54 protein-coding genes (2 of these 54 only partly in view) are annotated in these 55,352 nt (G+C 63.3%); 27 read left to right on the top strand and 27 right to left on the bottom strand.

Annotation, left to right across the window (positions count from 1 at the left end):
• The 5 genes from dgcB to ACN0X6_RS15860 form a co-directional block, all read right to left on the bottom strand.
• A protein-coding gene (gene dgcB, locus ACN0X6_RS15840; RefSeq protein WP_417705323.1) for a dimethylglycine demethylation protein DgcB crosses the window boundary here: on the bottom strand, positions 1 to 205 show its 5' end (the start). Its footprint begins 1,757 nt before the window's first position; the window shows 205 of its 1,962 coding nt (coding positions 1-205); the start codon lies at positions 203 to 205; the stop codon falls past the left edge of the window.
• 158 nt (positions 206 to 363) lie between these two features.
• Positions 364 to 2,424: a dimethylglycine demethylation protein DgcA gene (gene dgcA / locus ACN0X6_RS15845; protein ID WP_417705325.1), complete on the bottom strand. Its 2,061-nt coding sequence runs from the start codon at positions 2,422 to 2,424 to the stop codon at positions 364 to 366.
• A gap of 103 nt (positions 2,425 to 2,527) precedes the next feature.
• On the bottom strand, positions 2,528 to 3,058 hold the full coding sequence (locus ACN0X6_RS15850) for a DUF5943 domain-containing protein (protein ID WP_417705327.1): 531 nt from the start codon (positions 3,056 to 3,058) through the stop codon (positions 2,528 to 2,530).
• Between the two features lie 140 nt (positions 3,059 to 3,198).
• Positions 3,199 to 4,176 carry a dipeptidase gene (locus tag ACN0X6_RS15855; protein ID WP_417705329.1) on the bottom strand — a complete coding sequence of 326 codons (978 nt, stop codon included), beginning with the start codon at positions 4,174 to 4,176 and terminating at the stop codon, positions 3,199 to 3,201.
• A 228-nt stretch (positions 4,177 to 4,404) separates the two neighbouring features.
• Positions 4,405 to 5,352: a GlxA family transcriptional regulator gene (locus ACN0X6_RS15860; protein ID WP_417705331.1), complete on the bottom strand. Its 948-nt coding sequence runs from the start codon at positions 5,350 to 5,352 to the stop codon at positions 4,405 to 4,407.
• Between the two features lie 290 nt (positions 5,353 to 5,642).
• On the opposite strand from ACN0X6_RS15860, the gene choX reads away from it, so the two are divergent.
• The 4 genes from choX to ACN0X6_RS15880 all read left to right on the top strand — a co-directional run bounded on the left by choX (position 5,643) and on the right by ACN0X6_RS15880 (position 9,217).
• The gene (gene choX / locus ACN0X6_RS15865) at positions 5,643 to 6,575 is read left to right on the top strand and encodes a choline ABC transporter substrate-binding protein (protein ID WP_417705333.1); all 933 of its coding nucleotides are present in this window, start codon (positions 5,643 to 5,645) and stop codon (positions 6,573 to 6,575) included.
• A gap of 100 nt (positions 6,576 to 6,675) precedes the next feature.
• A complete protein-coding gene (locus ACN0X6_RS15870; protein WP_017678502.1) occupies positions 6,676 to 7,563 on the top strand; it encodes a 3-keto-5-aminohexanoate cleavage protein in 888 nt (295 codons plus the stop codon).
• A gap of 148 nt (positions 7,564 to 7,711) precedes the next feature.
• Positions 7,712 to 8,677: an L-carnitine dehydrogenase gene (locus ACN0X6_RS15875; RefSeq protein ID WP_417705336.1), complete on the top strand. Its 966-nt coding sequence runs from the start codon at positions 7,712 to 7,714 to the stop codon at positions 8,675 to 8,677.
• A 57-nt stretch (positions 8,678 to 8,734) separates the two neighbouring features.
• Entirely contained in the window at positions 8,735 to 9,217 is a 483-nt protein-coding gene (locus tag ACN0X6_RS15880; RefSeq protein WP_417705338.1) for a thioesterase family protein, read from the top strand.
• A 36-nt stretch (positions 9,218 to 9,253) separates the two neighbouring features.
• On the opposite strand, the gene ACN0X6_RS15885 is transcribed toward ACN0X6_RS15880, so the two are convergent.
• Positions 9,254 to 9,649, bottom strand: coding sequence for a YkgJ family cysteine cluster protein (locus tag ACN0X6_RS15885; RefSeq protein WP_037004502.1), 396 nt, complete (start codon positions 9,647 to 9,649; stop codon positions 9,254 to 9,256).
• Positions 9,650 to 9,900: 251 nt separating this feature from the next.
• Between ACN0X6_RS15885 and ACN0X6_RS15890 the strand changes: the two genes are divergently transcribed.
• From ACN0X6_RS15890 to ACN0X6_RS15920, 7 genes are all read left to right on the top strand, one after another.
• Entirely contained in the window at positions 9,901 to 13,494 is a 3,594-nt protein-coding gene (locus tag ACN0X6_RS15890; RefSeq protein ID WP_417705340.1) for a DUF2339 domain-containing protein, read from the top strand.
• Positions 13,491 to 14,834, top strand: a complete 1,344-nt coding sequence (locus tag ACN0X6_RS15895) for a DUF3999 domain-containing protein (protein WP_417705342.1) — start codon at positions 13,491 to 13,493, stop codon at positions 14,832 to 14,834. Before ACN0X6_RS15890 ends, ACN0X6_RS15895 begins: the two co-directional genes overlap by 4 nt.
• 178 nt (positions 14,835 to 15,012) lie before the next feature.
• Complete coding sequence (locus ACN0X6_RS15900; RefSeq protein WP_417705344.1) at positions 15,013 to 16,713, top strand: histidine kinase N-terminal 7TM domain-containing protein; 1,701 nt, start codon at positions 15,013 to 15,015, stop codon at positions 16,711 to 16,713.
• A gap of 35 nt (positions 16,714 to 16,748) precedes the next feature.
• Positions 16,749 to 17,756, top strand: a complete 1,008-nt coding sequence (locus tag ACN0X6_RS15905; RefSeq protein ID WP_192980300.1) for a class 1 fructose-bisphosphatase — start codon at positions 16,749 to 16,751, stop codon at positions 17,754 to 17,756.
• Positions 17,756 to 18,355, top strand: coding sequence for a DUF924 family protein (locus ACN0X6_RS15910; protein ID WP_417705346.1), 600 nt, complete (start codon positions 17,756 to 17,758; stop codon positions 18,353 to 18,355). Before ACN0X6_RS15905 ends, ACN0X6_RS15910 begins: the two co-directional genes overlap by 1 nt.
• Positions 18,356 to 18,424: 69 nt before the next feature.
• A complete protein-coding gene (bamE, locus tag ACN0X6_RS15915; protein WP_417705348.1) occupies positions 18,425 to 18,676 on the top strand; it encodes an outer membrane protein assembly factor BamE domain-containing protein in 252 nt (83 codons plus the stop codon).
• 12 nt (positions 18,677 to 18,688) lie between these two features.
• Entirely contained in the window at positions 18,689 to 19,231 is a 543-nt protein-coding gene (locus tag ACN0X6_RS15920; protein WP_417705350.1) for a lipocalin family protein, read from the top strand.
• 78 nt (positions 19,232 to 19,309) lie between these two features.
• On the opposite strand, the gene ACN0X6_RS15925 is transcribed toward ACN0X6_RS15920, so the two are convergent.
• Positions 19,310 to 19,747: a hypothetical protein gene (locus ACN0X6_RS15925; protein ID WP_417705352.1), complete on the bottom strand. Its 438-nt coding sequence runs from the start codon at positions 19,745 to 19,747 to the stop codon at positions 19,310 to 19,312.
• Between the two features lie 78 nt (positions 19,748 to 19,825).
• Between ACN0X6_RS15925 and pip the strand changes: the two genes are divergently transcribed.
• Together pip and dtd are read left to right on the top strand one after the other, a co-directional pair.
• A complete protein-coding gene (gene pip / locus ACN0X6_RS15930) occupies positions 19,826 to 20,797 on the top strand; it encodes a prolyl aminopeptidase (protein WP_417705354.1) in 972 nt (323 codons plus the stop codon).
• A complete protein-coding gene (gene dtd / locus ACN0X6_RS15935; protein WP_417705356.1) occupies positions 20,794 to 21,231 on the top strand; it encodes a D-aminoacyl-tRNA deacylase in 438 nt (145 codons plus the stop codon). Before pip ends, dtd begins: the two co-directional genes overlap by 4 nt.
• A 162-nt stretch (positions 21,232 to 21,393) precedes the next feature.
• Here the strand turns inward: dtd and ACN0X6_RS15940 are convergent, their stop codons facing one another.
• The 9 genes from ACN0X6_RS15940 to ubiE all read right to left on the bottom strand — a co-directional run bounded on the left by ACN0X6_RS15940 (position 21,394) and on the right by ubiE (position 27,276).
• On the bottom strand, positions 21,394 to 22,104 hold the full coding sequence (locus ACN0X6_RS15940; protein WP_417705358.1) for a 16S rRNA (uracil(1498)-N(3))-methyltransferase: 711 nt from the start codon (positions 22,102 to 22,104) through the stop codon (positions 21,394 to 21,396).
• Positions 22,101 to 22,907 (bottom strand): twin-arginine translocase subunit TatC, encoded by an 807-nt coding sequence (gene tatC, locus ACN0X6_RS15945; RefSeq protein WP_417705360.1) that lies wholly within the window; start codon positions 22,905 to 22,907, stop codon positions 22,101 to 22,103. The genes ACN0X6_RS15940 and tatC overlap by 4 nt, the downstream gene beginning before the upstream one ends.
• Entirely contained in the window at positions 22,904 to 23,248 is a 345-nt protein-coding gene (tatB, locus tag ACN0X6_RS15950) for a Sec-independent protein translocase protein TatB (protein ID WP_417705362.1), read from the bottom strand. The genes tatC and tatB overlap by 4 nt, the downstream gene beginning before the upstream one ends.
• A 3-nt stretch (positions 23,249 to 23,251) precedes the next feature.
• Positions 23,252 to 23,485: a twin-arginine translocase TatA/TatE family subunit gene (gene tatA, locus ACN0X6_RS15955; RefSeq protein WP_011920744.1), complete on the bottom strand. Its 234-nt coding sequence runs from the start codon at positions 23,483 to 23,485 to the stop codon at positions 23,252 to 23,254.
• Between the two features lie 23 nt (positions 23,486 to 23,508).
• The gene (locus ACN0X6_RS15960; RefSeq protein ID WP_003458971.1) at positions 23,509 to 23,844 is read right to left on the bottom strand and encodes a phosphoribosyl-ATP diphosphatase; all 336 of its coding nucleotides are present in this window, start codon (positions 23,842 to 23,844) and stop codon (positions 23,509 to 23,511) included.
• On the bottom strand, positions 23,837 to 24,235 hold the full coding sequence (gene hisI, locus ACN0X6_RS15965; RefSeq protein WP_417705365.1) for a phosphoribosyl-AMP cyclohydrolase: 399 nt from the start codon (positions 24,233 to 24,235) through the stop codon (positions 23,837 to 23,839). Before hisI ends, ACN0X6_RS15960 begins: the two co-directional genes overlap by 8 nt.
• Positions 24,236 to 24,308: 73 nt before the next feature.
• Positions 24,309 to 25,892, bottom strand: a complete 1,584-nt coding sequence (gene ubiB, locus ACN0X6_RS15970) for a ubiquinone biosynthesis regulatory protein kinase UbiB (RefSeq protein ID WP_417705367.1) — start codon at positions 25,890 to 25,892, stop codon at positions 24,309 to 24,311.
• The gene (locus ACN0X6_RS15975) at positions 25,889 to 26,506 is read right to left on the bottom strand and encodes a ubiquinone biosynthesis accessory factor UbiJ (RefSeq protein WP_417705369.1); all 618 of its coding nucleotides are present in this window, start codon (positions 26,504 to 26,506) and stop codon (positions 25,889 to 25,891) included. The genes ubiB and ACN0X6_RS15975 overlap by 4 nt, the downstream gene beginning before the upstream one ends.
• Positions 26,506 to 27,276, bottom strand: coding sequence for a bifunctional demethylmenaquinone methyltransferase/2-methoxy-6-polyprenyl-1,4-benzoquinol methylase UbiE (ubiE, locus tag ACN0X6_RS15980; protein ID WP_192980290.1), 771 nt, complete (start codon positions 27,274 to 27,276; stop codon positions 26,506 to 26,508). Before ubiE ends, ACN0X6_RS15975 begins: the two co-directional genes overlap by 1 nt.
• Before the next feature lie 146 nt (positions 27,277 to 27,422).
• Between ubiE and ACN0X6_RS15985 the strand changes: the two genes are divergently transcribed.
• The 3 genes from ACN0X6_RS15985 (at position 27,423) to ACN0X6_RS15995 (ending at position 29,193) form a co-directional block, all read left to right on the top strand.
• Complete coding sequence (locus ACN0X6_RS15985; RefSeq protein WP_417705371.1) at positions 27,423 to 27,698, top strand: polyhydroxyalkanoic acid system family protein; 276 nt, start codon at positions 27,423 to 27,425, stop codon at positions 27,696 to 27,698.
• A gap of 171 nt (positions 27,699 to 27,869) precedes the next feature.
• Positions 27,870 to 28,316, top strand: a complete 447-nt coding sequence (locus tag ACN0X6_RS15990; RefSeq protein ID WP_417705373.1) for a phasin family protein — start codon at positions 27,870 to 27,872, stop codon at positions 28,314 to 28,316.
• A gap of 10 nt (positions 28,317 to 28,326) precedes the next feature.
• Positions 28,327 to 29,193: a phasin family protein gene (locus tag ACN0X6_RS15995; protein WP_417705375.1), complete on the top strand. Its 867-nt coding sequence runs from the start codon at positions 28,327 to 28,329 to the stop codon at positions 29,191 to 29,193.
• 188 nt (positions 29,194 to 29,381) lie between these two features.
• Here ACN0X6_RS15995 and ACN0X6_RS16000 read toward each other — a convergent pair whose 3' ends face one another.
• The 10 genes from ACN0X6_RS16000 to ACN0X6_RS16045 form a co-directional block, all read right to left on the bottom strand.
• Positions 29,382 to 29,996 carry a TetR/AcrR family transcriptional regulator gene (locus ACN0X6_RS16000; RefSeq protein WP_417705377.1) on the bottom strand — a complete coding sequence of 205 codons (615 nt, stop codon included), beginning with the start codon at positions 29,994 to 29,996 and terminating at the stop codon, positions 29,382 to 29,384.
• Between the two features lie 183 nt (positions 29,997 to 30,179).
• Positions 30,180 to 31,862: a class II poly(R)-hydroxyalkanoic acid synthase gene (phaC, locus tag ACN0X6_RS16005; protein WP_417705379.1), complete on the bottom strand. Its 1,683-nt coding sequence runs from the start codon at positions 31,860 to 31,862 to the stop codon at positions 30,180 to 30,182.
• A gap of 203 nt (positions 31,863 to 32,065) precedes the next feature.
• Positions 32,066 to 32,923, bottom strand: coding sequence for a poly(3-hydroxyalkanoate) depolymerase (gene phaZ / locus ACN0X6_RS16010; protein ID WP_160019091.1), 858 nt, complete (start codon positions 32,921 to 32,923; stop codon positions 32,066 to 32,068).
• A gap of 141 nt (positions 32,924 to 33,064) precedes the next feature.
• Positions 33,065 to 34,744, bottom strand: coding sequence for a class II poly(R)-hydroxyalkanoic acid synthase (gene phaC, locus ACN0X6_RS16015; protein WP_417705382.1), 1,680 nt, complete (start codon positions 34,742 to 34,744; stop codon positions 33,065 to 33,067).
• A gap of 296 nt (positions 34,745 to 35,040) precedes the next feature.
• Positions 35,041 to 35,412 (bottom strand): gamma-butyrobetaine hydroxylase-like domain-containing protein, encoded by a 372-nt coding sequence (locus tag ACN0X6_RS16020; RefSeq protein WP_417705384.1) that lies wholly within the window; start codon positions 35,410 to 35,412, stop codon positions 35,041 to 35,043.
• Positions 35,413 to 35,493: 81 nt separating this feature from the next.
• Positions 35,494 to 36,834 (bottom strand): HslU--HslV peptidase ATPase subunit, encoded by a 1,341-nt coding sequence (gene hslU, locus ACN0X6_RS16025; RefSeq protein WP_017678530.1) that lies wholly within the window; start codon positions 36,832 to 36,834, stop codon positions 35,494 to 35,496.
• Between the two features lie 40 nt (positions 36,835 to 36,874).
• Positions 36,875 to 37,405 (bottom strand): ATP-dependent protease subunit HslV, encoded by a 531-nt coding sequence (gene hslV / locus ACN0X6_RS16030; RefSeq protein WP_017678531.1) that lies wholly within the window; start codon positions 37,403 to 37,405, stop codon positions 36,875 to 36,877.
• A gap of 238 nt (positions 37,406 to 37,643) precedes the next feature.
• Entirely contained in the window at positions 37,644 to 38,318 is a 675-nt protein-coding gene (locus tag ACN0X6_RS16035; protein ID WP_417705387.1) for an SPOR domain-containing protein, read from the bottom strand.
• On the bottom strand, positions 38,319 to 40,058 hold the full coding sequence (gene argS / locus ACN0X6_RS16040) for an arginine--tRNA ligase (protein ID WP_417705389.1): 1,740 nt from the start codon (positions 40,056 to 40,058) through the stop codon (positions 38,319 to 38,321). It abuts the gene before it with no gap.
• Positions 40,059 to 40,326: 268 nt separating this feature from the next.
• On the bottom strand, positions 40,327 to 42,546 hold the full coding sequence (locus ACN0X6_RS16045; protein WP_417705391.1) for a primosomal protein N': 2,220 nt from the start codon (positions 42,544 to 42,546) through the stop codon (positions 40,327 to 40,329).
• 158 nt (positions 42,547 to 42,704) lie between these two features.
• On the opposite strand from ACN0X6_RS16045, the gene rpmE reads away from it, so the two are divergent.
• The 4 genes from rpmE to ACN0X6_RS16065 all read left to right on the top strand — a co-directional run bounded on the left by rpmE (position 42,705) and on the right by ACN0X6_RS16065 (position 46,550).
• Positions 42,705 to 42,917, top strand: coding sequence for a 50S ribosomal protein L31 (rpmE, locus tag ACN0X6_RS16050; protein ID WP_003459015.1), 213 nt, complete (start codon positions 42,705 to 42,707; stop codon positions 42,915 to 42,917).
• Positions 42,918 to 42,943: 26 nt separating this feature from the next.
• Positions 42,944 to 43,744 (top strand): thermonuclease family protein, encoded by an 801-nt coding sequence (locus tag ACN0X6_RS16055; RefSeq protein WP_417705393.1) that lies wholly within the window; start codon positions 42,944 to 42,946, stop codon positions 43,742 to 43,744.
• On the top strand, positions 43,741 to 45,177 hold the full coding sequence (locus tag ACN0X6_RS16060; protein WP_417705395.1) for a M48 family metalloprotease: 1,437 nt from the start codon (positions 43,741 to 43,743) through the stop codon (positions 45,175 to 45,177). Before ACN0X6_RS16055 ends, ACN0X6_RS16060 begins: the two co-directional genes overlap by 4 nt.
• A gap of 104 nt (positions 45,178 to 45,281) precedes the next feature.
• A complete protein-coding gene (locus tag ACN0X6_RS16065) occupies positions 45,282 to 46,550 on the top strand; it encodes a malic enzyme-like NAD(P)-binding protein (protein ID WP_417705397.1) in 1,269 nt (422 codons plus the stop codon).
• Between the two features lie 90 nt (positions 46,551 to 46,640).
• Here the strand turns inward: ACN0X6_RS16065 and ACN0X6_RS16070 are convergent, their stop codons facing one another.
• On the bottom strand, positions 46,641 to 49,049 hold the full coding sequence (locus tag ACN0X6_RS16070) for a penicillin-binding protein 1A (protein WP_417705451.1): 2,409 nt from the start codon (positions 49,047 to 49,049) through the stop codon (positions 46,641 to 46,643).
• Positions 49,050 to 49,233: 184 nt separating this feature from the next.
• Here ACN0X6_RS16070 and ACN0X6_RS16075 point away from each other — a divergent pair, with 184 nt between their 5' ends.
• The 7 genes in view from ACN0X6_RS16075 to aroB are tightly spaced (at most 55 nt apart) and all read left to right on the top strand, a layout consistent with a single transcriptional unit that may run on beyond the window.
• Positions 49,234 to 50,298 carry a pilus assembly protein PilM gene (locus ACN0X6_RS16075; RefSeq protein ID WP_017678539.1) on the top strand — a complete coding sequence of 355 codons (1,065 nt, stop codon included), beginning with the start codon at positions 49,234 to 49,236 and terminating at the stop codon, positions 50,296 to 50,298.
• Positions 50,298 to 50,870, top strand: a complete 573-nt coding sequence (pilN, locus tag ACN0X6_RS16080) for a type 4a pilus biogenesis protein PilN (RefSeq protein WP_417705400.1) — start codon at positions 50,298 to 50,300, stop codon at positions 50,868 to 50,870. The genes ACN0X6_RS16075 and pilN overlap by 1 nt, the downstream gene beginning before the upstream one ends.
• A complete protein-coding gene (pilO, locus tag ACN0X6_RS16085) occupies positions 50,867 to 51,490 on the top strand; it encodes a type 4a pilus biogenesis protein PilO (protein WP_417705402.1) in 624 nt (207 codons plus the stop codon). The genes pilN and pilO overlap by 4 nt, the downstream gene beginning before the upstream one ends.
• Positions 51,487 to 52,011, top strand: coding sequence for a type 4a pilus biogenesis lipoprotein PilP (gene pilP / locus ACN0X6_RS16090; RefSeq protein ID WP_417705404.1), 525 nt, complete (start codon positions 51,487 to 51,489; stop codon positions 52,009 to 52,011). Before pilO ends, pilP begins: the two co-directional genes overlap by 4 nt.
• A gap of 55 nt (positions 52,012 to 52,066) precedes the next feature.
• A complete protein-coding gene (gene pilQ / locus ACN0X6_RS16095; RefSeq protein WP_417705406.1) occupies positions 52,067 to 54,184 on the top strand; it encodes a type IV pilus secretin PilQ in 2,118 nt (705 codons plus the stop codon).
• 5 nt (positions 54,185 to 54,189) lie between these two features.
• The gene (gene aroK / locus ACN0X6_RS16100) at positions 54,190 to 54,708 is read left to right on the top strand and encodes a shikimate kinase AroK (protein WP_417705408.1); all 519 of its coding nucleotides are present in this window, start codon (positions 54,190 to 54,192) and stop codon (positions 54,706 to 54,708) included.
• 51 nt (positions 54,709 to 54,759) lie between these two features.
• Positions 54,760 to 55,352, top strand: partial view of a 3-dehydroquinate synthase gene (gene aroB, locus ACN0X6_RS16105; protein WP_417705410.1) — the 5' portion only. The gene runs 511 nt beyond the window's last position; only the first 593 of its 1,104 coding nucleotides appear in the window; the start codon lies at positions 54,760 to 54,762; its stop codon lies beyond the right edge, outside the window.

The following is a 55,352-nucleotide window of genomic DNA, read 5'->3' on the forward strand; positions in this document are numbered from 1 at the left end:
CCACGTGGGTCCTGGACATGTACCTGTCGCGCTCGACCACGTGGTGCAGATCCACCAGGTAGCGACTAGGCATCTTCAGCAGACCTTTGACCCAGTCGACCTTCGACGGGCGGCCACGGCGCCACATGAAGAAGCGCTTCAACGCGCCCAGCAGCGCGAGGCCGAGCGCAGCGAAGAGCAGAATGGGGAGCAGGGTATTCAACATTCGTTGGTCTCCTTAGGGGGACCTCAAGGCGATCCGGTCAGCCCCCTCTCCCTTTGGGAGAGGGCTGGGGTGAGGGGGATGTCCGGCGACTGGTAATCCAGTTGCGCCAACCATCCCCCACCCCCGGCCCCTCTCCCGGAGGGAGAGGGGAGACAAGCTTAAAAGTCCTTGCACAGGCGCAAGGCGTCGTAGATCGCCGCGTGGGTGTTGCGCTGGGCCACGCAGTCGCCGATGCGGAACAGCAGGTAGCCCTCGCCCGATTCGCTCAGGCACGGCTGCGGCTGGATCGCGAACAGCGCGTCGACGTCGATCTGGCCCTTGTTGCGCGAGCCTTCCTTCAGCGCGTAGTACAGCGACTCGTCCGGCCGTACGCCGTTCTCCACCACCACCTGGTCGATCACCCGCTCTTCCTTGGCGCCGGTGTATTCGTTCTCCAGCACGGCCACCAGCTTGTCGCCCTCGCGGTAGACCTTTTCCAGCATCATGTCGCCGGTCATGATCACTTCCTTGGGGTACAGGCTGCGGTAATAGGTCGGGAAGCTGGTGCCGCCGATGGCCACGCCCGGCTTGATGTCGTCGGTGACGATCTCGACCTGCGCACCCTTGTCGGCGAGGAAATCGGCCACCGACATGCCGGTAAATTCGCAGATGGTGTCGTACACCAGCACGTTCTTGCCCGGTGCGACCTTGCCTGCGAGCACGTCCCAGCTGCTCACCACCAGGCCTTCGGCCGCGCCCCAGTGTTCGTTCTGTTCGAGGAACGGATGGCCGCCGTTGGCCAGCACCACGATGTCCGGACGCAGGTCGAGGATGCTCGCTGCGTCGGCGCCGGTGCCCAGGCGCAGGTCGATGCCCAAGCGCGCCAGCTCCAGTTGATACCAGCGGGTGATGCCGGCGATCTGGTCACGCTGCGGTGCTTTCGACGCCAGGGTGATCTGTCCGCCCAATTGTTCCTGCTTTTCGAACAGGGTGACGTCGTGACCACGCTCAGCGGCTACGCGCGCTGCTTCCATGCCAGCCGGGCCGCCGCCGACGATCACCACCTTGCGCTTGGCGCCGGTGGTCTTCTCGATGATGTGCGGCACGCCCATGTATTCGCGGCTGGTCGCCGCGTTCTGAATGCACAGCACGTCCAGGCCCTGGTACTGGCGGTCGATGCAGTAGTTGGCGCCGACGCACTGCTTGATCTGGTCGATCTGGCCCATCTTGATCTTGGCGATCAGGTGCGGGTCGGCGATGTGCGCGCGGGTCATGCCGACCATGTCCACGTAACCGCCTTCGAGAATGCGCGTGGCCTGGTTCGGGTCCTTGATGTTCTGCGCGTGCAGCACTGGCACCTTGACCACTTCCTTGATGCCGGCCGCCAGGTGCAGGAAGGGCTCCGGCGGGTAGCTCATGTTGGGGATGACGTTGGCCAGGGTGTTGTGGGTGTCGCAGCCCGAGCCGACGACGCCGATGAAGTCGAGCATGCCGGTGGCGTCGTAGTAGGCGGCGATCTGCTTCATGTCCTCGTGGGACAGGCCGTCCGGGTGGAATTCGTCGCCGCAGATGCGCATGCCGACGCAGAAGTCATCACCGACCTCGGCGCGCACTGCCTTCAATACTTCCAGGCCGAACTTCATGCGGCCCTCGAAGGTGCCGCCCCATTCGTCGGTACGCTTGTTGACGCGCGGCGACCAGAACTGGTCGATCATGTGCTGGTGCACGGCGGACAGCTCGACGCCATCCAGGCCGCCTGCCTTGGCACGGCGTGCGGCCTGCGCGTAGTTGCCGATCACCCGCCAGATCTCCTCGACCTCGATGGTCTTGCAGGTGGCGCGGTGCACCGGCTCGCGTATACCGGAGGGCGACATCAGGGTCGGCCAGTGGAAACCATCCCAGCGAGAGCGGCGGCCCATGTGGGTAATCTGGATCATGATCTTGGCGCCGTGCTTGTGCATGGCGTCGGCGAGGTTCTGGAAGTGCGGGATGATGCGGTCGGTGGACAGGTTGACCGAACTCCACCACTGCTGCGGGCTGTCGATGGCCACTACCGAGGAGCCGCCACAGATGGCCAGGCCGATGCCGCCCTTGGCCTTCTCTTCGTAGTACTTGACGTAGCGCTCGGTGGTCATGCCGCCGTCGGTGGCGTAGACCTCGGCGTGCGCGGTGCTGAGCACACGGTTGCGGATGGTCAGCTTGCCGATCTGGATCGGCTGGAACATTGCTTCGAAGGCCATTACGGCATCCTCACGGTAAGCGCTCTAGCGTTGTGGGAGGCGCTTCAGTGGCGAGGGTGTCGCCGCTGCAGTCCGGCCTTTCCACGGAATTCTTATGGGTGACTCAGAGTGGCCGGGTGACGAACAGGCCGTCGTCATGGCCTTCTTCGGAACCGCTGTACTCCTGCACGGTGACGGTGCGGACCGGGCTGCCCTTGGCGGAGAGGATCTGGTCGATGGCGCCGGAGAACCAGCCGGTGAACATGTAGTCGACCTTGCGATTCACCTTGCCGTACACGTAAACGAAGGCCGAATGCTTGAGCTTGACCTCGGCATGGCCGGTTTCCAGGTCGAGCTTCTGCGTTTCGAACAGGCCCCAGCCGCGCTGCGACAGGCGCTTCATGTAGTGCTCGAACACCGCGGCGCCCGAGATGCCGTGGCAGTCGGCCTCCTTCTCGCACCAGTGCCAGGCGGACTTGTAGCCGGCCTTGTAGAGGATCTCGGCGTACTTGTCGGCGCCGAGCACTTCCTCGATGCCCATGTGGTTGTTGACGAAGAAATGGCGCGGCACGTAGAGCATCGGCAGGGCGTCGGTGGTCCAGACGCCGGTTTCGTCGTCGACGGCGATGGGCATTTCGGGGGCGTGGGTGGACATGTGTTTTCAGCTCCAGAATTCGTTGTCTGATCGTTCCCACGCTTTGCGTGGTAACGCCTCATTGGACGCTCTGCGTCCGCTTCTGTGACGCAGAGCGTTCCCACGCTGAGCGTGGGAATGATCATGGGATTGGCAAAGGCTTACTCACCCCAGACATCAGCCAGAACGCGCACCCAGTTCTCGCCCATGACCTTGCGCACCACGCGCTCGGACATGCCTCGCTTGAGTAGCGTCTCGGTGAGGTTGGGGAACTCGCCCACGGTACGGATGCCCAGCGGGTTGACGATCTTGCCGAAGCTGGTCAGGCGCCGGGCGTAGCCCTTGTCGTGGGTCAGGTACTCGAAGAAGTCCTGGCCGTGCCCCTGGGTGAAGTCGGTGCCGATGCCGATGGCGTCTTCGCCGACCAGGTTCATCACGTACTCGATGGCCTCGGCGTAGTCGTCGATGGTCGAGTCGATACCCTTGGCCAGGAAGGGCGCGAACATGGTCACGCCGACGAAGCCGCCGTGGTCGGCGATGAACTTCAGCTCATCGTCGGACTTGTTGCGCGGGTGTTCCTTCAGGCCCGAAGGCAGGCAGTGGGAGTAGCAGACCGGCTTTTTCGACTCGAGGATGACTTCCTCGCTGGTCTTGGAACCGACGTGGGACAGGTCGCACATGATGCCGACGCGGTTCATCTCGGCGACGATCTCGCGGCCGAAGCCGGACAGGCCGCCGTCGCGCTCGTAGCAGCCGGTGCCGACCAGGTTCTGGGTGTTGTAGCACAGCTGCACGATGCCCACGCCGAGCTGCTTGAACACCTCGACGTAACCGATCTGGTCCTCGAAGGCATGGGCGTTCTGGAAACCGTAGAGGATGCCGGTCTTGCCCTGCTCCTTGGCCTTGCGGATGTCGGCGGTGGTGCGCACCGGCATGACCAGGTCGCTGTTGTCGCGAATCAGATTGTTGCTGGCAACGATATTGTTCACCGTGGCCTGGAAACCTTCCCACACGGACACCGTGCAGTTGGCTGCGGTCAGGCCGCCCTTGCGCATGTCCTCGAACAGGTCGCGGTTCCACTTGGCGATGATCAGACCGTCGATGACGATGCTGTCGGCGTGTAACTCGGCTGGGCTCATCAGGCTTGTCCCCTAAACGTATGCGCCGAGTCGGTCGTCGGCGCTTTGGGGAGAGCTTATCCCTGGGGGGCAGGGCGACCCGGTGCAAAAACGACTGGGGGTTTGCCGAAAGCGTCAAGCCGAGGTCGCGAACGGATATGCCGTGGTTGCGCCCGTACCGCGTAGCCCGGATGCAGTCCGAGGAATCCACTGTGCCTGGCCCCGGATTGCATCCGGCCCAGGCTTGGCCTAGCTGCCTGGCCGCTCGTGGCGATCCTGGCTGGGGCTGGCGGCGAAGCGCTTGCGGTAACAGCGCGAGAAATACGAGGCCGAATCGAAGCCGCACGCGAGGCTCACCTCCAGCACGCTGAGGTCGCTCTGGCGCAGCAGCTGGCGCGCCTTGTCCAGGCGCAGGCCCAGATAGAAGGCCGAGGGTGTGCTCGCCAGATGATGACGGAACAGCCGCTCCAGCTGACGCACGGTGATGCCGACCCGCTCGGCCAGCGCTTGGCTGGGCAGAGGCTGCTCGCACTGGCGCTCCATCTCGCCGATCACCCGCACCAGCTTCTTGTTGTGCAGGTCGTAACGGCTGGCCACCTGCATGCGCTGGTGGTCCAGGCGGGTGCGGATGCGGCTGACCACGAACTGTTCGGACACCTGCATCGCCAACGGCTCGCCGTGTTCCTGGCCGATCAGGCCGAGCATCAGGTCGAGGCTGCTGGTGCCGCCGGCGCTGGTGATGCGCTTGCCGTCGATCTCGAACAGCTCCTGGGTGACCCGCAACGTCGGGTAGCGCTCGCGAAAGGCGTCGATGGCTTCCCAGTGCAGGGTCAGACGCTGATGCTGGAACAGCCCGGCCTCGGCCAGCACGAAGCTGCCGGTGTCGATACCGCCGAGCACGGCCAACTCGGGTTCGCGGCGTTGCAGCCAATGCGCCAGAGGGTGGTCGTAATGGGCCAGCGGTTCGAAGCCGGCGACCACGAACAGTGCTCGACTTTCCCCTGGCAGTTCCAGGCCGTCGTCGACGTTGAGCGACATGCCGTTGCTGGCCTGCACGGCATTGCCGTCCTGGCTGAGCAGGCGCCAGCGATACAGCTCGCCACGAAAGCGATTGGCCACGCGCAGCGGCTCGATGGCCGACATCAGGCCCATCATCGAGAAGCCGGGCAGCAGCAGGAAGCAGAAGGTCTGGGGCATACAGCTCATGGCGCCGGTATCGGAGGTGGCAGGTAGCCCGGATGCAATCCGGGGGCGGACTCCCGGAATGCATCCGGGCTCCGGGCAGGTCGAAAGATTAATGGGCCTGCATGGCTTTCACAAAAGCATAAGGTCGGTATAGGTCAATTAATAGTCGTTGAGGTGCGAATAATCCACCAGGGCGAAGCGTAAGGTGGTCTCATCGGGAAGCGAGAAACCCGAGCACGGTGGGGGCCAAGGCCTCTAGAAAAACGAAATAGAACCGCTGTGACACGATGAGGAGCACCCAGATGAAAGGTCTTACCGCGCTGGCCGCGTGCTGCACCCTGAGCCTGTTCAGTACCTCCCTGCTGGCCGACGATGCAAGTTGCAAGAACGTTCGAATCGGCGCCGTCGGCTGGACCGACGTGGTCGCCACCACCGCCGTCGCCAGCGAGCTGCTGCAAAGCCTCGGCTACGAAACCAAGCAGACCCAGGCGTCGCAACAGATCATTTTCGCCGGTATCCAGAAAGGGCAGATCGATGCCTTCCTCGGCTACTGGAAGCCGATCATGGACGACAACATCAAGCCGTTCCTCGACGCTGGTGCGGTCAAGGTTGCTGCCGAACCGTCGCTCGACGACGCCGTGGCGGTGCTCGCCGTGCCCAGCTACACCGCTGACAAGGGGCTCAAGACCCTGGCCGATATTGCCAAGTTCAAGGACGAGCTGGACGGCAAGATCTACGGCATCGAGGCCGGCTCCGGCGCCAATACGGCGATCCAGAAGATGATCGACTCCAACCAGTTCGGCCTGGGTGGCTTCAAGCTGGTCGAGTCCAGTGAGGCTGGCATGCTCGCCGCCGTCGGCCGCGCTGCGCGCAACGAGAAACCGGTGGTGTTCTTCGGCTGGAGACCGCACCCGATGAACCTGTCGATGCAGATCACCTATCTGACCGGCACCGAAGACGTGTTCGGCCCCAATGACGGTGCCGCCACGGTGTCCACCGTTACCGCGCCGGATTATGCCGAACGCTGCCCCAACGCCAACCGTCTGCTCACCAGCCTGCGCTTCACCAGCGCGCAGGAAGCCGAGCTGATGCAGCCGATCATGGATCGCAAGCAGCCTGCACAGGTAGCGCGTGACTGGATCAAGGCCAATCCGCAGGTGGTCGAGGCCTGGCTCGAGGGCGTCACCACGCTGGACGGCAAGCCCGCCAGCGCCGCGCTGGTCGCCGGCAACTGATACCGAGGCGCCGGGTGAGCCGGCGCTGATTCACCTTTTTGCAAAACGTCTGCGGCCCTGCCGTCGGCACTCGTTCGCCCCAGGAAAAGGACAGTCGAAAATGAACTACGAGGTTATCGTCACCTGCGCGGTGACCGGCGCTGGCGACACCGTCGGCAAGCACCCGGCGATCCCGGTCACCCCCAAGGAGATCGCTGCCGCCGCCATCGAGGCGGCCAAGGCCGGCGCCACCGTCGCCCATTGCCATGTGCGCGACCCACAGACCGGCAAGCCAAGCCGTGACGTGGCGCTGTACCGTGAGTTGGTCGAGCGCATCCGCGAAAGCGACACCGACGTGATCATCAACCTCACCGCTGGCATGGGCGGTGACCTGGAGATCGGCCGGGGCGAGCAGCCGCTGGAGTTCGGTGCCGGTACCGATCTGGTCGGGCCGATCACCCGCCTGGCGCATGTCGAGGAGTTGCTACCGGAAATCTGCACCCTGGACTGCGGCACCCTGAATTTCGGCGACGGCGACTTCATCTACGTCTCCACCCCGGCGCAACTGCGTGCCGGCGCCAAGCGCATCACAGAACTGGGCGTGAAGGCCGAGCTGGAAATCTTCGACACCGGCCACCTGTGGTTCGCCAAGCAGATGATCAAGGAAGGGCTGCTGGACGACCCGCTGATCCAGCTGTGCCTGGGCATTCCCTGGGGCGCACCGGCCGACACCACGACCATGAAGGCCATGGCCGACAACCTGCCGCCGGGCATCACCTGGGCCGGCTTTGGCATCGGCCGCATGCAGATGCCCATGGTCGCCCAGGCCATGCTGCTCGGCGGCCACGTGCGGGTAGGGCTGGAGGACAACATCTGGCTGGACCGTGGCGTGCATGCGAGCAACGGCCAACTGGTCGAGCGCGCCATCGAGATCATCGAACGCCTCGGCGGCCGCGCCCTGACCCCGGCCGAAGGGCGCGAGAAGATGAAGCTCAAGCGTCGCGGCTAAAGCGCAACGCCGCCCGGCCCGTCCCACAGGTTTGCGCTGCTCTTGTGGGAGGGGCTTTAGCCGCGACAGTCCCTTGGCCCGGATGCAATCCGGGAGCATTCCCTAACGCCAATTTCCCGGATCGCATCCGGGCTACCGGAGTTCAACCATGACCTTCGTCACCGACATCAAGACCTTCGCCTCTTTGGGCACCGGCGTCATCGGCGCCGGCTGGATCGCCCGCGCCCTGGCCCACGGCCTCGACGTGATCGCCTGGGACCCGGCGCCTGGCGCCGAGGCTGCGCTGCGCACGCGTCTGGCCAACGCCTGGCCGGCGTTGGAAAAGCAGGGCCTGGCACCTGGCGCTTCGCTGAATCGTCTGCGTTTCGTCGATAGCATCGAAGACTGCGTGCGCGATGCCGACTTCATCCAGGAAAGCGCGCCCGAACGCCTCGACCTAAAGTGCGAGCTGCACGCGCAGATCAGTGCCGCGGCGCGTCCGGACGCACTGATCGGTTCCAGCACGTCGGGTCTGCTGCCCAGTGAGTTCTATGCAGACGCCAAGCATCCCGAGCGCTGCGTGGTCGGCCATCCGTTCAATCCGGTGTATCTGCTGCCGCTGGTGGAGGTGGTGGGCGGAGCCAAGACAGCGCCCGACGCGGTGCAGGCAGCGATCAAGGTGTACCAGTCGCTGGGCATGCGTCCGCTGCACGTACGCAAGGAGGTGCCGGGCTTTATCGCCGACCGCCTGCTCGAGGCGCTGTGGCGTGAGGCGCTGCACCTGGTCAACGACGGCGTGGCCACTACCGGCGAAATCGACGACGCGATCCGCTTCGGTGCCGGTCTGCGCTGGTCGTTCATGGGCAGCTTTCTGACCTACACCCTGGCCGGTGGCCCGGCTGGCATGCGCCACTTCATGGCTCAGTTCGGCCCGGCGCTGAAGCTGCCCTGGACCTATCTGCAGGCGCCGGAGCTGACCGAGGGCTTGATCGATGCCGTGGTCGAAGGCACCGCCGAGCAGCAAGGCGAACGCAGCCTGGAGGCTCTGGAGCGCTATCGCGACGATTGCCTGCTGGCGGTGCTGGAGGCGATCCGCCAGACCAAGGCCAGGCATGGCTTCGAGTTCGCCGAGTAAACCGAGTCATTCCCGGTGCGCACGGCGCACCCTACGGGCACTTCAGGAGTCGCATGCATGCCAGTCAAGCCGATGACCAGCTACCAAACCACTATCTCCCGCGACTGGGTCGACTACAACGGGCACCTGCGTGATGCCTTCTATCTGCTGATCTTCAGCCACGCCACCGATGCGCTGATGGACGTGCTGGGCCTGGACGAAGCCGGCCGCGCTCGCACCGGCCACACGCTGTACACCCTGGAATGTCACCTCAACTTCCTGGCGGAGGTGAAGGAGGGCGAGCGGGTCGAGGTGCGCACCCAGTTGCTGGCGCATGACGCCAAGCGCCTGCATATCCACCATGGCCTCTATCGGCCGGGCGAAGCCGCCAGCCTGGCGGAAAGCGAGCAGATGCTGATGAATATCGACAGCGCCGCTGGCCGTGCGGCGCTGTTCGACGAACAGGTGGCCGAGCGGGTGGCGCACCTGGCTGCCGAACAGCAGAACCTGCAACCCCCAGCCTGCGTCGGGCGTGTTATCGGCCTGCGCCGTGCTTCGTAGGGTGCGCTGTGCGCACCAGTGCCCGCGTGACCAGCCTTACTTCGGCTTGTACGCGCAATAGCCTGGCCGTGGGCCGACCTTGGGATGATGACGGCAGGTGTCCGGGCGTTTTTCGTAGACGCTGCACAGGCGTGTCTTGCGGTCGAGAAACAGGCAGTCGTTATTGGACATGCGGATCAGGGTGAAGATGCCCGACTTCTGGTTGAAGCGCTCGACGATGCCGTCCTTCTGCAAGCGCTTTGCGATATTCTTCGGCGGCTCGCTGCGCTCGAACTCGTCGACCAGCTCCAGGCGGATCAGATCGTTCAGACGCACCTCAACCGGCATGGTGCAGCAGGTGGACATGCAGCTATGGCACATGTCGGCCGTGTATTTGGCCCAGGTTTCCAGGCGGTCGATCTCTGCAGCGGCTATCAGGCGGGGCTTTATCATGATGCTCGGGTAGGCCTGTCTTGTGCGGCGGACTGTTCGCTTCGCGCCCGAGTCCGCCCTACGGTCACGGGGCGGCGATGATAGCGGGCGCACAGCGTTTGTGAAGCACCGACTGGCGGCTGATCGCTTTGCGTTGTGCCTGTGAACGACTTGGCAGTCGTCTATCTGGGGTGCGACTCCTATACTGGTGCCCGTCTCGGGCCGCAGCAGGAACGCGAGGCGACCTCTTTCTCAGGGTTGGGACATAACGCATGCAATGGATCTTCATGCTGGTCGGTTTGGTGCTCGGTGTGGGCGCCAGCGAATCGGTCACGGGCGCGCTGCTTGGCGGGTTGATCGGCCTCAGTCTGGGTCAGGCGCTGCGCCTGCAGGGGCTGGAGACGCGTAACGCGCAATTGACTGCGCAGCTCAAGGACTTCGCCGAACGCTTCGATCACGGAACTCGCGCCATCCACGAACGCCTGGTCAAGGTCGAGCAGGGTGAGCGCAGCGAGCCGGAGCCGGCCTCCGTCGAACCCGTCGTCAGCCCAGTGCCCGAGCCGACCGCTGCCGAAGAGCCGCAGCCGCAGCCCGAACTGGAGTGGACGCTCGATCCGCTGCCGGAAGTCGAAACAGCGCAGCCTGTCGAGCAACCTGCGCCACTGGCCGCGCAGATCGCCCACCAGCGCCAACCGGCACTGCAACAAAGCCCCTGGCGCGAGCAACCGCCGCGCGAGCCGAATCTGATCGTGCGTGGTATCGCTGCCGCCAAGGCCTGGCTGTTTGGCGGTAATACCGTGCTGCGGGTTGGCGTGGTACTGCTGTTCCTCGGTCTGGCCTTCCTCCTGCGTTACGCCACCGAAGGCGTCGAGGTGCCGGTGGAGCTGCGCTACATGGGTGTTGCAACCAGTGCACTGGCGTTACTCGGTCTGGGCTGGTGGCTGCGCCGACGCAATCGCAATTACGCTCTGGTGCTGCAGGGCACCGGTATCGCCGTGCTGTATCTGACAGTATTCGCCGCCATGCGCCTGCATCCGTTGTTGGACCCTGGCCTGGCCCTCGGCCTGCTGGTGGCGGTGACGCTGTTCTCGGCCATCCTTGCCGTGCAGCAGAACGCGCTTGGCCTGGCGGCTGCTGCGGCGCTGGGCGGCTTCGCTGCGCCAATCCTCACTTCCACCGGTAGCGGCAATCATGTCGCGCTGTTTTCCTACTTCGCCCTGCTCAATGCCGGCATCTTCGCCATCGCCTGGTTCAAGGCCTGGCGCCTGCTCAACCTGATCGGCTTCGTCGGCACCTTCGGCATCGGTTTCGCCTGGGGGCTGCGTTCCTACACGCCGGAACTGCTGGGCAGCACTCAGCCATTCCTGATCCTGTTCTTCCTGATGTACCTGGCCATCGGCCTGCTTTTCGCCCGCCGCACCCTGCGCGATGCAGCGGATGCGCCTGAGGCGCGTGACGAATTGCTGCGCTGGTCGCTGCGCCGTGGCGACTACGTCGATGCCACCACCTTGTTCGGCCCGCCGCTGATCGGCTTCGGTCTGCAAGTCGCATTGGTGCGACATATCGAGTTCGCTGCGGCCTTCAGCGCCCTGGGTCTGGGCCTGTTCTATCTATTACTGGCACGGGTGCTCAAGGCGCGTGCTGGCGCCCGCACACTGTTGCTGGTGGAAACCTGCCTGGCGCTCGGCGTGGTGTTCGCCAGCCTGGCCATTCCGCTCGGCCTGGATGCGCGCTGGACGGCAGCGGCCTGGGCCGTGGAAGGCGCCGGCATCTTCTGGTTGGGCCTGCGTCAGGGGCGGCCGCTGGCGCGTGCGTTCGCGCTGTTGCTGCAGGTGGGCGCGGCGTTGGCGTTCGTCAGCGGCCTGGACCATGGCCACGAAAGCCTGCTCGACGGTTCGCCGCTGGGCGCGCTGATGCTTGGTATGGCGCTGCTGTTCAGCTACTGGCAATTGCGCTCGATGCCCGAAGCGGCGAACGCCTGGGAGAATCGCCTGCTGCCCTGGCTGGGCCTGGCCGGGTTGGCATTCATCTATCTGATTGCGCCGCTGCTGTTCGCTGCACCGGGTACGGCCATCGCCTGGGCGCTGGCCGGGCTGGCGACCCTGTTCGTCGGCCTGCGTATCGCCGCGCCAAGCTTCGTCTACAGCGCCTTCGCCATCCAGTTGCTCGGCGGCTTGCTGTTCCTCGGGCAGATGGCGCTGGATTCGCTGTTCGGGCGTGGTGGTTTCAGCACCGGTTGGTTCGGCCTGCTGGCAGCGTCGATGGTCGGTCTGGGGCTGATCGCCGGCATGCTGCTGGCGGCGCGTGATCCGCAGATTCGCGAGAACCGTCGCCTGCTCGGCGTATTGTCGATGGTCATGCTGGTTGGGCTGGTGTTCATCAATCTGGCGGTGCTGTTCGTGCTGCCCTGGGTCTCGGCTGCGGCAGTGTGGGGCGGGACGGGGTTGCTGATTCTGTGGCTGGCGCTGTATCTGCAGCAGCGTGGGGCTTTCCTGTTCAGCCTGGCGCTGCAGGTCTTCGCCGGCCTGGCCTTCCTCGCGGCCGGGCCGTTGCTGCTGTCGGGCATCAGTGGCGAAGGCCTGTCGCCGCTGGCGCACACCGGCTTCTGGACGCCCGCCGTACTTGGCCTGGCTGCACAGATTGGTGCCTGGCGCCTGCACAACCTGGCGCGCAGCGGACGCGACAGCGGCCTCGATGGCGTCAGCCTGCAGCGTCTGGGCCAGTTGCTGCTGGCCTGGGGCGCTGCCTGGTGGGCCTTGGCACTGGCCAGTGAAGTGATGCGCTTCGTGACTGTAGATATGCAGGCCAGCGTGTTGCTGGTAGTGGCAGCGCTGTCGGCTCTGATCTGGATGCTGCTGGCGTTGCGCACCCGCTGGAGCGAATTGGCCACGCTGTGCAGCCTGTTGGCGCCGGTGGCAGGGTTGATCCTGATCCATGCCTGGCATCCCTTCTACCATCCAGCCGCGAATTTCGGCTGGGTGGGCTGGGCTGTCGTGATCGCTGTGCATCTGCTTATCCTGCGATCCCTGGTCGATCTGCTGCCGCGTACGGCAGCCAGCGTCGCCCATGTGCTCGGTTGCTGGCTGCTGCTCGGCGTGCTGGCGCTGGAACTGCGCTATCTGCTGCTGAGCCTGTCCGATCACTACAACGCCTGGCGCTGGTTGGGTTGGGCGCTGCTGCCGACTGCCTATCTGTGGGCGATGGCGCAGGCGCGTCGCCTGCCCTGGCCGGTGGCCAGCTTCGAGCGCGAGTACCGGCTGTGGGCGGCGGCGCCTCTGGCCGCACTGATGCTCGCCTGGTTCTGGCTGGCCAACGCCAATAGCGCCGGCGACAGCGATCCGCTGCCGTATCTGCCGCTGTTCAATCCACTGGAGTTGGGTTTGCTGTTGTGCCTGGGCGCGCTGTTCGTCTGGGCGCGCGATGCCCTGCCGCGCTTCGGCCTGGCGCCGGTGCGGGCGCTGCCGCTGGTGCAGGGCGTGGCAGGTGTTTCGCTGTTCGCCCTGCTGACGGTGATGGTGATGCGTACCGCGCACCACTGGGGCGGCGTGCCTTGGCAGACGTCGGCACTGTTCGACTCGATGCTGGTGCAGGCCGGCTGGTCCATCGTCTGGACGCTGATCGCCCTGGCGCTGATGTTGTTCGGCCATTTGCGCGTGCGTCGTGAACTGTGGCTGGTCGGCGCCGCACTGATCGCTCTGGTAGTGGCCAAGTTGCTTTTCGTCGAGCTGGGCAACCGTGGCGGCCTGGAGCGCATCGTCTCGTTCATCGGCGTCGGTGTGTTGCTGTTGGTGGTGGGCTATTTCGCCCCGCTACCGCCGCGCAAGGCCGAAGAGTCGGCTGCTGACGAACAGGAGTCTGCCGTATGAAGCTCGTTCGTTGGTGTCTGCTCCTGGGGTTGTCGCTGAGTGCGCTCAGCCAGGCCAGTGAGAAACCTCATGACTATCGGCATGGCGCTGCCCTGCAACTTGCCGGCGAGGGGCCCTGGTATCGCCTGGAGCTGCCCTTCGCCGCTCACCTCGCCGCCGGGCATGGCGATTTGCGTGATCTGCGCGTATTCGACAGCAATGGCCAGATGCAGGCCTATGCGCTGATTCCGGGACGCAGCGAGAGCGTGCAGCAGGAACAGGAGCATGGCGTAAGCGGGTTCCCGTTGAGGGGCCGCGTCGATGCCCAGGAGATGCCCGCGCTACGCGTCGAACGCAGCACCACTGGCACGCTGATCGAGCTGCGCGGCGAGGCGCCGGCCGAAAGCGAGCAGCAACTGCGGGGCTGGTTGCTCGACGCCAGCGCCATCGACGCGCCGCTGGTACGTCTGAGCCTGGACTGGAGCGGAGCCGAAGACGGCTTTCAGCGTTTCAGCATCGAAGCCAGTGACGATCTGCAGCACTGGCGCAGTTGGGGAGAAGGGCAGGTGGCGCGCCTGAGCTTCGCCGACGAGCGCATCGATCAGCGCCAGGTCGAACTGCCCGGCCAGCGTGCCCGTTATCTGCGCCTGCTGTGGCGCAGCCCTGCCCAGGCCCCGCAACTGCAGGCCGTTTCCCTGCGCAGTCAGCGCCAGGCTCATCAGGCGGCGCCTCTGGTGTGGTCCGAGCCCATGGCGGCGCAGGCCAACGCTGACGGGCAATACCAGTGGCAGTTGCCCCTGGCCTTGCCTCTGGAGCGACTGCGTGTCGAGCTGGAACAGAGCAACACCCTGGCGCCACTGCGCTTCGAGGCGCGCAGCAGTGACCAGGGCGCCTGGCGTCAGCTGGTCAACGGCGTTCTCTATCGTCTGCCCGAGGCTGGGCGCGAAGTCATCAACGATGAGTTGATCCTGCCCGGTTGGCCGGTGCGACAGCTGCGCATGCAGGTGGATGCGCGTGGCGGCGGCCTGGGCGTGGATGTGCCGCGCATGCAGGTCGCACTGCGCGCCACGCAGCTGGTGTTTCTCGCGCGTGGCGAGCCGCCCTATCGGCTGGCGCTGGGTAACCCGAATGCACAGTCGGCAGCCCTGCCGCTGCATACCCTGATCCCTGGCTATCAGGCGGAAAGACTCGCCAATCTTGGTCGTGCCGAGTTGGCCGAGCCGCTTGCTGCCCTGGTCGAATCCCAAGCCGACTCCGGTCAGAACTGGCAGCGTTGGGGACTCTGGGCTGTACTGCTGGTGGGAGTCGGGTTGCTGGCCGCGATGGCCGCCAGTGTGCTGCGCCGCCCGCCAGATGCCTGAGCGGCATGGACCAACAAGCGGCAGGGCTTTTGCAGTATCTTAGGCACCCCGCGCCAATCCAGCATCGAAGGTCAGGAAGGCCCTTGCGTATTTCGATTCGCGTCATCGTCCAGTCGCCTCGCGTCGCTTGCGTATGCGACTCACGCACTGCTTCGTCGGGAATGCGGAGGAGTCGCTGATGCAGGCCTGCATGGCTTCCGGCTGGAGTTTCTCGGCGCCGGTGCTGGTGACGCTGCTGGTGTGCCTCGGGGTGATCCTGCTGGCGCACTGGGTGACTCGCCAGCGCGACTTTCCCGGACGTGACAGCTTCATCCTGCTGCATCTGGCCAGCCTCTGGTGGATGGTGACTGCAGCACTGGAAATGACCTTCCTCAGTGCCGACTGCAAGATGTTCTGGGCCAGCATGGCCTGGCCCGGCATCGTTTCCACGCCCACGTTCTGGGCCGTCTTCCTCTGGCAATACGTCAACAGCATGCGCGCGCCGCTGGCACGCAGCAGCATCCTCGGATTGAGCCTGGTGCCGCTGCTGGTCTGGGGGCTGGCGCTGAGCAACCCCTGGCATGGTCTGTTCTACGGGGCCGGTAGTGCGCCGGTCGACGCCAGCCTGGGTGCGCCCGTGCGCTACGAACATGGACCGCTGTTCTACGCCACGGCCGTCTACGTCTACCTGTTCATGGCCTTCTGCATGGGCGTGGTGACGCGTGCCGCAGCACTGAGCCAGGGGCTGCATCGCCGTCACTATCTGGCCTTCGTGCTGGTCACCGCAGTGCCCTGGGTGGCCAATATCGGCTATGTGGGGTTCGGCTGGACGCTGTTCGGCTTCGACCCGACGCCCTTCAGTTTCGCGTTCACCCTGATGGCGTTCTCCTGGTTGATCGTCGGGGTGCGTCTGTTCGACCTGTTGCCGGTGGCCCGTCATCTGCTGCTCGAAGCCTTGCTCGATCCGGTGCTGGTGATCGACCCGCGTGGACGGGTGATCGAGGCCAACCCGGCGGCGCTGAAACTGGCAGGCCTGCAAGCGGGATGGCAAGGCACCGAGTTGGGGCAGTGGCCGGTTTTCGGTGCCGATCTGCAGCAGTCGCTGCAAGAACACAGCGGCCCCGAGCAGGACCTGCCGCTGACGCTGACCAGTGCCGCGCGCTACTACGAGGTGCGCGTGCGCGCCATCCAGCGCGCCACCCGCCATGGTCCGACCCAGCTCGGCCATATGCTCTACATCCGCGACGTGACCCAGCGCCACCTCAGTGAACTCAAGCTGGCCGAGGCGCTGGCGCTGAGTGAGGAGCGTCTGCGCACCATCTCCAGCCTGCACGAGCAACTGCGCGAGCAGGCCCTGTGTGATCCACTGACCGGGCTGTACAACCGTCGTTATCTGGATGAGTTCTTCGAGCGCGAACTGGCCAGGGCGCAGCGCGAGAACCTGCCGCTGGCGCTGGCCCTGATCGATCTCGATCACTTCAAGCGCCTCAACGACGAATGCGGCCACCTGGTCGGCGACGACGTGCTCAAGGTCGTCGCGCAGCACCTGCTGGATAACCTGCGCAGCACCGATGCGGTGTTTCGTATTGGTGGCGAAGAGTTCCTGCTGATATTGCCGGGCGCCGATCCGCGCGAGGCCAGCGAACGCCTGCAGAGCATCTGCGCGCAACTGGCGACTCGCGATGTCGCCACCCGTGGCGGCGACCAGCGTGTGACCCTGTCTGCCGGCCTGGCCCATTGGCCCGAGCAGGGCCAGGCACTCGACGAGCTGCTGCAGGCAGCCGACGCCGCGCTGTACCAGGCCAAACGCGACGGGCGCAATCGCGTTTGCGGGCTGCTGGCAGGCGTCGATCTCAGCCATCCATCCCGGCAGGCAGCATTGCGCGGCGACTCGGGTTAAACTGCGCGCGATTTTTCCCCTTTCCGGAGCCGTCCATGTCCCGCGTCACCCTGAGCCGCTACCTGATCGAGCAGACTCGCAGCCACAACACCCCGGCCGACCTGCGTTTTCTAATCGAAGTCGTGGCGCGGGCCTGCAAGGCGATCAGCCATCAGGTTTCCAAGGGCGCCCTCGGCGGCGTGCTGGGTAGCCTGGACAGCGAGAACGTGCAGGGCGAAGTGCAGAAGAAGCTCGACGTGATCTCCAACGAGATCCTGCTCGAAGCCAACGAATGGGGCGGTCACCTGGCCGGCATGGCGTCCGAGGAAATGGACAACGCCTACCAGATCCCCGGCAAGTATCCGAAAGGCGCTTACCTGCTGGTGTTCGACCCGCTGGACGGCTCCAGCAACATCGACGTCAACGTCTCGGTCGGCACCATCTTCTCGGTGCTGCGCAGCCCCGAGCGCAACGGTGAAACCGGCGACCTGGGTGAGGAAGCCTTCCTCCAGCCGGGTACCCAGCAGGTCGCGGCCGGCTATGCCATCTATGGCCCGCAGACCATGCTGATGCTGACCCTCGGCGATGGCGTGAAGGGTTTCACCCTGGATCGTGAGCTGGGCAGTTTCGTGCTCACCCATGACAACATCAAGGTGCCGGAGTCCACCAAGGAATTCGCCATCAACATGTCCAACCAGCGCCACTGGGAAGCCCCGGTGCAGCGCTATGTCTCCGAGCTGCTGGCCGGTGAAACCGGACCGCTGGGGCGCAACTACAACATGCGCTGGATCGCCTCGATGGTGGCCGACGTGCACCGTATCCTCACCCGAGGTGGCGTGTTCATGTACCCGCGTGACGCCCGCGAGCCGGACAAGCCAGGCAAGCTGCGTCTGATGTACGAGGCCAACCCGATGTCGATGATCATCGAGCAGGCCGGTGGCGCAGCCACCGACGGCAGCCAGCGTATTCTCGATATCCAGCCCACTTCCCTGCACCAGCGCGTGCCGGTCTACCTTGGCTCCAAGGAAGAAGTGCTGCGTATCACCGCCTACCACCGCAGCTGATGCATGCCTGGCAGCCGCTGCTCGACTGGTGGTTCGGTGCCGGCGGCAGCGCCAGCGAAGTCGCGGCCGCGCGCCATGGATTATGGTTCGGCAAGCGCGACAGCCAGGATCGTGAGGCCGAGGTGCGCTTCGGCGCCCAGGTCGAGCAGGCACTGGCTGGCGAGCTGCAAGGCTGGGCGGACGACCCGCAAGGCTGGCTGGCGCAGCTGATCCTGCTCGATCAGCTGCCGCGCATGATCTTTCGCGATACGCCGCGGGCCTTTGCCGGCGACAGCCTGGCTCGGCCGCTGTTGCGCGATGGCCTGAATCGCGGCTGGGATCGCAGGCTGACGCCGATCCAGCGCGTCTTTGCCTATCTGGTCTTCGAGCACGCCGAAGATCTGCCGTTGCAGGACCGCGCGGTCGAGTTGTTTGCGGATCTGCTGAACGAAGCCGCTGCCGATGAGCGGCCGCTGTTCGCCAATTTCCTCGATTTCGCCGAGCGTCATCAGCGGGTGATTGCCCGTTTCGCTCGCTTTCCTCATCGCAACGCGATTCTGGGGCGTGCCTCCACTGACGAAGAGCAAGCCTTCCTGCGGGAACCCGGCTCGCGTTTCTGAACTCCAAGCGGGCAAGTCATCGCCGGCTATGCCAAGCTTGCTGGCACCTTCCCATCAGGAGCTTCATCCATGTCGATGCGTATCGTCGCGTTGCTCGCCTGCTGTCTGCTCGCCGCCTGCAGCAAGATCAATCAGGACAACTACTCCAAGCTCAAGGCGGGCATGAGCAAGCAGGAAGTGGAAAGCCTGCTCGGTGCGCCGGGCGAGTGTGCCGGCGCTCTGGGGGTGGCCAGCTGCACCTGGGGTGACGACAAGGCCTATATCAGTGTCCAGTACGCCGGGGACAAGGTCATGCTGTTCTCCGGCAAGGGACTCAAGTAAACGGGAGCTTCCATGCGTTCGATCCTAATCGCCAGCGCCATTCTCGCCCTCGCAGGCTGTGCCAACTCCGGTACCGGCAGCATCTCCAAACCGCCACCGCAGACCATGCAGGTCGACCTGCAGCGCTACCAGGGCACCTGGTACGAACTGGCACGTTTGCCGATGTTCTTCCAGCGCAACTGCGTGCAGTCGCAGGCGCACTATGGCCTGCGTGACGATGGCCGCATCGACGTGAGCAACCGCTGCCGCGACAAGGACGGTGAGTGGATCGAGGCCAAGGGAGTCGCCGAGCCTCAGGTCGAAGGGCAAACCGACAAGCTGTGGGTGCGCTTCGACAACTGGGCCAGCAAGCTGCTGCCGATCAAGGGCGACTACTGGGTGATCTACCATGACGAGGATTACCGCGTGGCGCTGGTCGGTCACCCGGAGCACAAGTACCTGTGGCTGCTGTCGCGCACCCCTGAGGTGGATCAGGAAACCCGCGACAAGCTGCTCAGCGTCGCGCGCGAGCAGGGCTACGTCACGTCAGATCTGATCTGGCGCCAGGCCGATTGATCCAGCGCTCGCCCGTAGCCCGGAGGCAATCCGGGGATGTCTACCCCGGATTTCCCGGATTGCATCCGGGCTACGTCGTCACTCCCAGTCCAGGCGCGCCAGTTTCCATTCGCTGCCGTCGAGCCACCATTCCAGCTTCACCGAGTAGTGCCGCGCGCTGTCGGGGATCAACCCCTCGGCGCCGCTCAGGCCGACCTGGGCTTCGGTATAGCCCTTGCTGCTGATGGCGGCGTCGATCCAGCTGTTCTTGCCCAGTGCGATGACCTTGATGTTCTTGTGGCGCAGGAACAGCAGGGTCATGGTGCGCTTGGCCCACTCACGGTCGACTTCCTGGCGGGCCAGGAAGTCGCCATGCAACTGCTCCAGCACCGCACCGGTGCTCTTGGCCTCGATGTTGTCCTGCAACTGCTGTACGGCCGCCTCCAGAGCAGCCTGCGGGTCGTCATGACCGCCGCAGCCGGCGAGCAGGAGGGTGAAGGACATAAACAGCGACCAGGCCAGATGACGCATCGACATGCTGAACTTCCTTTTCATGGTTATGATGCCGGGCAGAGTGGAACACGGCAGTTGTAGCCCAGCCAACAGGAGCCAACCATGCAGACTTTGTACCCGGAGATCAAACCCTACGCGCGCCATGAACTGGCGGTCGAGCAACCGCACGTGCTGTACATCGACGAGAGCGGCTCTGCGGACGGGTTGCCGGTACTGTTCATCCATGGCGGCCCTGGTGCAGGCTGCGATTCAGCCAGCCGCCGTTACTTCGATCCTGCCCTGTATCGCATCGTCACCTTCGACCAGCGTGGCTGTGGCCGTTCCACCCCGCACGCGAGCCTCGAGAACAACACCACCCAGGCGCTGATCGCCGATATCGAACGTATTCGTGAGCACCTGGGTATCGACAAGTTCGTGCTGTTCGGCGGCTCCTGGGGCTCGACCCTGGCGTTGGCCTATGCACAGGCGCATCCGCAGCGCGTGCATGGGCTGATCCTGCGTGGCATCTTCCTGTGCCGGCCGCAGGAGTTCAGCTGGTTCTATCAGGAAGGCGCCAGCCGTCTGTTCCCCGATTACTGGGAAGATTACGTGGCGCCCATCCCGGTCGAGGAGCGTGGCGACCTGATGCAGGCCTTCTACAAGCGCCTGACGGGCGCCGACCAGATTGCCCAGATGCATGCAGCCAAGGCCTGGTCGACCTGGGAAGGGCGCACCGCCACCCTGCGTCCCAATACCCAGGTAGTCGATCGTTTCAGCGAGGCGCACCGGGCGCTGTCCATCGCCCGTATCGAGTGCCACTACTTCGTCAACGACGCCTTCCTCGAACCCAATCAGCTGCTCCGTGACATACCGAAGATCGCTCACTTGCCGGGCATCATCGTGCATGGCCGCTACGATGCCATCTGCCCGCTGGATAACGCCTGGGCGCTGCATCAGGCCTGGCCCAACAGCGAGCTGCAGATCATCCGCGACGCCGGCCATTCGGCAGCGGAGCCCGGTATCACCGATGCGCTGATCCGCGCGGCCGAACAGATGGCCCGGCGCCTGCTCGACATGCCGCCGGAGGATGCATGAAGCTGCTGCTCCAGCGCGTCAGCGCAGCAAGGGTCGAGGTCGAAGGCGAGGTGCTGGGCAGCATCGATCAGGGCCTGCTGGCGCTGGTCGGCATCGAGCCGCAGGATGATCAGGCCAGCCTGTCCCGTGCCTTGCACAAGCTGCTGAACTATCGCGTGTTCGGCGACGAGGCAGGCAAGATGAACCGCTCGCTGACGGACGTGCAAGGCGGGCTATTGCTGGTCTCGCAGTTCACCCTGGCAGCCGACACTCAAAGCGGCATGCGCCCCAGCTTCTCCAGTGCCGCGCCACCTGCTCAGGGCGCGGCGCTGTTCGATGCTCTGGTCGAAATGGCCAAGGCCCGGCACCCGCAGGTCGGCACCGGACGCTTCGGCGCCAATATGCAGGTGCACCTGGTCAACGACGGGCCGGTGACTTTCCTGCTGGAGGTTTGAGTCATCTGTATGGCGTGCTTGGCGGGCTGTTCGCTGGCGCTCCTGAGTCCGCCCTACAGCGCTGAAGTCCCTCCCACGTTGTTGTGGGAGAGGCTTTAGCCGCAACTACCAGTCAGTGCGTAGGGTGGACAACGCGAAGCTTGTCCACCGCCCAAGGAGGCATCAGAACAGCCTGGCCAGCAACGCCGGCACTGCCGTCTCCACCCGCAGAATGCGCTCGCCAAGCTGCACCGGTTGCAGGCCTGCGGCTTCGCGCAGCAGCTCGACTTCGTAGGGAATCCAGCCGCCTTCCGGGCCGATGGCCAGGGTCACGGGCTGCCCGACGGCACGCGGGCAGGCCGGGTAATCACCGGGGTGGCCGGTCAGGCCAAGCGTTCCCGCTGCCAGGGCCGGTAGGCGATCCTCGACGAAGGGCTTGAAGCGTTTCTCGATGCTCACCTCGGGCAGCACCGTGTCGCGTGCCTGCTCCAGGCCAAGGATCAGCTGTTCGCGAATGGCCTCGGCCTCGAGAAACGGCGTCTGCCAGAAGCTCTTCTCCACGCGATAGCTGTTGACCAGTACCAGGCGCGCCACGCCCATGGCGCTGACCGTCTGCAGCACGCGCTTGAGCATCTTCGGGCGGGGCAGGGCGAGGATCAGGGTCAGCGCGAGCTTGGCCGGTGGCGGTTGCTCGAGACTGACTTGCAGTTCGGCATGTTCGGCATCCAGGGCGATCAGTCGGCCGTCGCCCATCAACCCGCCAAGGCGACCGACGCGCAGTCGGTCACCGGTTTCGGCGCGATGCACGTCATGCAGATGTTTCAGACGCCTGCCACTGAGGCGAGCCCGATCGCCGTCGACGAAGTCGGCGTCTTCCAGCAGCAGCAGGTTCACGGCAGGGGCGCGGGCGGTTGGTCTTCGGGCTTGGCTTCTTCTTCTTCTTCTTCTTCGGCCAGTTCCTCGTCGCGCTTGCGCTTGACCAGCGCGCCAGCCAGCACGCCGGTCTCGAACAGCAGCCACATCGGTACGGCCAACAGGGTCTGCGAGAACACGTCTGGCGGCGTCAGCACCATGCCGACCACGAAGCAGCCGACGATCACATAGGGACGGCTCTTGCGCAGGGTGGCGACGTCGACAATGCCAACCCAGATCAGCAGGAAGGTGGCGATAGGAATCTCGAAGGCCACGCCAAAGGCGAAGAACAGCGTCAGGACGAAGTCCAGGTACTGACCGATGTCGGTCATCATCGCCACGCCTTCCGGGGTCACGCTGGCGAAGAAGCCGAACATGATCGGGAACACCACGAAATAGGCGAAGGCCATGCCGGCGTAGAACAAAAAGATACTGGAAATCAGCAGCGGCACCGCGATGCGCCGCTCATGGGTGTACAGCCCCGGTGCGATGAAACCCCAGATCTGGTGCAGGATCACCGGCATGCCGAGAAACAGCGCGCACATCAGGGTCAGCTTGAAGGGCGTCAGAAACGGCGAGGCGACCCCTGTGGCGATCATGGTCGCGCCTTCTGGCAGATAGGCGCGCAGCGGCGCCGCGACCAGGGCGTAGATATCCTGAGCGAAGTAGAACAGGCCGGCGAAGATCAGCAGGATGATCACTACACAGCGCAACAGGCGAGTACGCAGCTCGGCCAGGTGCGAGACCAGGGGCATTTCCTGGTCGGCTTGTGGATTATTGCTCATGGCTGGGGATTCTTGTCCTGAACGCTCGGGGCCGTGTCGGCAGTCGGTTTGGCACTGCTCTGCGCTGGCGGGTCGTCGCTTTTGCCGGTGCCGAGAATGTCCTGCTTCATCGCCTGCATTTCCCGCTCGAGTTCGAGAATCCGCTCGTTATGCAACTGACGGCGAATTTCATCGGCGCCGATCTCGCGTTCCACCTCGGCCTTGATCGAGTTGAAACTGCGCTTGATCCGGCCGATCCACAGGCTGGCCGTGCGCACGGCGCCTGGCAGGCGCTCAGGGCCGAGCACCACCAGGGCCACCAGACCGACCAGCAGCAGTTCGGTAAAACCGATGTCGAACATGGCTTAGTCTTTCTTCGCTGGCTCTTCGACCTTGCGTGCCTGGGCGTCGATGGTCTGGCCCTTGGGCTCTTCGACTGCCGGTTTTTCGGCTTCGCCATTGTCCATCGATTTGCGGAAGCCCTTGATCGCGTCGCCCAGATCCGAGCCCAGGCTCTTCAGGCGTTTGGTGCCGAACAGCATGACCACGATGAGCAGGATGATCAGGAGTTGCCAGATGCTGATACCGCCAAAACCCATGATATGTACTCCGTAATGAAGGTTTATTCGGATTGCGGTCGCGCGGCTTTTTCCGCGTGGCCGGAGAGACCGAAACGGCGATCCAGTTCATCCAGTACAGCCTGGGGATGCTGGCCGAGGGCGGCGAGCATGACCAGGCTATGGAACCACAGGTCGGCGGTTTCGTAGATCAGGTCCTTGCAGTCACCGCTGGCGGCGGCGTCCTTGGCGGCGAGGATGGTTTCCACCGATTCCTCGCCGACCTTTTCCAGAATCTTGTTCAGACCCTTGTGATACAGGCTGGCGACGTAGGAGCTGTCGGCCGCTGCGCCCTTGCGCGACTCCAGCACCTCGGCCAGGCGGCTCAGGGTGTCACTCATGGCTGTGTCCTGCATAGATGGCGTGCGGATCTTTCAGCACCGCGTCGACGGTTTTCCAGCCGCCATTCTCGTATACCCGATAGAAGCAGCTTTCGCGACCGGTGTGGCAAGCGATGCCGCCCAGCTGTTCGACCATCAGCACGATGACATCGGCGTCGCAATCCAGCCGCAGCTCGTGCAGTTTCTGCACATGGCCGGATTCCTCGCCCTTGCGCCACAGCTTGCCACGCGAGCGCGACCAGTAGATGGCGCGTTGTTCGCGTACGGTGAGGGCGAGGGATTCGCGGTTCATCCAGGCCATCATCAGGATGCGCCCGCTCTGGTGGTCCTGGGCGATGGCCGGTACCAGGCCGTCTTCGTTCCAGTGGATGTCATCGAGCCAATCGTTCATCGGTATTCCGTGTCTGTTTCGCCGGGTCGCGGCCCGTGAATTCACTCAGTGTGCCAGTGCCGCAGCCAACTGGCTATCGGCGCAGCACCAGATAGAGCCCGCCGCCGACCATCAGCCAGGCTGGCCAGGTGGCCAGCAGGGGGGCCAGGCCTTGCATGGCGCCGGCGCCGATCAGCGCGGCGCCAAGCAGGCGCAGCGTCCAGTGGTCGCGCGGTGCGCTGGTCCGGACCTGTGCCGGCTGCTGCAGACGCTCCAGGGTGTCGCGGGCGATCTGTGACAGGTGCGGCACCTGCTCGGCCTGTTGCTGCAGGTTGCGCAGCAGATGCAGCGGGCTGATGCGCTCGCGCATCCAGCGTTCGAGGAAGGGCTGCGCGGTGCTCCACAGATCCAGATCGGGGTAGAGCTGGCGGCCCAGGCCTTCGATGTTGAGCAGGGTCTTCTGCAGCAGTACCAGTTGCGGTTGCACTTCCATATTGAAACGTCGGGCGGTCTGGAACAGGCGCAGCAGCAACTGGCCGAAGGAAATGTCCTTCAGCGGCTTCTCGAAGATCGGCTCGCACACGGTGCGGATCGCCGCCTCGAACTCGTTGACCTTGGTGTCGGCCGGCACCCAGCCGGAGTCGATGTGCAGCTGTGCGACCTTGCGGTAGTCGCGCTTGAAGAAGGCGATCAGGTTGCGCGCCAGGTAGTCCTGGTCCTCGTCGGTGAGGCTGCCGATGATGCCGCAGTCGATGGCAATGTACTGCGGGCTCCACGGCGTGCGGGTGCTGACGAAGATGTTGCCGGGGTGCATGTCGGCGTGGAAGAAGCTGTCGCGGAAGACCTGGGTGAAGAAGATCTCCACGCCGCGTTCGGCCAGTAGCTTCATGTCGGTGCGCTGGTCGGCCAGGGTCGCCAGGTCGGTCACCGGGATGCCGTAGATGCGCTCCATCACCAGCACCTGGTGGCGGCACAGGTCCCAGTGCACCTGCGGCACGTAGAGCAGTGGCGAGCCCTCGAAGTTGCGCCGCAACTGGCTGGCGTTGGCTGCTTCGCGCAGCAGGTCGAGTTCATCAAAGATGGTTTTTTCGTAGTCGCTGACCACTTCCACCGGGCGCAGGCGGCGCGCATCGGCCGAGGCCTTCTCGGCGATGCGGGCGATCAGGAACAGCCAGGCCAGATCCTGGCGGATGATCGGTTTGAGGCCGGGGCGCACCACCTTGACCACCACCTGCTCACCGCTTTTCAGCTGCGCAGCATGCACCTGAGCCACCGAGGCCGAGGCCAGCGGCTGGCTGTCGAAGCGGGCGAACAGCTCGCTCACCGGGGCGCCCAGCTGGCGCTCGATCAGGGCGATGGCCTGATCTTCCGGGAAGGGCGGCACCTGATCCTGCAGGCGCGCCAGCTCATCGGCGATATCCGGTGGCAGCAGGTCGCGGCGGGTGGACAGCAACTGGCCGAACTTGATGAAGATCGGCCCCAGGTCTTCGAGCGCCAGACGCAGGCGTGCGCCGCGTGACAGCGCCAGCGGCTTGCGTGGCAGCCAGCGCCAGGGCAGCAGGCAGGACAGCGCGCGCAGCCAGAACGGCAGCGGCAGCTCGAAGAGCATCTCGTCCAGTTGATAGCGGATGACTACGCGCTGGATGCGCAACAGGCGGCGAACGGCAAGCAGCTTCATGCGTCGGACTTATTGGCAGAAGTGAGGCGCTCGATGCGTGCTTCCAGGCGGTCGAGGGCGATTTTGAGTTGATCCAGCTCGGCGAAACGCGCATCGGCTTCGCGCTGCCCCACCAGGGTGCGTGATTCTTCGGCCAGGTAGTCGGCCAGATTCTGCTTGAGGCTGGCGGCGCCGTGACTGGCGAGATTGACCCGGCTGCGCAGGTGACCGGCGAGCAGGGTAGTGGCCACCGGGCCGAGCCAGCGGGAGATTTCGTATTCCCAGTCCAGCTCCAGATCCTGCAGGATGCCGGCCAGTTGCAGCAGCACCGCGCTGTCGCCATCGAGCGACACTTGCTGGTGGTGCAGGATGGCGGTTTTCTCGCGGCTCAGGGCCAGGCGTGCCAGGCTGGCAGCCGGGGCGGTCAGGGTGCAGTCGGCCGGTGCGTGCCATTGCGACGCCAGTTGCAGGCCGTCGCCGCTGGGCAGGATGAACAGCTCCAGCGCCGGGCTCTGGCACTGCACGGCGATGACCTTGCCGGTCAGTGCCTGCAGGCGTGGCAGGGCGGTGCCGTCGAGACGCAGGACGCGGTTGAGGCCTGTCTCGACGCCTGCCAGCAAGCCCGTGATGAGCATTAAGGCTTGATGCCGCGGTGCAGGGCGACGATGCCGCCAGTCATGTTGTGGTAGGTAACGCGCTCGAAGCCGGCGTCGACCATCATCGCCTTGAGCGTTTCCTGATCCGGGTGCATGCGGATCGACTCGGCCAGGTAACGGTAGCTTTCCGAATCGTTGGTGATCAGCTTGCCGGCCAGCGGCATGAAGCTGAACGAGTAGGTGTCGTAGACCTTGGCCAGCAGCGGGTTGCCAGGCTTGGAGAACTCCAGCACCAGCAGGCGGCCGCCGGGCTTGAGCACGCGCAGCATCGAGCGCAGGGCGTCTTCCTTGTGGGTGACGTTGCGCAGGCCGAAGGCGATGGTGACCACGTCGAAGTGGTTGTCGGGGAACGGCAGCTTCTCGGCGTCGGCCTGGACGAACTGCACGTTGCCGGCCACGCCCTTGTCCAGCAGACGATCACGGCCGACCTTGAGCATGGAGTCGTTGATGTCGGCCAGCACCACCTGACCGGTCGGGCCGACGATGCTGGCGAACTTGCGGGTCAGGTCACCGGTGCCGCCAGCGATGTCCAGCACGCGGTTGCCGGTGCGCACGCCGGACAGTTCGATGGTGAAGCGCTTCCACAGGCGATGCAGGCCACCGGACAGCACGTCGTTCATCAGGTCGTACTTGGCTGCCACCGAGTGGAAGACTTCGGCTACCTTCTCCGCCTTCTGGCTTTCCGGTACATCCTGGAAACCGAAGTGGGTGGTGGGTTCCTGCTCGTGGGCCTTGCGTGGATCGCTCATGTCGCTCTCACCAGGTAAAAAACCTGTCCATTCTAAAGCCGCCTGCTGCCTTTGTCTTGCCTGGGTGCCAGGTGGGTTGGCGGGCTGTTAGAGTGCTGTGACTTCATGCCGCAGTGCTGCGGCGCCTGCCTGATCGAGGAGCTGTCATGTCCCGCATTCGTGTCGAACGATCCCATTCCCTTGGCCGCGAGGCCGCGCGAGAAAAAGCCGAGCGCCTGGCCGAACGCCTGGCCAGCGAGTACGACGTGCGCTATCGCTGGAACGGCGACACCCTGGAGTTCAAGCGCAGCGGTGCTGACGGCAGCATCGCGGTGGGTGAAGACACCGTGCGTGTCGTGCTCAAGCTCGGGCTGCTGCTGTCGCCCATGGGCGGCATGATCCAGCGCGAAATCGAGCAGGTATTGGACAAGTCGCTGGCCTGAAAAGCAGTCGCAAGCCAGTAGGGTGCGCTGTGCGCACCGCCTCTGGGTCGCTTGAGCATGCATGCTGTCGCCTGTTCCTAGTATGTGATTTCTAATTTTTCTCCTTAGGGTGTACCCAAGCCTGCATTCCGTGGGCGTTTCCGCTAACTGTAAAAGCGCGTGAGGTGCACCATGTCGAAAGTTGCCGTGAAGAAAAAAGTGGAAGCCGTGGTCGAAGACAAAGCCGGACTGTTCGACGACGTGAAGGGCTATGCCCGCAAGATCTACCTCGCTGGCCTGGGCGCATACGCCAAGGCAGGTGGCGAGGGGGCCGAATACTTCAAGGAACTGGTCAAGACCGGTGAAGGCGTCGAAAGCAAAGGCAAGAAGCTGGTCGACGAGCAGGTTGAAGCCGCCAACAGCCAGATCGAATCGGTCAAGCAGTCGGTCAACAGCAATGTCACCAGTGTCAAAGGCAAGGTCGAAGTTCAACTCGACAAGATCGAGAAGGCTTTCGATACTCGCGTGGCTTCCGCTCTGAACCGTATCGGCATTCCGTCCAAGCAGGATGTTGAAGCACTCTCTGCTAAGCTGGATGAGCTGAGCGCGTTGCTCGAGCATGTCGCGCGTACCAAATAAGGAGATCAGGATGGCTGTTAAGAAGAAAACCGAGAAACAGACCAGCTCCTGGATCGGCGAGGTCGAGAAATACTCGCGTCAGATCTGGTTGGCAGGCTTGGGCGCTTATTCCAAGGTCAGCAAGGACGGCACCAAGCTGTTCGACACGCTGGTCAAGGACGGCGAGAAGGCTGAGAAACAGGCCAAGAGCGAAGTCGACAAGCAGGTCGATGCGGTGAAGACCGGTGTCGGCTCCAAGGTTGGCTCTGCCAGGTCCAAGGTCGATGAAGTCCGGGGCAAGGCGATCGGCAAGTGGGGTGAGCTGGAAGAGGCTTTTGACAAGCGTCTGAACAATGCCATCTCGCGTCTGGGTGTACCCAGCCGCAATGAGGTCAAGGCGTTGAATGACAAGGTCGACAGCCTGACCAAGCAGCTGGAGAAGATCGCTGGCGTATCGGCCAAGTCGGTCGCCAAGCCTGCTGCCAAAGCTGCGCCCAAACCTGCCGCGAAGGCTGCCGCCAAGCCGGCTGCGAAAGCCGCTGTCAAACCTGCTGCGAAGCCGGCCGCCAAGCCCGCTGCCAAAGCTGCAGCCAAGCCAGCCGCCAAACCGGCTGCCGCGAAACCTGCAGCCGCCAAGCCGGCAGCTAAACCTGCGGCGAAACCGGCAGCCAAGGCCGCAGCGAAACCCACTGTCAAGCCAGCGGCCGCCGCCAAGCCTGCAGCTAAGCCAGCAGCCAAGCCTGCTGCAGCGAAGAAGCCGGCTGCGAAGAAACCGGCAGCACCCAAGGCAGCTGCGCCGAAACCGGCTGCACCGGCACCGGCTCCTGCCGCCGCGGCGGCCCCTGCTGCTGCACCGGCTCCGGCTGCCACCCCGGCAACTCCAGCCACGCCGTCCTGAGTGTCTCAGGATCAAAAACGCCCGGCCTAGTGCCGGGCGTTTGCGTTTCTGCTTACAGGGCGGGCCATGCGCATCAACCGTGGATGCGTCTCGGCTTTGTAGGGCGGGTGTAACCCGCCATTTGCGCGCTGGCGGGTTGCACCCGCCCTACATTCCCTGCGTATCATTGGCGTGCGCACGGCTGCGCATCAGGCTTCCAGATAACGCTGCGCGAGGTGCTCGACGGTACCGCGTGAGGGCTGGTTCAGGTGCGGCGCCACCAGCATCATGATCTGGTACACCACCAGGCGCACTTCACCTTCCTGGTCGAGGATGCGCTGATAGTCGAGGGAGAACAGCAGCGTCAGGGTGATCTGCTCGACCAGTTGGCCGAGCGCCTGGGTGCCGCTGTTCAGTTGACCGTCGGCCATCAGGCGGGCAAGCAGGGAGGCCAGCGTGCGTTTCAGCGCGTTCAGCCAGTGGCGAATGCCGCGCGCCAGCTTTGGCAGGCGTCCTGCCAGGTTGGACAGATCCTGGAAGAGAAAGCGGTACTGCGACAGACGCTCGACGATCAGGTGCAGGAACAGCCAGTAGTCCTCGACATCCAGTCGGGCTTCTGCGGGCGGGTCGAGCAAAGGCGCCATCTCGCTCTGGAAGCGTTCGAACAGCTCCAGTATCAGCGGCTCCTTGCCATGGAAGTGGTAGTAGAGATTACCCGGGCTGATGTCCAGCTCGTTGGCAATCTCCAGGGTAGAAACGTTGGGCTCGCCCTGTTCGTTGAACAACTGCAGGGCGGCTTGCAAAATGCGCTCGCGGGTTTTCATCCTTGGCTTCTTGTTCGATTAGGCGCGAATGGCTGACGATAACCGGCCGGCGTGAAGCCGGCCATCCCTTTAGTAAAAGTTGCGTAGCGACACCTCCTATGCCCTTCTCCCTTGGGAGAAGGTGGCGCGAAGCACCGGATGAGGGGCGCGCATGCCCACGGGCTTTCTTCGTAGCATGCCGCTTCAGCGAATGTGCACGTAGGTGCCGGGCGCTGCTTCCATCGGCGGATGGTTCTGGTTGCCCAGCGCCATCAGGGTTTCCCGTTGCTCGCCGGAGCGCGCCTGCATCCACTCCAGCCACTGGGGCCACCAGCTGCCTTGCTGGTGCTGGGCGTCGTGATACCAGGCGCGCGGGTCGGAGGTGAGCTTGGTGTTCTCGTAGTAGTTGGCCTTGGGGTTGCCCGGCGGGTTGAGAATGCTCTGGATATGCCCGCTGTTGGACAGGATGAAACGGCGGTTGCCACCAAGCAGCAGGGTCGAGCGATAGACCGCATCCCAGGGCGTGATGTGATCGTTGATGCCGGCCACGCTGAAGCTGTCGACGTTGACCTTGGTCAGATCCACCGGCGTACCGCAGACCTCCAGCGCACCTGGACGGCTGAGCGGGTTGTGCTTGAAGAAATCGATCAGGTCGCCATGCAGCGCCGCAGGCAGACGGGTGTTGTCGTTGTTCCAGTAGAGGATGTCGAAGGCCGGCGGCTGCTTGCCGAGCAGGTAGTTGTTGACCCAGTAGTTCCAGATCAGGTCGTTGGGGCGCATCCAGGCGAATACCCTGGCCATGTCGCGACCGTCCAGTACGCCTTGCTGGTAGGAGCGGCGCTTGGCCGACTCGAGGGTTTCCTCGTCGGCAAAGAGCATCGCCGGGCTGTCGATCTGGCTATCGAGCAGGCTGACCATGTAAGTGGCGCTGAAAATCTTGCGTAGTTGGCGGCGTGCCTGCAGGTGGCCTTGCAGGGCTGCGATGGTCAGGCCGCCGGCGCAGGCGCCGAGCAGATTGACGTCCTTGCTGCCGGTGATGGCGCGGCAGGCATCGACGGCCTCCTCGACGGCTTGCACATAGCTAGACAGGCCCCATTCGCGGTGACGCGGGTCGGGGTTGCGCCAGCTGATCATGAAGGTCTGCAGGCCGTTCTTCAGCGCGTACTGGACGAAGCTCTTGTCGTTGGACAGGTCGAATATGTAGTACTTGTTGATCTGTGGCGGGACGATCAGCAGCGGGCGCAGGTACTGCTTTTCGCTCATCGGTTTGTACTGGATCAGCTCCAGCAGTTCGTTGCGAAACACCACGGCGCCTGGCGTGCAGGCCAGATTGCGGCCGACCTCGAAGGCATGTCTGCTGACCTGGCTAGGCAGGCCATCGTTGTTCAGCAGGTCGTCGAGCAGGTGGCGCAAGCCCTTGAATGCACTGCTGCCCCCGGTGTTGAACAGCTCCTTGAGCGCCTGCGGGTTGAGCGGGCTGTTCGACGGCGACAGGGCGTCGCTCATCAGCGATGCGAGAAAGCGCGCGCGGGCGCGGTCATCGGCCGACAGGTCGCTGTCGTCGATCCACGCAGCCAGTTGTTTCTGCCATGCCAGATAGGCCTGCAGGCTGCGCCGGTAGAAGGGGTTGAGGTGCCAGGTCGGATCAGCGAAACGCGCATCCTGCGGATTGACCTTGTGCAGGGTATCGCCGAGCAGCACCCGGCCAAGCTGGCCGCCGAAGGCCAGCAGATGACGTCCACTGCGCACCGGATTCTTCAGGCCCTGGGCGGCCAGCAGGCGCATGGTGGACAACAGATCGCGACCGCGCACGCCGACCACCGCGCTCTGGGCGTTCATGAAACTGGCAGGTGCCGGCAGTGAAGCCGGGTTCGACTTGTCTCGCATGGGGCAACACTCCGTCGTCAAACCGTCTAGAGACTTTCATGGCGCGGACTGCCTGACACGCACCTTGTACTTGTGCACGGTGTGCAGCAAGCCCTGTACCAGGCGCGCGGGAAGTGCATTCCAGAGCGCCGCGTCGAAAAGCAAGAGGCCTCAAGCGGCCCCTTTGTCGAGCACGCAGAACATTGCGCACCATGCTGGTGCGGTCAGTGCTGGCGCACGGGCGCGGGCTGCGGGTGCATCACCGCGCGGTGCCGTTCCTCCTCGAGAAACTTCATGATGATCGGCGCCACCGCTTCGGCGCGGGTCACCAGGAACAGGTGGCCGTCGTCGATCACGTGCAATTCGGCGTTGGGAATGCGCCAGGCCAGCAGACGCATGTTGATCAGCGGAATCAGCGGGTCGTCATCGCCGGCCATCACCAGGGTCGGTTGGCGGATCTTGTGCAGCCAGTGGATGCTGGTCCAGCCGAGGCCGGCGAACAACTGCCAGTAGTAGCCCATCTTGCCGCCCGAGCGCACCTTGCTGGCATGCGCCATGGCCAGCTTGGGGTCACGGCGGAAGGCACCGCCGTAGATGTCCGGGGCGATGCGCACGCCATAGGACGGCTGCACGTAGCGCCGCGGGCTGGCCATGCGCCAGAGCACCTTGGGCTTGCCCGGCACCATCACCGCGCCGGCCGAGGTGGCGGCGAGGATCAGCTTCTTGCAGCGCTCGGGATAGTCATGCGCGAACTGTTGCGCCAGGGCGCCGCCCCAGGACACGCCGATGGCATTGACCTGACCGTAGTCGAGGTAATCGAGCATGCGCGCCGCCAGCTTGGCCAGGCCAGGGAAGCGGTAGGGCGTGGCTGGCGTGGAGGAGCCGCCAACACCGGGTACGTCGAAGGCGATGATCTCCAGCTCTGGATCCAGGGCGGCGACGAAGGGCATCACCAACTCCAGGTTGGCGCCGATGCCGTTGAAGATCAGCAGCGGCACCAACTGGCTGTTGCCTGGCCGCACCGCGGTGCGGATGGTCTGCCCATCGAGGTCGATGGTACGGAATACGAATGGTTGCGGCATAGGCGCAGCCCCTGTGCAGTTGAGCGCTGGAGAGGGCCGTCCGGGCCGCCTCCAGGGTTACCAGGGGTTACCTGGTTCCACGCCGGTCAGACCGTCGTGGCGTGCGGCACTTCCCAGTGCCGCTGCGGTTGAAAATGAAAGTCAGCGTTCGTGTACATAGGTGCCCGGAGCGGCTTCGCCGGCCGGGAATTTCTTGTTGCCCAGTGCGCGGGGAGCGTTCTTGGTATTGCCCGAACGCTCGGCCAGCCAGCTTTGCCAGTGCAGCCACCAGGAGTCGGCGTGCTTGGTCGAGCTTTCCTGCCAGGCCTTCGGGTCCAGCGGCATCTCGCTGTTGGTCATGTAGCGCGCCTTGGGGTTGCCCGGCGGGTTGAGAATGCTCTGGATATGGCCGCTGTTGGACAGCACGAACTCGCACTTGCCGCCGAACAGGTGCGCCGACTTGTAGCAGGAATCCCACGGCGTGATGTGGTCGGTGGTGCCGGCGACGACGAAGAAATCACAGGTGACCTGCTTCAGGTCGATCGGTGTGCCGCAGACTTCCAGCGCACCCGGGCGGGTCAGCGGGTTGGTCTGGAACATGTCGATGAACTCGCCGTGCAGTGCGGCCGGCAGACGCGTGGTGTCGTTGTTCCAGTAGAGGATGTCGAACATCGGCGGCTCATTGCCGAGCAGGTAGTTGTTGACCCAGTAGTTCCAGATCAGGTCGTTGGGGCGCATCCAGGCGAACACCTTGGCCATGTCGCTGCCTTCCAGCACGCCGGCCTGGTAGGAGCGGCGCTTGGCGGCTTCCAGGGTCTTCTCGTCGGCGAACAGGGCAACCTGGGTGTCGAGCTGGGTGTCGAGCACGCTGACCAGCAGGGTCAGGGCGTTGACCTTCTGCTGGCCAAGCGCAGCGTAGTGGCCGAGCAGGGAGGCGGTGGTCAGGCCGCCGGAACAGGCGCCAAGCATGTTGACGTCCTTGCTGCCGGTGATGGCGCAGATCACGTCGATGGCTTCCTTGAGCGCCTCGATGTAGGTGGACAGGCCCCACTCGCGCTGTGCCTTGGTCGGGTTGCGCCAGCTGACCACGAAGGTCTGTACCTGGCTGCGCAACAGGAAGCGCGCCAGGCTCTTGTCCGGCGACAGGTCGAAGATGTAGAACTTGTTGATCTGCGGTGGCACCACCAGCAGCGGGCGCTCGTGCACGCTCTCGGTGATCGGCTTGTACTGGATCAGTTCCAGCACGTCGTTGCGGAACACCACGGCGCCGTCGGTGGTGGCCAGGTTCTTGCCGACCTCGAAAGCCTCCATGTTCACCTGGCTGGGCATGCCGCCGTTGTGCACCATGTCCTTGGCCAGATGCGAGAGGCCGTCGAGCAGGCTCTTGCCGCCGGTTTCGAAGAAGCGTTTGACGGCGGCCGGGTTGGCCATGCTGTTGGATGGGGCCATGGCTTCGGTCATCAGGTTGATGACGAAGTGGCCGCGGCTGGCGTCCTGCTCGGACAGCGAGCTGTGCTCGATCCAGTCGTGCAGTTCCTTGCGCCAGGCCAGGTAGGTTTGCAGGTAGCGGCGATACAGCGGATTTTGGCTCCAGGCCGGATCGGCGAAGCGGCGGTCGCCATCTTCGGGCATGAGCGCGGACTGGCCGAGCATGACGTTCTTCAGTTCGAGGCCGAAATGGGCGACGTGCTTGGCGCTGTGGAAGGGTTGCTTGAGTGCCTGGGAGAGCACCATGCGGGCAGAGGTCAGGAGATCCTTGCCGCGGATACCAATCACCGGGTTGAGTCCCAGGGTGTTTTCCGAGGCCTGGCGTTTCAGGTCTTCGTTATTCTTATCACTCATCTACGACGCTCCATTGTCCTGAGACGAATACCGGCCTGCGAGGGCGCACGGCGACACAGTGCCAGGTACTGCTCGGGTTACCGGGGGCGGATCGAGTCCGCGTATTTCGTTGCACCTGGCACAGCCAAATGCAGGGAACCTGCCAGTTCCTTGGTTACCCGAGTTTGTGAAGTTAAGCAAGCTGCTCGATGGCGCAGGAGTATGCCGCGATAGATTAGAAAACTCGCCCTAACTGTCGTTAACGTGGTCGGTGGGGGATGCGCCGAGCGCTCTGCGGCAAGGGTCTTCCTGTTACCTCAGAGCATCAGGCGCACGACCGATTCGCTGGGGTCGCGGGATTTCCCGGCGACACTGAGCTGCGTCAGATAGTCGGCCCAGAGCTGGTCATGACGAGTGGCCAGTTCGTGCAGATATTCCCAGGTGAACAGGCCGCTGTCATGGCCGTCGTCGAAGCACAGTTTCAGTGCATAGTTGCCGGCCGGTTCGATGCGCTCCAGGGCGACGTTGAGCTTGCCGGTCTGCAGAATCGGCTTGCCATGCCCCTGTACCTCGGCCGAGGGCGAATGCACACGCAGGAACTCGGCGCTGAGCTGATAGCTCTGCTCGCCGTAGCGCAGTTCCAGGGTTTTCGAGGCCTTGTGCAGTTTGATCGCGCTGGGGATGGGCATGCTGGATTTCCATCATAGGTAGCCCGGATGCAATCCGGGACGCTGCGGTGAACGTCCCCGGATTTCATCCGGGCTACGGGCTTACAGAATATAACGCGACAGGTCTTCGTCCTGTGCCAACTCGCCGAGGTGACCGTTGACGTAAGCCGCGTCGATACGGATCGGTTCGCCGTTCTGCTGGCCCGCCAGGTCGCCGGCACTGAAGGATACCTCCTCCAGCAGGCGCTCGAGCAGGGTGTGCAGGCGACGGGCGCCGATGTTTTCGGTCTTCTCGTTGACCTGCCAGGCGATCTCGGCCAGACGCTTGATGCCGTCTTCGGCGAACTCGATGTTCAAGCCCTCGGTCTGCAGCAGTGCACTGTACTGCTCGGTGAGCGAGGCATGCGGCTCGCTGAGAATGCGCTCGAAATCCTGCGGGCTCAGCGCCTTGAGCTCGACGCGGATCGGCAGGCGACCCTGCAGTTCGGGCACCAGGTCGCTGGGTTTGCTCAGGTGGAAGGCGCCGCTGGCGATGAACAGGATGTGGTCGGTCTTGACCATGCCCAGCTTGGTGTTGACCGTGCAGCCCTCGATCAGCGGCAGCAGGTCGCGCTGCACGCCTTCGCGGGAAACATCGGCGCCGCCGGTGTTGCCGCGCTTGGCCACCTTGTCGATCTCGTCGATGAAGACGATGCCATGCTGCTCGACCGCTTCCAACGCGCGGGCCTTGAGTTCTTCCTCGTTGACCAGGCGCGCGGCTTCCTCGTCGCGTACCAGCTTCAGCGCGTCGGCGACCTTGAGCTTGCGGCTCTTCTTCTTGCCCTTACCCATGCTGGAGAACAGGTTCTGCAACTGGTTGGTCATTTCCTCCATGCCCGGCGGGGTCATGATCTCCACGCCCATGGGCGAGTCGGCCACTTCGATGTCGATTTCCTTGTCGTTCAACTGACCTTCACGCAGGCGCTTGCGAAACAGCTGACGGGTATTGGAGTCCTCGCTGCGCACCGGCTCGTCACCGAAGCCCTGGCGCGCGGGTGGCAGCAGGGCGTCGAGGATGCGTTCCTCGGCCGCATCTTCGGCGCGATGGCGGACCTTGGTGATTTCCTGCTCACGGAGCATTTTCACCGCTGCATCGGCCAGGTCGCGGATGATCGATTCGACATCGCGGCCGACATAGCCGACCTCGGTGAACTTGGTGGCTTCCACTTTCAGGAACGGCGCATTGGCCAACTTGGCCAGGCGACGGGCGATCTCGGTCTTGCCGACGCCGGTCGGGCCGATCATCAGGATGTTCTTCGGCGTCACTTCCTGGCGCAGTTCGGCCGGCAGCTGCATGCGCCGCCAGCGGTTGCGCAGGGCGATGGCCACGGCGCGCTTGGCGTCGTCCTGGCCGATGATGTGGCGGTTGAGTTCGTGGACGATCTCGCGGGGCGTCATGGACATGGAATTTGGCTCGCTATCGAATCTGTATGAAGAACGGACGTCACTCGGGGGCGTCCAGTTCCTCTATTGTCTGGTGATGATTGGTGAAGACGCAGATGTCGCCGGCGATGCCGAGTGCGGTCTGCGCTATCTCGAGGGCGGACAGATCGGTCTTCATCAGCAGGGCGCGTGCGGCGGCCTGGGCGAAGTTGCCGCCGGAACCCATGGCGATCAGGCCTTCCTCGGGTTCGACGACGTCGCCGTTGCCGGTGATGATCAGCGAAGCGTCCTTGTTGGCCACTGCCAGCATGGCTTCCAGGCGGCTCAGGCTGCGGTCGGTACGCCAGTCCTTGGCCAGCTCGACGGCGGCGCGGACCAGATGGCCCTGATGTTTTTCCAGCTGACCTTCGAAGCGTTCGAACAGGGTGAAGGCATCGGCGGTGGCACCGGCGAAACCAGCCAGCACCTGGCCGTGGTAGAGGCGGCGCACCTTCTTGGCGTTGCCCTTCATGACGGTGTTGCCGAGGGAAACCTGGCCGTCGCCAGCCATCACGACCTTGCCGTGGCGGCGCACTGAAACGATGGTGGTCAAGGGTGAATCTCCACGCTGCGGGGCGAACTTGCCCGGATGGAAACTCAGATGGGGTGCTCGTCGCGGCTTTTCAACCGGCGACGGGCTTAACAGGCTGTTGAAAAACTACCTGCGTTGCCTGGCCGTCGTTAAAAACAGCCTCAAAATGCTCATTTACAACGCGTAAACTGCGCTTTTTCGGCTATTTTTGCCTCGGCCAGCCTGCCTCGCCTACGTTTTTCAACGGCCTGTCAGGCGATCAGCGGACCTGGCGCTGCTGTAACAGCAGGTTGCTGAAGCCCCCGGCTGCCAGGGTCTTCTGCGCGCTGGCCAGTTGCTCGCGGCTGGCGAAGGGGCCGACCAGGACGCGGTGCCAGGTTTCCTCGCGCACCTTGCCGGTTTCCACGCGTACATTCTGGCCGAGCAGGATGATCTGCGCGCGCAGGCCGTCGGCGTCGTCGCGCTTGCGGAAGGAGCCGGCCTGGAGGAAGAACTGCGTGGTGACCGGCGCGCTGGCCAGCACCGGCGGCGCGGGCGGGGGCACCTGGCCATTGAGCGCGGCTTCGGCGCGGGCGGCATCGATCTTCGCGGCTTCTTCCGGGGTGACCGGTTTCTGCTCGGGCATGGGAGGTGGCGTTTCTTCCAGGGCCTGCGGCAGGATCACTTCCGACTCCGGCAGCAGGGTGTAGAAGTCGTACTTGGGTCTGGCCGGTTCGGGCTTCGTCGGCTTCGGCTCGGGTTTGGTGCTGCGTACCTGTTCGCCCTTGTCGCGCTTGATCTCGTCACGGCCCGGTTCGAGGCTGAACAGGAACATGAAGAAACCGCCGACCACCAGGCCGCAGGCCAGCCAGATCCAGCCCGGTACGGGCTTCTTCGCCGGGGCCTGATAGCGACTGGCGCCGCGTTTCGGCGCCGGTTTCTTGCGCGCTGCCATTTACATCCGCTCCAGAGTTTCCAGGCCGAGCAGCTCCAGACCTTGCTTGAGCGTGCGGCCGGTCAGGGCAGCCAGGCGCAGGCGGCTGTCGCGCGTGGCCTCGTCCTCGGCACTCAGGATCGGGCAGTTTTCGTAGAAGCTGGAGAACAGGCCGGCGAGGTCGTACAGATAGCTGCAGAGCATGTGCGGCGTCCCCTTGTCGGCGACGTTGCCGAGCAGCTCGTTGAACTGCGCCAGCTTGGCAGCCAGGGCTTGTTCCTGCTCGGCGACCAGGGTGATCTGCCCGCCGATCTCGTCCACGCTCTTGCCCAGCTTGCGGAACACGCCAGTCACGCGGGTATAGGCGTACAGCAAGTAGGGCGCGGTGTTGCCCTCGAAGCTGAGCATCAGGTCGAAGTTGAAGCTGTAGTCGCTGGTGCGGTGCTTGGACAGGTCGGCGTACTTCACCGAGGCGATGCCGACCACACGGGCGATTCTGCGCAGCTCGTCTTCGGCCAGGTCCGGGTTCTTGTCCTTGACCAGGCTGTAGGCGCGCTGTTCGGCTTCGTCGAGCAGGTGCACCAGCTTCACGGTGCCGCCATCGCGGGTCTTGAACGGGCGGCCGTCCGGACCGTTCATGGTGCCGAAGCCCATGTGTTCCATTTCCATGCTGGCGGGGACGAAACCGGCCAGGCGCGCGCAGGCGAAGACCATCTGGAAGTGCAGGGCCTGACGCTGGTCGACGAAGTACAGCACGCGGTCGGCCTTGAGCGTGCCGGCGCGGTAGCGGGTCGCAGCCAGGTCGGTGGTGGCGTACAGGTAGCCGCCGCCAGCCTTCTGCACGATCAGCGGCAGCGGGTTGCCTTCGGCATTCTTGAACGCGTCCATGAATACGCACTGCGCGCCGTTGTCTTCGGTCAGTAGGCCCTTGGCGGCGAGGTCGGCGACTACCTGTGGCAGGTCGTCGTTGTAGGCACTCTCGCCCTTGACGTCGGCCATGCTCAGCTTGACGCCCAGGCGGTCATACAGCGCCTGGCAGTGCGACAGGGAAATGTCGTTGAAACGGTGCCACAGGCGCAGGCACTCGGCGTCGCCGGCCTGCAGTTGCACCACCAGCTCGCGGGCGCGGTCGGCGAACTCAGGGGATTCGTCGAAGCGCTTCTTGGCGGCGCGGTAGAAACCTTCCAGATCGGCCAGCTCGCTTTCGGCGGCGGCCGGGTTTTCCTGCATATAGGCCAGCAGCATGCCGAACTGGGTGCCCCAGTCGCCGACGTGGTTCTGGCGGATCACCGTGTCGCCGAGAAACTCCAGTACGCGCGCCACGCCGTCGCCGATGATGGTCGAGCGCAAGTGGCCGACGTGCATTTCCTTGGCCAGGTTGGGCGCCGACAGGTCGACCACCACGCGCTGCGCCGGGCCGTTCTTGCGCACACCGAGCCTGGTGTCGGCCAGTGCCGCTTCCAGGTGCTGGGCCAGGGCATCGCTGTTCTGGAAGAAGTTGAGAAAACCGGGGCCGGCGATTTCCACCTTGGTGATCTGCTCGTCGGCCGGCAGTGCTGCGATGAGTTTTTCGGCCAGGTCGCGCGGCTTCATGCCGGCGGGTTTGGCCAGCATCATGGCGATGTTGCTGGCGAAATCACCGTGGCTCTTGTCCTTGGTGTTCTCCACCTGGATGGCCGGCGTCAGGCCGGCAGGCAGCACGCCTTCGGCGGTCAGGCGGTCGAGGGCTTGCTGGATCAGGTGGCGAATGCTGTCTTTCATGTTCGGCTCGGGTTGCCTTGGGGCTTTGGTCGAAAACTGCGCATTATAAGAGCAGCTACAGGCTGCAAGCCACAAGCGGCAAGGAAAAGCGTGCCGCGTTTTCGTGGGGAGTGGGTAGGGTGGGCTTCAGCCCACCTAGGCTAACCGCTGTTGGTGGGCTGAAGCGGGACGCCGCCCGGCCCACCCTACGGACTGCTTTTCATGGGCGCACTGCAAGCGAAAGGGAAATACGCGTTTTAGCTTTCGCTTGAGGCTTGCAGCGTGCCGCTTAGAAAAGGTCGATCGGGTCGACGTCCAGCGACCAGCGTACCGCACGGCCGCTGGGCATTTGCTCCAACGCATGCAGCCAGTGGTTGAGCAGACGGTGCAAGGGTGCGCGGGCATTGCCCTGCAGCAGCAGTTGCGCACGGAAGCGCCCAGCGCGACGTTCCATCGGCGCGGGCACCGGGCCGAGCAGTTCGATGCCGGTCAAGCCCAGCTCCCCCAGTAAATGCTCGGCCTCGCTGCAGGCTTCATCGAGAAAACTTTCCGCCTGGCCAGGCTTGTGCGCTTCGGCGCGCAGCAGTGCCAGGTGGCAGAACGGCGGCAGGCCGGCACCGCGACGTTCGCTCAGTGCCTGTTCGGCGAAGGCGAAGTAGCCTTGCTCGGTCAGTTGTACCAGCAGCGGATGGTCGGCCAGGTGGCTCTGGATGATGACCTTGCCCGGTTCCTCCGCGCGGCCAGCGCGACCGGCTACTTGCACGATCAGTTGCGCCATGCGCTCGCTGGCGCGGAAATCGGCGGAAAACAGACCGCCGTCGGCATCGAGAATCGACACCAGCGTCACCCGTGGGAAGTGGTGGCCCTTGGCAAGCATCTGGGTGCCCACCAGGATGCACGGCTCGCCCTTGTTGATGGTGGCGAACAGGCGATCCATCGCGCCCTTGCGCGAGGTGCTGTCACGGTCGATGCGCAGCACCGGGTAGTCGGGGAACAGTACCGCCAGGCGCTCTTCGGCACGCTCGGTGCCGGCGCCGACCGGGCGCAGGTCGACGTGCTGGCATTTCGGGCAGTTGCTCGGTTGCTTCTCGACATGGCCGCAGTGATGACAGCGCAGTTCCTGGTAGCGCTGGTGCACGGTCATGCGTGCATCGCAACGCGGGCACTCGGACAGCCAGCCGCAGTCGTGGCAGAGCAGGGTTGGGGCGAAGCCGCGGCGGTTGAGAAACACCAGCACCTGCTGGCCGGCCGCCAGGGTCTGGGCGATGGCCTGCTGCATCGGCCCGGAGATGCCCGAGTCCAGCGGCCGGCTCTTCACGTCCAGGCGCAGGAAGCGCGGCTGGCTGGCGCCGCCGGCACGCTGAGTCAGCTTGAGCAGGGCGTAGCGGCCGCTGTGGGCGTTGTGCAGGCTTTCCAGCGAGGGCGTCGCCGAACCGAGCACGATGGGCACGTCTTCCTGTCGGGCACGGACCAGCGCCAGGTCGCGTGCGTGGTAGCGCAGGCCTTCCTGCTGTTTATAAGAGGCGTCGTGTTCTTCGTCGACGATGATCAGTCCTGGGTTCTTCATCGGCGTGAACAGCGCCGAGCGCGTACCGATGATGATGTCGGCCTCACCGTCGCGAGCGGCCAGCCAGGCGTCCAGGCGCTCGCGATCATTCACCGCCGAATGCAGCAAGGCGATGCGCGCGTTGAAGCGGCGGGAAAAACGGTCGAAGGTCTGCGGGCCGAGGTTGATCTCCGGGATCAGTACCAGCGCCTGCTTGCCGGCCTCCAGGCACTGGTGGATCAATTGCAGGTAGACCTCGGTCTTGCCGCTGCCGGTGACGCCGGCGAGCAGAAAGGCATTGAACTGGTCCCAGTTCGACGCCACGGCATTCACCGCTGCGCGCTGCTCGGCGTTCAGTGGCAGTTCCGGTTGTGCCAGCCAGTGCGCCGGCTTGGCATGAGGTTGGGTGCGGCGCACCTCGACCCGTACCAGGCCCTTCTCATGCAGCAACTGCAGGCTGTCGCGGTTGAGTTGCAATTGGCTGAGCAGGCTGTGGGCCACGCCATGCGGATGTTGCGCCAGCGCCTTGAGTGCGTCGCGCTGGCGGGGGGCGCGGGTCAGGCGTGGGTCGTCGACGCTGGCGTCTTTATTGACCAGCCAGTAGCGCTCCTGGCGGGTTTCAGCCGGCTCGCCCTGGCGCAGCAGTACCGGCAAGGCCCAGCTCAGGGTGTCGCCAAGGCTGTGCTGATAGTATTGCGCCGTCCACAGGCACAGCTTGAACAGCGACGCCGGCAGCGGTGGGCGGGCGTCGAGCAGTTCCAGGGCCGGCTTGAGCTTGTCGGTGGGGACGTCGCTCTGAGTGTCGACCTCCACCAGCACGCCGATCATCTCGCGCCGACCGAAAGGCACGCGCAGGCGTACGCCGGGCTGCAAGGCACTGCGCGACACGCCAGCGGGGGCGAGGTAGTCGAACAGGCGGCGCAGCGGCGAGGGCAGGGCGAGGCGCAGGATCAGGTTGGGCAAGCCAGAAGCTCCATTGACAGGCCGGCGATCTTAGCACGCGACGACCGGTGCCTTGCGTGGCTTGCATCGGCTTGCGCGTCTGGTAAGATGCGCGGCCTATTTCTGTGCGGTGCCTGACATTGGTCGGGTGGCGGCACGACTACCCTGAGGAAAGCACGATGAAAGCCGATATCCATCCGAACTACGTCGAAATCGACGCTACCTGCTCCTGCGGTAACGTGATCAAGACCCGCTCCACCCTGGGCAAGAACCTGAGCCTCGACGTTTGCTCCGAGTGCCACCCGTTCTACACCGGTAAGCAGAAAGTGCTGGACACCGGCGGCCGTATCGATCGCTTCAAGCAGCGCTTCGGCGTATTCGGCGCCAAGTAAGCGACCGAACGATAACGGAACGTGCCATGCACCTGTCCGTGAATCTGAAAAAGGCGTCCCTGGTGGGCGCCTTTTTCGTTTCTCTGCTTGGCGCCGATCTGGCCCAGGCCTTCTGCCCGCAGCGCGCCGATCTGGCGCAGGTCGCCGTGCGCCAGGTGGTCGATGGTGACACGGTGCGCCTGGTCGACGGGCGCAGCATCCGCCTGATCGGCATCAATGCGCCCGAGCTGGGACGCAAGGGGCGTAGCGACGAGCCTTATGCGGTGCAGGCCAAGCGCCGCTTGCAGGCGCTGGTCGATGCCAGCGATGGTCGGGTTGGTCTGCTCTACGGCGCGCAGCGCAAGGATCGCTACGGGCGTACCCTGGCCCACCTTTATGACCGCCAGGGGCGTAATCTCGAAGCGCAACTCCTGGGCGAAGGCCTCGGCTTCATGGTGGCGGTGGCGCCCAATGCGGCACTGGTGACTTGCCAGGCGAAAGCCGAGCGCATGGCGCGCAGCCAGCGGCTTGGCTTGTGGCGTGATGAGCAGGTGACGACGGCCGGCCAACTGAAGGCGAGCGGTTTCGCCCTGCTCGGTGGGCGGGTTACTGGCGTGCAGCGCAATCGCGGCGGCCTCTGGCTCGATCTCGATGGTGGTCGGGTATTGCGCGTGGCGCCAGAACTGCTTGGTGAGTTCGACATGCATGCCTTGCAGAAACTCGAAGGGCGGCGAGTGGAGGCGCGTGGCTGGGTCATCGATCGTCAGGGTCGCGGCGGCTTGAAATCCGGGCAGGCGCGCTGGATGCTGCCGCTTACCCATTCGGCGATGCTGGAGGTGTTGCCATGATGCGTGCATTGACGCTGTGCCTGTTCTGCAGCTGGTTGGCGGGTTGTGCGGTCAATCCCGCTACTGGCCGCACCGACTTCGTGATGATGAGCGAGCGCCAGGAGCTGGATCTTGGCGCGCGTTACAACCAGGAAATTCTCAAGCAATACCCGCGCTACGAAGATGCCAGGCTGCAGGCCTATATCCAGCGCGTCGGCGAGCGGGTGGCGCGCAGTAGCCATCGTAATCAGCTCAACTACGTCTTCACCCTGGTGGACAGTCCGGACGTCAACGCCTTCGCCCTGCCGGGGGGCTACATCTATATCCATCGCGGCCTGCTCGCCTACCTCAACTCCGAGGCGGAGCTGGCGGCCGTGCTGGGCCATGAGGTCGGTCACGTGACCGCGCGCCATAGCGTGCGCCAGCAAAGTCAGTCCACGGCCTGGGGTTTGCTCGGTCAGGCTGCGGCCATCGGTACCGGTGTCGGGGCGGTGGGGGATCTGACCAGCGCCATGGGCAACGCCTTCGTGCGCGGCTACGGGCGCGACATGGAGCTGGAGGCCGATGGCCTGGGCGCGCAATACCTGGCGCGTGGTGGCTACGATCCGCAAGCGATGATCGAAGTGGTCAAGGTGCTCAAGGGGCAGGAGGACTTCGCTCGTGAGCAGGCTGCCAAGCGGGGCGAAGCAACCACGATGGGTGGCTACCACGGCTTGTTCGACACGCACCCGGACAATGATCGACGTCTGCAGGAAGTCATTGGCCCGGCGCGTGCATTGGTGGGTGGCGATCAGGAAGTGGGGCGCGACAATTTCCTGCAGATGCTCGACGGCCTGGTGTTCGGTGATTCGGCTGCCAGCGGTATTCGCCGTGGGCGCAATTTCTATCACGGCGAGCTGGGCTTCGCCCTGACCTACCCGCAGGGCTGGCAACTGGTCAATCGCCCGGATGTGTTGATCGGCCACACCCCGGATGAGCAAGCCTTCATCGCCATGACCCTGGAGGCGGTGGAAAAAGGTCTTTCGCCTGCCGAGTTCCTGCGCAAGCGTGCCGGCAACCAGCGCCTGGTAGCGGGTGAGGAGCTGAAGCTGGGGGCGCTGCAGGGCTATACGGCGGTGTTGCAGGAGCAGGCGGCGCGGCGCGTTGCGGTGATCTATCGCGGCGACAATGCCTACCTGTTCGTGGCGGCGGTGAAGGGGCGTGCTTCGCTGGAAACCGAGGACCAGCGCTTCCTCGATGTCATCCGCAGTTACCGGCCGCTCAAGGCGGCCGAACGCAAGCTGGCCGAGCCGGTGCGCCTGCGGCTGGTGCGGGCCAGGACGGGGCAGGGCATCTCTGCCTTGGCCAAGGATTCGCCGCTGGCGGTTGATGGCGAGGCGCAGCTCAGGCTGCTCAACGGGCTCTATCCGAGCGGTGAACCGCGCCCCGGCGAGTGGCTGAAAACGCTGCGCTAGTGCGGCGCTTCAATCGCGACCGAACGGTCTTGTGCAGGTGTATACAACTTGCGTATCCTCGGCCGCCTGCCCGTTCAACAGCCAACAAAAGCGGAAATGCCACTATGTCAGATCTAAAAACTGCCGCTCTCGAATATCACGCCCAGCCCCGCCCCGGTAAGCTGAGCGTCGAGTTGACCAAAGCCACTGCTACTGCCCGCGACCTGTCGCTGGCCTACAGCCCGGGTGTCGCTGAGCCGGTTCGCGAAATCGCTCGTGACCCAGAGCTGGCTTACCGTTACACCGGTAAGGGCAACCTGGTAGCCGTTATTTCCGATGGCACCGCCATCCTCGGCCTGGGTAACCTCGGTCCGCTGGCCTCCAAGCCGGTCATGGAAGGCAAAGGCGTGCTGTTCAAGCGTTTTGCAGGTATCGATGTGTTCGATATCGAAGTCGATTCGGAAAGCCCGCAGGCCTTCATCGACACCGTAAAGCGCATCTCCATCACCTTCGGCGGCATCAACTTGGAAGATATCAAGGCCCCCGAATGTTTCGAGATCGAGCGCGCGCTGATCGAGCAGTGCGACATCCCGGTATTCCACGATGACCAGCACGGCACCGCGATCGTTACCGCTGCCGGCATGCTCAACGCCCTGGAAATCGCCGGCAAGACCCTCGAAGAGGCGAAGATCGTCTGCCTGGGCGCTGGTGCCGCCGCCATCTCCTGCATGAAGCTGCTGGTGAGCATGGGCGCCAAGGTCGAGAACATCTTCATGATCGACCGCAAGGGCGTGGTGCACGCTGGTCGCGATGATCTGAACCAGTACAAGGCGGTGTTCGCTCACGAGACCGATCGTCGCACCCTGTCCGATGCGCTCGACGGCGCGGATGTGTTCGTCGGCCTGTCTGGCGCCAACCTGCTGAGCCCGGAAGATCTCAAGCGCATGGCGGCCAACCCGATCGTCTTCGCCTGCTCCAACCCGGACCCGGAAATCAAGCCGGAACTGGCGCACGAGACGCGCAACGACGTGATCATGGCCACCGGTCGTTCCGACTACCCGAACCAGGTCAACAACGTGCTGGGTTTCCCCTTCATCTTCCGCGGTGCTCTGGACGTGCGCGCCACCCGCATCAACGAAGAGATGAAGATCGCCGCAGCGCTGGCACTGCGCGACCTGGCCAAGCTGCCGGTACCGCAGGACGTCTGCGACGCCTACGGCGGTATCGCGCTGTCGTTCGGTCGTGAGTACATCATTCCGAAGCCGATGGACCAGCGTCTGATCACCGTGGTGTGCGATGCCGTGGCCAAGGCTGCCATCGAATCCGGTGTGGCGACTCTGCCCTATCCGAAGCACTATCCGCTGAAATCGGTGGATGAAGTGTTCAACGGCTGATCGGTCGAGCAATAAAAAACCCGCTTCGGCGGGTTTTTTATTGCCTGTGATTCGGCTCGAGGCAACGCTTGCTGTCGCCTGAGCCTCGCCCTAGAACAAGTCGATCGGTGCCATCTCGTCGGCCGGCAGCGGGCTGCCAGGAACGCCCATGCCAGGTTCGAACTCGCTCATCGAGGGGGGCGAGTCTTCGCTTTTGAACAGTTCGAAGTAGGCGTCCGGCGTGCCAGGTGCTGCAGCGCGGCCGCTGATCGGGTCGACTCGCAGCGTCAGCAGGCCCTTGGGTTCCTTGGGCGGATGGTTGGGGCGATCCTTGAGTACCGCGCCCATGTAGTTCATCCAGATCGGCAGCGCGACAGTGCCGCCGTACTCGTGGCGGCCCAGGCTTTCGGGCTGGTCGAAGCCTGCCCAGACGGTGGTCACGTGGTCGGCGTTATAGCCGGAGAACCAGCTGTCCTTGGACTCGTTGGTCGTGCCGGTCTTGCCCGCCAGGTCGCTACGTCCGAGGGCCATAGCGCGGCGGCCGGTACCGCGCTTGATCACGTCCTGCAGCATGCTGGTCATGATGTAGGCGGTGCGTTCGTCGATGATCTGCTCGGCGACCTTGGGTTCTTCCAGCGGCAACTCATCGGTTGCGTTGACGGCAAGGCTGGCGTTCTCCTCGGTCGGTGCGCTGCCTGGCACGCGTGCCGGGTTGGCGCGGAACAGCGGTTTGCCATCGCGATCGTCGATGCGTTCGATCAGGTAGGGCTCGACCTTGTAACCGCCATTGGCGAAGGTGGCCCAGCCCTCGGCGATTTCCATGGGGGTCAGGCTGGCGGTGCCGAGTGCCAGCGACAGGTTGCGCGGCAGATCTTGTGGCTCGAAGCCGAAGCGCTCGATGTAACGAATGCTGTGATCGATCCCCATGTCCTGCAGCAGGCGGATGGAAACCAGGTTGCGCGACTTGTACAGCGCTTCACGCATCCGAATCGGGCCGAGGAAGGTGTTGTTGTCGTTCTTCGGGCGCCATTTCTGCGACAGGTAATCGTCGGAGAGAATGATCGGTGCATCGTTGACCAGCGTTGCAGCGGTGTAGCCGCTATCCAGTGCCGCGCTATAGATGAAGGGCTTGAAGCTCGAGCCCGGCTGGCGCTTGGCCTGCACGGCGCGGTTGTAGTTGCTCTGGTCGAATGAGAAGCCGCCGACCAGCGACTGAATGGCGCCGCTGTATGGGTCGAGGGAAACCAGCGCGCTCTGCGCCGCTGGAACCTGAGTGAAACGCAGGCTGCCATCGTCCTGGCGCTGCACGCGAACGATATCGCCGACCAGGGCGACATCGCCAGGCTGCTGTGGTCGCGGGCCCAGGCTGTTGGTGTTGAGGAACGGGCGTGCCCATTTCATGCTGTCCCACGGCACAGCCTGTTCTTCACCGTTGCGGGTCAGTACCAGGATGCCGCTTTTCTCGACCTGAGTAACCACCGCTGGTTCCAGGCCGCCGATGCTGCGGTACTTGCCCAGCTCGGCCTGCCAGGTTTCGCGGGTCATGCCCGGCAAGCGACTCTCGGGTCCACGGTAGCCGTGTCGTTGGTCGTAGGCGATCAGTCCGTCACGTAGCGCGGTATTGGCCGCTTCCTGCAGATGGCTGGGTACGGTGGTGGTGACATTGAAGCCTTCGGTATAAGCCTCGCTGCCATAGCGTCCGACCATTTCCGCACGCGCCATCTCGGCTATATAAGGAGCGCTCAGTTCCGGAGTCGGAACGTGATAGCGGGCGTCGACCTCTTCGGCCAATGCTTGCTCGTAGCTGGCCTGGTCGATGCGGCCGAGGCGGTAGAGGCGGCCGAGAATCCAGTCGCGGCGCTCCTTGGCCCGTGTCGGGTTGACCAGCGGGTTGTAGCGCGATGGTGCTTTCGGCAGGCCGGCAATCATCGCCATCTGCGCCAGGTTGAGTTCGCGGATCGATTTGCCGTAGTACACCTGTGCGGCCGCTTCGATGCCATAGGCACGATGGCCGAGGTAGATCTTGTTGACGTAGAGCTCGAGGATTTCGTCCTTGCTCAGCTCGCGCTCGATCTGCAACGCCAGGAGAATTTCGGTGGCCTTGCGTGAGAAGCTGCGCTCACTGGTGAGGAAGAAATTCTTCGCCACCTGCATGGTGATGGTGCTGCCACCGCTCTGAATCTGGCCGCTTTTCAATAATTGCGTGGCAGCGCGCATCAGGCTGGTCACATCGACGCCATAATGATTGGCGAAATTATCGTCTTCGGCAGCCAGCAGGGCGCTGATGAATGCCTTGGGGATCTCGTCGAAGCGAATGGGCGAACGGCGCATCTCGCCGAACTCGGCGATCAGCTTGGCGTCGCTGCTGTAGACACGCAGAGGTATCTGCAGCTGCACCTGGCGCAGCGATTCGACGGACGGAAGGGTCGGGCTAAGATAAAGAAACGCGCCGCTGAAACTGAGCAACAGCCCACAAAAAACGGCAACGCAAGACCACCAGATGAACTTCAGCAGGCGTATCAAAATGTTCGGAATTCCAAGTAAAAGAATGAGTTAAGCAGGAGTCGAGGCAAAAAGGGAAAAGCTGATCACATTATAAGCGTTTTTTTTCCCGGGGAGCCATTTGCGCTTCTGTCAAGACTGATATTTAATGTGGAAAAACATAAATAGTCCGTAAGTCGCGGATGCCAATAGGAAAACGGTCGTGCTAGGGCTCTTCACTAAGAAAGCGAATACGCTGCTGGGGATTGATATCAGCTCGACTTCGGTCAAGCTCCTCGAACTGAGTCGCTCGGGAAGCCGCTACAAGGTAGAGGCTTATTCAGTCGAGCCGCTTCCACCTAACGCAGTGGTAGAGAAGAACATCGCCGAGCTGGAGGGGGTCGGTCAGGCGCTCTCTCGCGTGTTGGCCAAGGCCAAGAGCGGCGTCAAGACGGCTGCCGTTGCTGTGGCGGGTTCGGCTGTCATCACCAAGACCATCGAAATGGAAGCCGGTCTTTCCGAGGACGACTTGGAAAACCAGCTGAAGATCGAGGCCGATCAATACATTCCCTACCCGCTGGAAGAAGTCGCCATCGATTTCGAAGTGCAGGGGCCGGCGCCACGCAACCCCGAGCGGGTCGAGGTGTTGCTGGCTGCATGCCGCAAGGAGAACGTGGAGGTTCGCGAGGCAGCTCTGGCGCTCGCCGGGCTTACCGCGAAAGTGGTCGACGTCGAGGCCTATGCCCTCGAGCGCGCCTACGGTCTGCTGGAGGCGCAGCTGGGTGGCGGTCACGACGAGCTGACCGTCGCGGTGGTGGATATTGGCGCGACGATGACCACGCTCAGTGTTCTGCACAATGGCCGCACCATCTACACCCGCGAGCAGCTTTTCGGCGGCAAGCAGCTGACCGAGGAAATCCAGCGTCGCTACGGTCTGTCGGTCGAGGAAGCTGGTCTTGCCAAGAAGCAAGGCGGTCTTCCGGATGACTATGACAGTGAGGTTTTGCAGCCGTTCAAGGAAGCTGTCGTTCAGCAGGTCTCGCGTTCGCTGCAGTTCTTCTTCGCCGCCGGGCAATTCAACGATGTCGACTACATCCTCCTGGCTGGCGGCACCGCGTCCATTCCTGATCTCGATCGGCTGATCCAGCAGAAGATCGGTACGCAGACGCTAGTGGCCAATCCCTTTGCCGATATGGCACTGAGCAGCAAGGTCAACGCCGGTGCGTTGGCCAGTGATGCGCCGGCACTGATGATTGCCTGTGGTCTGGCGATGAGGAGTTTCGACTGATGGCGCGGATTAACCTACTTCCCTGGCGTGAACAGCTGCGCGAGGAGCGCAAACAGCGGTTTCTGGTGAGCCTTGTCGGTGTCCTCATTGTGGCGGCTGGTTTGGTGTTCCTGGGGGATCAATTTCTCAGTGCGGCGATCAGTAACCAGAATGCGCGAAATGACTTCATAAAGAAGGAAATCGCAGTTCTCGATGCGCGTATCAAGGAAATCAGTGAGTTGAGAACGCGTCGCCAGCAATTGTTGGAGCGTATGAAGATCATTCAGGACCTGCAGGGTAATCGGCCCATCATCGGTCGGGTATTCGACCAGTTGGTGAGAACGCTGCCGGACGGCGTGTATTTCACCGATGTGAAAATGGCGGGCAAGAGCATTGCCATCATTGGTGCGGCCGAATCGAATAACCGCGTCTCGAATCTGATGCGTAACCTGGACGGTTCCGAGTGGTTGACCGCTCCCAATCTGACCGAAGTCAAAGCTGTTACAGCAGGGGCCCTGGATCAGGCGAATGTGTTTCAGCTGACGGTCCAGCAGACGCAGCCTGATCAGGAAAAAGCGGAGGCGGCGCAATGAGTATTAAGAATTCCTTGGACAGCCTGCGCAGCATTGATGTCAATGATCTCGACCTGAACAATGTCGGGTCGTGGCCTGGTGCGGTCAAATTCATTGCCGGTTTGCTACTGCTCATTGTCGTTCTGGGGTTGGGCTACAACTTTCACCTCAAGGATCTGCAAAGCATGCTGGAGCAGCGTCAGCGAGAAGAGGTGACGCTGAAGGAGCAATTCTCCAGCAAGGCTTTTCAGGCGGCGAACCTTGAGGCCTACAAGGAGCAGATGCAGGAGATGGAAGTATCCTTTGGCGCTCTTTTGCGTCAGTTGCCAAGCGATACCGAAGTTCCGGGTTTGCTGGAAGATATTACCCGTACCGGTTTGGGCAGTGGCTTGGAGTTTGAAGAGATCAAGCTGTTGCCGGAAGTGGCTCAGCAGTTCTATATCGAATTACCGATCCAGATCAAAGTTACCGGTGGTTATCACGACCTTGCGACCTTCGTCAGTGGTGTTGCCAGCCTGCCGCGTATCGTCACCTTGCATGACTTCCAGTTGGCGCCCGCCAGTGCTGAAAGCTCCAGTCGCCTGAACATGCAGATCATGGCCAAGACCTATCGCTACAATGATAAGGGGGCTCAACAATGAGTTTCTCTCGTTTGGTTCTGGTGGCGGGATTCTCTCTTCTGGCCGGGTGCGGTGTCGGTGGTGACTTTTCCGATTTGCGTGTCTATATGGATGAAGTGCGCGCAAAGCCCAAAGGCGCTATCGAGCCGCTGCCAACTTTTCAGCCTTATGAAAGTTTCACTTATCGTGCGGCGTCTTTGCGCAGCCCTTTTCAGCCCCCGGTCAAAATCGATGTCGTCACTCGTCAGAAAGGGGCGCCAGAGATCAAGCCTGATGAAAGCCGTGTCAAGCAATTCCTCGAAGGGTTCAACATTGAAACGTTCGAGATGGTTGGCACGCTGAGAAATGATCGCCAGTTATTCGCTCTGGTTAACGGCGCGGGTGGTGTCCATCGTGTAAAAGTAGGTGACTTTCTTGGGCGTAACCACGGCAAGATTCTCGTGATCGATGACTCCAAGATCGATGTTATGGAAATTGTTCCAGATGGCGAAGGTGGCTGGCTTGAGCGACCACGCAGCCTTTCCTTGAAGGAGCGCTCCTGACGGGGCGGGGTGAGAAATGAATATAAATAATCTGTCTGCCACACGGGATACGAAAATGAACAGCTCTCTTTCGCGTCTTAGCGTCGCTCTGCTGGCGGCGCTGCTGTCGCCCGCGGTACTGGCGGCCAATCTTCAGGACTTGAATGTCGCCAGTTTGCCTGGTGATCGAGTTGAGCTGAAGCTCTCCTTCGATGAGCCAGTAACGGCTCCTCGCGGCTATACCATCGAGCAGCCTGCGCGTATCGCTCTGGACCTGCCGGGAGTATCGAACAAGCTGGGTTCCAAGAATCGTGAGCTGGGCGTCGGCAATGCGCGTAGTGTCACCATCGTCGAGGCCAAGGACCGTACCCGTCTGATCGTCAATCTCACCAATCTGGCGCCATACAGCACCCGAGTCGAGGGCAATGACCTGTATGTCCTGGTTGGCGATTCCTCTGCCGCTGCGGCGCGCTCCTCTGCCTCGACGCCTGCATCCGTGGCGGCGGTTACGCCCAAGAAAACCTACGGGCCGCAACCGAAAGCGATCAGCAACATCGATTTTCAGCGTGGCGAGCAGGGTGAGGGCAATATCGTCATTACCCTTTCCGACGCTTCGATCAACCCTGATATCCAGGAGCAGGGTGGGAAGATTCGTCTGGACTTTGCCAAAACCGAGCTGCCTGAATCCCTGCGTGTACGCCTGGATGTGAAAGATTTCGCGACACCGGTGCAGTTCGTCAGCGCCACGGGTAGTGCAGACAAGACCAGTATCGTGATCGAGCCCGTCGGTTTGTACGATTACCTGGCTTATCAGACGGAGAACAAACTGACCCTGAGCGTAAAACCGCTCAGCCAGGATGATGTCGAGCGTCGCAATGCTGAGCGATTCGCCTATACCGGTGAGAAACTATCGCTCAACTTTCAGGACATCGACGTGCGTTCGGTCCTGCAGTTGATCGCCGATTTTACCGACCTGAACCTGGTGGCGAGTGACACTGTCGCTGGCAACATCACCCTGCGCCTGCAGAATGTGCCCTGGGATCAGGCGCTGGACCTGGTGCTGAAGACCAAAGGCCTGGATAAGCGCCAGATTGGCAACGTCTTGCTGGTGGCTCCGGCAGACGAGATCGCTGCCCGTGAGCGTCAGGAGCTGGAGTCGCAGAAACAGATTGCCGAGCTTGCTCCGCTGCGCCGCGAGCTGATCCAGGTGAACTACGCCAAGGCCACCGACATGGCCAAGCTCTTTCAGTCGGTCACCAGCGCCGATGGTACGCCTGATAGCCGTGGCTCCATCACCGTCGATGATCGTACCAACAGCATCATCGCGTACCAGACTCAGGAGCGACTGGACGAGTTGCGTCGCATCGTCGCTCAACTCGATATCCCGGTCAGGCAGGTCATGATCGAGGCGCGTATCGTCGAGGCCAACGTCGATTATGACAAGGCGCTTGGCGTGCGTTGGGGTGGGTCGGTGCGTAATGGCCGCTGGGACGTCAGTGGCAAAGATGGCGCGCAGATTTTCGATGAAGACACTGGGCAGCGTAAGTTCCTGGGTACCGACACCATTGGTAATACCACGGTGGACGATGGCCTCGCCAACTTGCCCTTCGTCGACATGGGGGTGCAGAACAGCACATCTGGCATTGCGATAGGTTATTTGGGCAGCAACATCGTTCTTGACCTTCAGCTGTCTGCCATGGAGAAAACCGGCAACGGCGAGATCGTATCGCAGCCGAAAGTGGTCACCTCTGACAAGGAAACGGCAAAGATCCTGAAGGGCCAGGAAGTTCCTTATCAGGAGGCCAGTTCGAGTGGCGCGACCACTACGTCTTTCAAAGAGGCAGCGCTGGCGCTGGAAGTCACCCCGCAGATCACCCCGGATAATCGCATCATCATGGAGGTCAAGGTCACGAAAGACGCTCCTGATTTCGCGAATCTGGTCAACGGTGTTCCTCCGCTCAACAAGAACGAGGTCAACGCCAAGGTACTGGTCAATGATGGTGAAACCATCGTCATCGGTGGCGTGTTCTCCAATACTCAGACGAGTGCGGTCGAGAAGGTGCCATTTTTGGGTGATCTGCCGTTCGTGGGGCGTGTGTTCCGTCGAGACATCGTTCGGGACAACAAAGCCGAGTTGCTGGTTTTCATCACTCCGCGCATCATGAACAACCAAGCCATTGCCGTGAACCGATGACCTAAGTGCGGAATGTAATCCTCGTGGGCCCGATGGGAGCTGGAAAGAGCACCATCGGGCGTTTGCTTGCCAAAGAACTGCGTTTGTCTTTCAAGGACTCCGACAAGGAGATCGAGCAGCGTACCGGTGCCGATATACCCTGGATCTTCGATGTCGAGGGTGAGCAGGGCTTTCGTGAGCGGGAGCGGGCGGTGATCGCCGAGCTTTCGATGCAGGACGGTCTTGTGCTGGCGACTGGCGGCGGGGCGGTCATGCGCCCGGAGAATCGCCAGGCTCTGCATGCTGGCGGGCGAGTCGTCTACCTGCATACTTCGGTGGAGCAGCAGATCGACCGCACCTCACGCGATCGCAATCGTCCGTTGTTGCGCACGGCCAATCCGGCTCAGGTGCTGAAGGATCTGATGGCCATGCGTGATCCTCTGTATCGAGAGGTCGCCGATATCATCATCGAGACGGACGAGCGTCCGCCGCGTATGGTGGTTCAGGAAATTCTGTCGCGCCTGGAAGCCTTGTCGCCCCGTTAAAGCGCGGTGCGAACTGCGCTATCCTAGTGGCCTTTTTATCCTGGGGGCCTCATGCAGACTCTTCGCGTCGATCTCGCTGAACGCAGCTATCCCATTTATATCGGTCAGGGGCTGTTGTCCCGTCCTGAACTGCTCGCGCAGCACATAGTCGGGCGGCAGGTGGCGATCGTCACCAATGACACCGTCGCCCCGCTGTATCTGCAAGCGCTGCTGCAAGTGCTCCAAGGCTACAGCGTCACCTCCGTGGTGTTGCCCGACGGCGAGGCGTTCAAGAACTGGGAAACCTTGCAACTGATCTTCGATGGTCTGCTGAGTGCTCGACATGATCGCCGCACCACTGTCGTGGCGCTCGGTGGCGGTGTGATTGGTGATATGGCGGGCTTTGCGGCGGCCTGTTACCAGCGTGGCGTCGATTTCATCCAGGTTCCGACGACCCTGCTTTCTCAGGTCGATTCGTCGGTGGGCGGCAAGACCGGCATCAATCATCCGTTAGGCAAGAACATGGTGGGGGCCTTCTACCAGCCCAAGGCCGTGCTGATCGATACCAGCAGCCTGAATACCTTGCCCGCTCGTGAATTGTCGGCTGGCCTTGCCGAGGTCATCAAGTATGGCCTGATCTGCGACGAGCCTTTCCTGGCATGGCT

The organism is Pseudomonas sp. (assembly GCF_048269965.1).
Lineage (GTDB): Bacteria > Pseudomonadota > Gammaproteobacteria > Pseudomonadales > Pseudomonadaceae > Aquipseudomonas.

Excerpts from the sequence above, each read along its gene's own strand:
- dgcA (WP_417705325.1), bottom strand. The coding sequence starts at position 2,424 with ATGGCCTTCGAAGCAATGTTCCAGCCGATCCAGATCGGCAAGCTGACC.
- ACN0X6_RS15850 (WP_417705327.1), bottom strand. The coding sequence starts at position 3,058 with ATGTCCACCCACGCCCCCGAAATGCCCATCGCCGTCGACGACGAAACC.
- ACN0X6_RS15855 (WP_417705329.1), bottom strand. The coding sequence starts at position 4,176 with ATGAGCCCAGCCGAGTTACACGCCGACAGCATCGTCATCGACGGTCTG.
- ACN0X6_RS15860 (WP_417705331.1), bottom strand. The coding sequence starts at position 5,352 with ATGCCCCAGACCTTCTGCTTCCTGCTGCTGCCCGGCTTCTCGATGATG.
- choX (WP_417705333.1), top strand. The coding sequence starts at position 5,643 with ATGAAAGGTCTTACCGCGCTGGCCGCGTGCTGCACCCTGAGCCTGTTC.
- ACN0X6_RS15870 (WP_017678502.1), top strand. The coding sequence starts at position 6,676 with ATGAACTACGAGGTTATCGTCACCTGCGCGGTGACCGGCGCTGGCGAC.
- ACN0X6_RS15875 (WP_417705336.1), top strand. The coding sequence starts at position 7,712 with ATGACCTTCGTCACCGACATCAAGACCTTCGCCTCTTTGGGCACCGGC.
- ACN0X6_RS15880 (WP_417705338.1), top strand. The coding sequence starts at position 8,735 with ATGCCAGTCAAGCCGATGACCAGCTACCAAACCACTATCTCCCGCGAC.
- ACN0X6_RS15885 (WP_037004502.1), bottom strand. The coding sequence starts at position 9,649 with ATGATAAAGCCCCGCCTGATAGCCGCTGCAGAGATCGACCGCCTGGAA.
- ACN0X6_RS15890 (WP_417705340.1), top strand. The coding sequence starts at position 9,901 with ATGCAATGGATCTTCATGCTGGTCGGTTTGGTGCTCGGTGTGGGCGCC.
- ACN0X6_RS15895 (WP_417705342.1), top strand. The coding sequence starts at position 13,491 with ATGAAGCTCGTTCGTTGGTGTCTGCTCCTGGGGTTGTCGCTGAGTGCG.
- ACN0X6_RS15900 (WP_417705344.1), top strand. The coding sequence starts at position 15,013 with ATGCAGGCCTGCATGGCTTCCGGCTGGAGTTTCTCGGCGCCGGTGCTG.
- ACN0X6_RS15905 (WP_192980300.1), top strand. The coding sequence starts at position 16,749 with ATGTCCCGCGTCACCCTGAGCCGCTACCTGATCGAGCAGACTCGCAGC.
- ACN0X6_RS15910 (WP_417705346.1), top strand. The coding sequence starts at position 17,756 with ATGCATGCCTGGCAGCCGCTGCTCGACTGGTGGTTCGGTGCCGGCGGC.
- bamE (WP_417705348.1), top strand. The coding sequence starts at position 18,425 with ATGTCGATGCGTATCGTCGCGTTGCTCGCCTGCTGTCTGCTCGCCGCC.
- ACN0X6_RS15920 (WP_417705350.1), top strand. The coding sequence starts at position 18,689 with ATGCGTTCGATCCTAATCGCCAGCGCCATTCTCGCCCTCGCAGGCTGT.
- ACN0X6_RS15925 (WP_417705352.1), bottom strand. The coding sequence starts at position 19,747 with ATGTCGATGCGTCATCTGGCCTGGTCGCTGTTTATGTCCTTCACCCTC.
- pip (WP_417705354.1), top strand. The coding sequence starts at position 19,826 with ATGCAGACTTTGTACCCGGAGATCAAACCCTACGCGCGCCATGAACTG.
- dtd (WP_417705356.1), top strand. The coding sequence starts at position 20,794 with ATGAAGCTGCTGCTCCAGCGCGTCAGCGCAGCAAGGGTCGAGGTCGAA.
- tatC (WP_417705360.1), bottom strand. The coding sequence starts at position 22,907 with ATGAGCAATAATCCACAAGCCGACCAGGAAATGCCCCTGGTCTCGCAC.
- tatB (WP_417705362.1), bottom strand. The coding sequence starts at position 23,248 with ATGTTCGACATCGGTTTTACCGAACTGCTGCTGGTCGGTCTGGTGGCC.
- tatA (WP_011920744.1), bottom strand. The coding sequence starts at position 23,485 with ATGGGTTTTGGCGGTATCAGCATCTGGCAACTCCTGATCATCCTGCTC.
- ACN0X6_RS15960 (WP_003458971.1), bottom strand. The coding sequence starts at position 23,844 with ATGAGTGACACCCTGAGCCGCCTGGCCGAGGTGCTGGAGTCGCGCAAG.
- hisI (WP_417705365.1), bottom strand. The coding sequence starts at position 24,235 with ATGAACGATTGGCTCGATGACATCCACTGGAACGAAGACGGCCTGGTA.
- ubiB (WP_417705367.1), bottom strand. The coding sequence starts at position 25,892 with ATGAAGCTGCTTGCCGTTCGCCGCCTGTTGCGCATCCAGCGCGTAGTC.
- ACN0X6_RS15975 (WP_417705369.1), bottom strand. The coding sequence starts at position 26,506 with ATGCTCATCACGGGCTTGCTGGCAGGCGTCGAGACAGGCCTCAACCGC.
- ubiE (WP_192980290.1), bottom strand. The coding sequence starts at position 27,276 with ATGAGCGATCCACGCAAGGCCCACGAGCAGGAACCCACCACCCACTTC.
- ACN0X6_RS15985 (WP_417705371.1), top strand. The coding sequence starts at position 27,423 with ATGTCCCGCATTCGTGTCGAACGATCCCATTCCCTTGGCCGCGAGGCC.
- ACN0X6_RS15990 (WP_417705373.1), top strand. The coding sequence starts at position 27,870 with ATGTCGAAAGTTGCCGTGAAGAAAAAAGTGGAAGCCGTGGTCGAAGAC.
- ACN0X6_RS15995 (WP_417705375.1), top strand. The coding sequence starts at position 28,327 with ATGGCTGTTAAGAAGAAAACCGAGAAACAGACCAGCTCCTGGATCGGC.
- ACN0X6_RS16000 (WP_417705377.1), bottom strand. The coding sequence starts at position 29,996 with ATGAAAACCCGCGAGCGCATTTTGCAAGCCGCCCTGCAGTTGTTCAAC.
- phaC (WP_417705379.1), bottom strand. The coding sequence starts at position 31,862 with ATGCGAGACAAGTCGAACCCGGCTTCACTGCCGGCACCTGCCAGTTTC.
- phaZ (WP_160019091.1), bottom strand. The coding sequence starts at position 32,923 with ATGCCGCAACCATTCGTATTCCGTACCATCGACCTCGATGGGCAGACC.
- phaC (WP_417705382.1), bottom strand. The coding sequence starts at position 34,744 with ATGAGTGATAAGAATAACGAAGACCTGAAACGCCAGGCCTCGGAAAAC.
- ACN0X6_RS16020 (WP_417705384.1), bottom strand. The coding sequence starts at position 35,412 with ATGCCCATCCCCAGCGCGATCAAACTGCACAAGGCCTCGAAAACCCTG.
- hslU (WP_017678530.1), bottom strand. The coding sequence starts at position 36,834 with ATGTCCATGACGCCCCGCGAGATCGTCCACGAACTCAACCGCCACATC.
- ACN0X6_RS16035 (WP_417705387.1), bottom strand. The coding sequence starts at position 38,318 with ATGGCAGCGCGCAAGAAACCGGCGCCGAAACGCGGCGCCAGTCGCTAT.
- argS (WP_417705389.1), bottom strand. The coding sequence starts at position 40,058 with ATGAAAGACAGCATTCGCCACCTGATCCAGCAAGCCCTCGACCGCCTG.
- rpmE (WP_003459015.1), top strand. The coding sequence starts at position 42,705 with ATGAAAGCCGATATCCATCCGAACTACGTCGAAATCGACGCTACCTGC.
- ACN0X6_RS16055 (WP_417705393.1), top strand. The coding sequence starts at position 42,944 with ATGCACCTGTCCGTGAATCTGAAAAAGGCGTCCCTGGTGGGCGCCTTT.
- ACN0X6_RS16060 (WP_417705395.1), top strand. The coding sequence starts at position 43,741 with ATGATGCGTGCATTGACGCTGTGCCTGTTCTGCAGCTGGTTGGCGGGT.
- ACN0X6_RS16065 (WP_417705397.1), top strand. The coding sequence starts at position 45,282 with ATGTCAGATCTAAAAACTGCCGCTCTCGAATATCACGCCCAGCCCCGC.
- pilN (WP_417705400.1), top strand. The coding sequence starts at position 50,298 with ATGGCGCGGATTAACCTACTTCCCTGGCGTGAACAGCTGCGCGAGGAG.
- pilO (WP_417705402.1), top strand. The coding sequence starts at position 50,867 with ATGAGTATTAAGAATTCCTTGGACAGCCTGCGCAGCATTGATGTCAAT.
- pilP (WP_417705404.1), top strand. The coding sequence starts at position 51,487 with ATGAGTTTCTCTCGTTTGGTTCTGGTGGCGGGATTCTCTCTTCTGGCC.
- pilQ (WP_417705406.1), top strand. The coding sequence starts at position 52,067 with ATGAACAGCTCTCTTTCGCGTCTTAGCGTCGCTCTGCTGGCGGCGCTG.